The sequence below is a fragment of the Amycolatopsis jejuensis genome (assembly GCF_000717335.1).
In the GTDB taxonomy this organism is placed as follows: Bacteria; Actinomycetota; Actinomycetes; order Mycobacteriales; family Pseudonocardiaceae; genus Amycolatopsis; species Amycolatopsis jejuensis.
Window position 1 is genome coordinate 1 of sequence record NZ_JNYZ01000054.1, and the last position, 56,717, is coordinate 56,717.

At 67.6% G+C, this 56,717-nt stretch carries 54 protein-coding genes and 1 pseudogene (1 of these 55 running past the window's edge); 35 read left to right on the forward strand and 20 right to left on the reverse strand.

Annotated features, from left to right (window positions below):
* From OO71_RS52770 to OO71_RS50730, 6 genes are all read left to right on the forward strand, one after another.
* On the forward strand, positions 1 to 736 hold a 736-nt coding region (locus OO71_RS52770), incomplete at its 5' end, for an RHS repeat-associated core domain-containing protein (protein WP_281178541.1).
* Positions 733 to 1,200, forward strand: a complete 468-nt coding sequence (locus OO71_RS43785) for a hypothetical protein (RefSeq protein ID WP_033296018.1) — start codon at positions 733 to 735, stop codon at positions 1,198 to 1,200. The genes OO71_RS52770 and OO71_RS43785, both read left to right, overlap by 4 nt.
* 1,125 nt (positions 1,201 to 2,325) lie before the next feature.
* Positions 2,326 to 2,721: a hypothetical protein gene (locus OO71_RS43795; RefSeq protein WP_156096851.1), complete on the forward strand. Its 396-nt coding sequence runs from the start codon at positions 2,326 to 2,328 to the stop codon at positions 2,719 to 2,721.
* 171 nt (positions 2,722 to 2,892) lie between these two features.
* The gene (locus OO71_RS50725; protein ID WP_156096852.1) at positions 2,893 to 3,357 is read left to right on the forward strand and encodes a hypothetical protein; all 465 of its coding nucleotides are present in this window, start codon (positions 2,893 to 2,895) and stop codon (positions 3,355 to 3,357) included.
* A gap of 589 nt (positions 3,358 to 3,946) precedes the next feature.
* Positions 3,947 to 4,498, forward strand: a complete 552-nt coding sequence (locus OO71_RS43805) for a hypothetical protein (protein ID WP_033296022.1) — start codon at positions 3,947 to 3,949, stop codon at positions 4,496 to 4,498.
* 170 nt (positions 4,499 to 4,668) lie between these two features.
* Positions 4,669 to 5,037, forward strand: a complete 369-nt coding sequence (locus tag OO71_RS50730) for a hypothetical protein (protein ID WP_156096853.1) — start codon at positions 4,669 to 4,671, stop codon at positions 5,035 to 5,037.
* 134 nt (positions 5,038 to 5,171) lie between these two features.
* Here OO71_RS50730 and OO71_RS43810 read toward each other — a convergent pair whose 3' ends face one another.
* Entirely contained in the window at positions 5,172 to 5,870 is a 699-nt protein-coding gene (locus OO71_RS43810) for a helix-turn-helix transcriptional regulator (RefSeq protein WP_033296023.1), read from the reverse strand.
* A 130-nt stretch (positions 5,871 to 6,000) separates the two neighbouring features.
* Here OO71_RS43810 and folE point away from each other — a divergent pair, with 130 nt between their 5' ends.
* Complete coding sequence (gene folE / locus OO71_RS43815) at positions 6,001 to 6,600, forward strand: GTP cyclohydrolase I FolE (protein ID WP_033296024.1); 600 nt, start codon at positions 6,001 to 6,003, stop codon at positions 6,598 to 6,600.
* On the opposite strand, the gene OO71_RS43820 is transcribed toward folE, so the two are convergent.
* Complete coding sequence (locus OO71_RS43820) at positions 6,590 to 7,780, reverse strand: alpha/beta hydrolase (protein ID WP_033296069.1); 1,191 nt, start codon at positions 7,778 to 7,780, stop codon at positions 6,590 to 6,592. The two genes, folE and OO71_RS43820, sit on opposite strands and share 11 nt — an antisense overlap.
* A gap of 52 nt (positions 7,781 to 7,832) precedes the next feature.
* Here OO71_RS43820 and OO71_RS43825 point away from each other — a divergent pair, with 52 nt between their 5' ends.
* Positions 7,833 to 9,221, forward strand: a complete 1,389-nt coding sequence (locus OO71_RS43825; protein WP_033296025.1) for a WS/DGAT/MGAT family O-acyltransferase — start codon at positions 7,833 to 7,835, stop codon at positions 9,219 to 9,221.
* A gap of 73 nt (positions 9,222 to 9,294) precedes the next feature.
* Complete coding sequence (locus OO71_RS43830; RefSeq protein ID WP_033296026.1) at positions 9,295 to 10,488, forward strand: amidohydrolase family protein; 1,194 nt, start codon at positions 9,295 to 9,297, stop codon at positions 10,486 to 10,488.
* Here OO71_RS43830 and OO71_RS43835 read toward each other — a convergent pair.
* The gene (locus tag OO71_RS43835) at positions 10,464 to 12,089 is read right to left on the reverse strand and encodes a TIGR04141 family sporadically distributed protein (RefSeq protein ID WP_033296027.1); all 1,626 of its coding nucleotides are present in this window, start codon (positions 12,087 to 12,089) and stop codon (positions 10,464 to 10,466) included. The genes OO71_RS43830 and OO71_RS43835 overlap by 25 nt on opposite strands.
* Before the next feature lie 481 nt (positions 12,090 to 12,570).
* On the opposite strand from OO71_RS43835, the gene OO71_RS43840 reads away from it, so the two are divergent.
* On the forward strand, positions 12,571 to 13,110 hold the full coding sequence (locus OO71_RS43840) for a Uma2 family endonuclease (protein ID WP_033296028.1): 540 nt from the start codon (positions 12,571 to 12,573) through the stop codon (positions 13,108 to 13,110).
* Here the strand turns inward: OO71_RS43840 and OO71_RS43845 are convergent.
* Positions 13,099 to 14,016, reverse strand: coding sequence for an alpha/beta fold hydrolase (locus OO71_RS43845; protein ID WP_084145735.1), 918 nt, complete (start codon positions 14,014 to 14,016; stop codon positions 13,099 to 13,101). The genes OO71_RS43840 and OO71_RS43845 overlap by 12 nt on opposite strands.
* Before the next feature lie 130 nt (positions 14,017 to 14,146).
* On the opposite strand from OO71_RS43845, the gene OO71_RS43850 reads away from it, so the two are divergent.
* The 6 genes from OO71_RS43850 to OO71_RS43880 all read left to right on the forward strand — a co-directional run bounded on the left by OO71_RS43850 (position 14,147) and on the right by OO71_RS43880 (position 19,605).
* Positions 14,147 to 15,199 carry an acyl-CoA dehydrogenase family protein gene (locus OO71_RS43850; protein ID WP_033296029.1) on the forward strand — a complete coding sequence of 351 codons (1,053 nt, stop codon included), beginning with the start codon at positions 14,147 to 14,149 and terminating at the stop codon, positions 15,197 to 15,199.
* Between the two features lie 2 nt (positions 15,200 to 15,201).
* Entirely contained in the window at positions 15,202 to 16,365 is a 1,164-nt protein-coding gene (locus OO71_RS43855; protein WP_033296030.1) for an acyl-CoA dehydrogenase family protein, read from the forward strand.
* The gene (locus tag OO71_RS43860) at positions 16,362 to 17,252 is read left to right on the forward strand and encodes a bifunctional MaoC family dehydratase N-terminal/OB-fold nucleic acid binding domain-containing protein (protein WP_033296031.1); all 891 of its coding nucleotides are present in this window, start codon (positions 16,362 to 16,364) and stop codon (positions 17,250 to 17,252) included. The genes OO71_RS43855 and OO71_RS43860 overlap by 4 nt, the downstream gene beginning before the upstream one ends.
* On the forward strand, positions 17,249 to 17,644 hold the full coding sequence (locus OO71_RS43865) for a MaoC family dehydratase (protein ID WP_033296032.1): 396 nt from the start codon (positions 17,249 to 17,251) through the stop codon (positions 17,642 to 17,644). Before OO71_RS43860 ends, OO71_RS43865 begins: the two co-directional genes overlap by 4 nt.
* Positions 17,641 to 18,813, forward strand: coding sequence for a lipid-transfer protein (locus OO71_RS43870; protein ID WP_033296033.1), 1,173 nt, complete (start codon positions 17,641 to 17,643; stop codon positions 18,811 to 18,813). The genes OO71_RS43865 and OO71_RS43870 overlap by 4 nt, the downstream gene beginning before the upstream one ends.
* 234 nt (positions 18,814 to 19,047) lie before the next feature.
* Positions 19,048 to 19,605 (forward strand): DUF5134 domain-containing protein, encoded by a 558-nt coding sequence (locus OO71_RS43880; RefSeq protein WP_033296035.1) that lies wholly within the window; start codon positions 19,048 to 19,050, stop codon positions 19,603 to 19,605.
* 154 nt (positions 19,606 to 19,759) lie between these two features.
* Here OO71_RS43880 and OO71_RS43885 read toward each other — a convergent pair whose 3' ends face one another.
* The 6 genes from OO71_RS43885 to kstD are packed head-to-tail and all read right to left on the reverse strand — an operon-like array spanning position 19,760 to position 25,219.
* On the reverse strand, positions 19,760 to 20,227 hold the full coding sequence (locus OO71_RS43885) for a riboflavin kinase (RefSeq protein ID WP_033296036.1): 468 nt from the start codon (positions 20,225 to 20,227) through the stop codon (positions 19,760 to 19,762).
* Positions 20,228 to 20,284: 57 nt separating this feature from the next.
* Positions 20,285 to 21,139: a MaoC/PaaZ C-terminal domain-containing protein gene (locus OO71_RS43890; protein WP_033296037.1), complete on the reverse strand. Its 855-nt coding sequence runs from the start codon at positions 21,137 to 21,139 to the stop codon at positions 20,285 to 20,287.
* A gap of 10 nt (positions 21,140 to 21,149) precedes the next feature.
* Complete coding sequence (locus OO71_RS43895; RefSeq protein ID WP_033296038.1) at positions 21,150 to 22,151, reverse strand: ferredoxin--NADP reductase; 1,002 nt, start codon at positions 22,149 to 22,151, stop codon at positions 21,150 to 21,152.
* A complete protein-coding gene (locus OO71_RS43900; RefSeq protein WP_033296039.1) occupies positions 22,144 to 22,410 on the reverse strand; it encodes a hypothetical protein in 267 nt (88 codons plus the stop codon). The genes OO71_RS43895 and OO71_RS43900 overlap by 8 nt, the downstream gene beginning before the upstream one ends.
* On the reverse strand, positions 22,407 to 23,558 hold the full coding sequence (locus tag OO71_RS43905; RefSeq protein ID WP_033296040.1) for a 3-ketosteroid-9-alpha-monooxygenase, oxygenase component: 1,152 nt from the start codon (positions 23,556 to 23,558) through the stop codon (positions 22,407 to 22,409). Before OO71_RS43905 ends, OO71_RS43900 begins: the two co-directional genes overlap by 4 nt.
* Complete coding sequence (gene kstD, locus OO71_RS43910) at positions 23,555 to 25,219, reverse strand: 3-oxosteroid 1-dehydrogenase (RefSeq protein WP_033296041.1); 1,665 nt, start codon at positions 25,217 to 25,219, stop codon at positions 23,555 to 23,557. The genes OO71_RS43905 and kstD overlap by 4 nt, the downstream gene beginning before the upstream one ends.
* 100 nt (positions 25,220 to 25,319) lie before the next feature.
* Between kstD and OO71_RS43915 the strand changes: the two genes are divergently transcribed.
* From OO71_RS43915 to OO71_RS43940, 6 genes and pseudogenes are all read left to right on the forward strand, one after another.
* Positions 25,320 to 26,900: an FAD-binding protein gene (locus tag OO71_RS43915; RefSeq protein WP_033296042.1), complete on the forward strand. Its 1,581-nt coding sequence runs from the start codon at positions 25,320 to 25,322 to the stop codon at positions 26,898 to 26,900.
* Positions 26,901 to 26,931: 31 nt separating this feature from the next.
* Positions 26,932 to 28,101 (forward strand): 3-hydroxy-9,10-secoandrosta-1,3,5(10)-triene-9,17-dione monooxygenase oxygenase subunit, encoded by a 1,170-nt coding sequence (gene hsaA, locus OO71_RS43920; protein WP_033296043.1) that lies wholly within the window; start codon positions 26,932 to 26,934, stop codon positions 28,099 to 28,101.
* Positions 28,101 to 28,931, forward strand: coding sequence for a 4,5:9,10-diseco-3-hydroxy-5,9,17-trioxoandrosta-1(10),2-diene-4-oate hydrolase (gene hsaD, locus OO71_RS43925; RefSeq protein ID WP_033296044.1), 831 nt, complete (start codon positions 28,101 to 28,103; stop codon positions 28,929 to 28,931). The genes hsaA and hsaD overlap by 1 nt, the downstream gene beginning before the upstream one ends.
* The gene (hsaC, locus tag OO71_RS43930) at positions 28,931 to 29,830 is read left to right on the forward strand and encodes an iron-dependent extradiol dioxygenase HsaC (RefSeq protein ID WP_033296045.1); all 900 of its coding nucleotides are present in this window, start codon (positions 28,931 to 28,933) and stop codon (positions 29,828 to 29,830) included. The genes hsaD and hsaC overlap by 1 nt, the downstream gene beginning before the upstream one ends.
* A gap of 58 nt (positions 29,831 to 29,888) precedes the next feature.
* Positions 29,889 to 30,203 carry a hypothetical protein gene (locus OO71_RS51840; RefSeq protein ID WP_033296046.1) on the forward strand — a complete coding sequence of 105 codons (315 nt, stop codon included), beginning with the start codon at positions 29,889 to 29,891 and terminating at the stop codon, positions 30,201 to 30,203.
* A 244-nt stretch (positions 30,204 to 30,447) separates the two neighbouring features.
* Positions 30,448 to 30,891: pseudogene (locus tag OO71_RS43940) on the forward strand (flavin reductase family protein); the annotation flags it as partial.
* A gap of 348 nt (positions 30,892 to 31,239) precedes the next feature.
* Here OO71_RS43940 and OO71_RS43945 read toward each other — a convergent pair.
* The 4 genes from OO71_RS43945 to OO71_RS43960 all read right to left on the reverse strand — a co-directional run bounded on the left by OO71_RS43945 (position 31,240) and on the right by OO71_RS43960 (position 35,414).
* The gene (locus tag OO71_RS43945) at positions 31,240 to 31,494 is read right to left on the reverse strand and encodes a Smr/MutS family protein (RefSeq protein ID WP_033296047.1); all 255 of its coding nucleotides are present in this window, start codon (positions 31,492 to 31,494) and stop codon (positions 31,240 to 31,242) included.
* Positions 31,495 to 32,215: 721 nt separating this feature from the next.
* Entirely contained in the window at positions 32,216 to 33,274 is a 1,059-nt protein-coding gene (locus OO71_RS43950; RefSeq protein ID WP_156096854.1) for an MBL fold metallo-hydrolase, read from the reverse strand.
* Positions 33,275 to 33,284: 10 nt separating this feature from the next.
* On the reverse strand, positions 33,285 to 34,319 hold the full coding sequence (locus tag OO71_RS43955; RefSeq protein ID WP_033296048.1) for a fatty acid desaturase family protein: 1,035 nt from the start codon (positions 34,317 to 34,319) through the stop codon (positions 33,285 to 33,287).
* A gap of 81 nt (positions 34,320 to 34,400) precedes the next feature.
* Positions 34,401 to 35,414 (reverse strand): Lrp/AsnC family transcriptional regulator, encoded by a 1,014-nt coding sequence (locus OO71_RS43960; protein WP_033296049.1) that lies wholly within the window; start codon positions 35,412 to 35,414, stop codon positions 34,401 to 34,403.
* 115 nt (positions 35,415 to 35,529) lie between these two features.
* Here OO71_RS43960 and OO71_RS43965 point away from each other — a divergent pair, with 115 nt between their 5' ends.
* The 5 genes from OO71_RS43965 to OO71_RS43985 are packed head-to-tail and all read left to right on the forward strand — an operon-like array spanning position 35,530 to position 40,725.
* Entirely contained in the window at positions 35,530 to 36,729 is a 1,200-nt protein-coding gene (locus OO71_RS43965) for a M20 metallopeptidase family protein (protein ID WP_033296050.1), read from the forward strand.
* A gap of 4 nt (positions 36,730 to 36,733) precedes the next feature.
* A complete protein-coding gene (locus tag OO71_RS43970; protein WP_033296051.1) occupies positions 36,734 to 36,931 on the forward strand; it encodes a hypothetical protein in 198 nt (65 codons plus the stop codon).
* Entirely contained in the window at positions 36,928 to 38,361 is a 1,434-nt protein-coding gene (locus OO71_RS43975; RefSeq protein ID WP_033296052.1) for a sodium:solute symporter family protein, read from the forward strand. Before OO71_RS43970 ends, OO71_RS43975 begins: the two co-directional genes overlap by 4 nt.
* Entirely contained in the window at positions 38,358 to 39,560 is a 1,203-nt protein-coding gene (locus OO71_RS43980) for a metal-dependent hydrolase family protein (RefSeq protein WP_033296053.1), read from the forward strand. The genes OO71_RS43975 and OO71_RS43980 overlap by 4 nt, the downstream gene beginning before the upstream one ends.
* A 16-nt stretch (positions 39,561 to 39,576) precedes the next feature.
* Positions 39,577 to 40,725 (forward strand): low temperature requirement protein A, encoded by a 1,149-nt coding sequence (locus tag OO71_RS43985; RefSeq protein WP_051793152.1) that lies wholly within the window; start codon positions 39,577 to 39,579, stop codon positions 40,723 to 40,725.
* Positions 40,726 to 41,236: 511 nt separating this feature from the next.
* Here OO71_RS43985 and OO71_RS43990 read toward each other — a convergent pair.
* On the reverse strand, positions 41,237 to 42,049 hold the full coding sequence (locus OO71_RS43990; protein ID WP_033296055.1) for an alpha/beta fold hydrolase: 813 nt from the start codon (positions 42,047 to 42,049) through the stop codon (positions 41,237 to 41,239).
* A 216-nt stretch (positions 42,050 to 42,265) separates the two neighbouring features.
* Here OO71_RS43990 and OO71_RS43995 point away from each other — a divergent pair, with 216 nt between their 5' ends.
* Both OO71_RS43995 and OO71_RS44000 read left to right on the forward strand, forming a co-directional pair.
* Positions 42,266 to 42,742, forward strand: coding sequence for a pyridoxamine 5'-phosphate oxidase family protein (locus OO71_RS43995; RefSeq protein ID WP_033296056.1), 477 nt, complete (start codon positions 42,266 to 42,268; stop codon positions 42,740 to 42,742).
* Between the two features lie 50 nt (positions 42,743 to 42,792).
* Entirely contained in the window at positions 42,793 to 43,170 is a 378-nt protein-coding gene (locus tag OO71_RS44000) for a VOC family protein (protein WP_033296057.1), read from the forward strand.
* Positions 43,171 to 43,914: 744 nt separating this feature from the next.
* On the opposite strand, the gene OO71_RS44005 is transcribed toward OO71_RS44000, so the two are convergent.
* On the reverse strand, positions 43,915 to 45,045 hold the full coding sequence (locus OO71_RS44005) for a steroid 3-ketoacyl-CoA thiolase (RefSeq protein WP_033296058.1): 1,131 nt from the start codon (positions 45,043 to 45,045) through the stop codon (positions 43,915 to 43,917).
* A gap of 247 nt (positions 45,046 to 45,292) precedes the next feature.
* Between OO71_RS44005 and OO71_RS44010 the strand changes: the two genes are divergently transcribed.
* From OO71_RS44010 to OO71_RS44020, 3 genes are read left to right on the forward strand one after another with little or no spacing between them, the layout of a single operon-like run.
* Positions 45,293 to 46,519, forward strand: a complete 1,227-nt coding sequence (locus tag OO71_RS44010; RefSeq protein WP_033296059.1) for a cytochrome P450 — start codon at positions 45,293 to 45,295, stop codon at positions 46,517 to 46,519.
* A gap of 36 nt (positions 46,520 to 46,555) precedes the next feature.
* Complete coding sequence (locus OO71_RS44015; protein WP_033296060.1) at positions 46,556 to 47,341, forward strand: transglutaminase-like domain-containing protein; 786 nt, start codon at positions 46,556 to 46,558, stop codon at positions 47,339 to 47,341.
* A 49-nt stretch (positions 47,342 to 47,390) separates the two neighbouring features.
* Positions 47,391 to 48,416, forward strand: a complete 1,026-nt coding sequence (locus OO71_RS44020; protein WP_033296073.1) for a YhjD/YihY/BrkB family envelope integrity protein — start codon at positions 47,391 to 47,393, stop codon at positions 48,414 to 48,416.
* Here the strand turns inward: OO71_RS44020 and OO71_RS44025 are convergent, their stop codons facing one another.
* From OO71_RS44025 to OO71_RS44035, 3 genes are read right to left on the reverse strand one after another with little or no spacing between them, the layout of a single operon-like run.
* Entirely contained in the window at positions 48,417 to 49,580 is a 1,164-nt protein-coding gene (locus OO71_RS44025; RefSeq protein WP_033296061.1) for a thiolase domain-containing protein, read from the reverse strand.
* On the reverse strand, positions 49,577 to 50,629 hold the full coding sequence (locus tag OO71_RS44030) for a thiolase domain-containing protein (protein ID WP_033296062.1): 1,053 nt from the start codon (positions 50,627 to 50,629) through the stop codon (positions 49,577 to 49,579). Before OO71_RS44030 ends, OO71_RS44025 begins: the two co-directional genes overlap by 4 nt.
* Positions 50,630 to 50,635: 6 nt before the next feature.
* A complete protein-coding gene (locus OO71_RS44035) occupies positions 50,636 to 51,619 on the reverse strand; it encodes a Zn-ribbon domain-containing OB-fold protein (RefSeq protein WP_033296063.1) in 984 nt (327 codons plus the stop codon).
* Between the two features lie 81 nt (positions 51,620 to 51,700).
* Between OO71_RS44035 and OO71_RS44040 the strand changes: the two genes are divergently transcribed.
* On the forward strand, positions 51,701 to 53,224 hold the full coding sequence (locus OO71_RS44040) for an acyl-CoA synthetase (protein WP_033296064.1): 1,524 nt from the start codon (positions 51,701 to 51,703) through the stop codon (positions 53,222 to 53,224).
* Positions 53,225 to 53,339: 115 nt separating this feature from the next.
* Here the strand turns inward: OO71_RS44040 and OO71_RS44045 are convergent, their stop codons facing one another.
* A complete protein-coding gene (locus OO71_RS44045; RefSeq protein WP_033296065.1) occupies positions 53,340 to 54,128 on the reverse strand; it encodes a crotonase/enoyl-CoA hydratase family protein in 789 nt (262 codons plus the stop codon).
* Positions 54,129 to 54,187: 59 nt separating this feature from the next.
* On the opposite strand from OO71_RS44045, the gene OO71_RS44050 reads away from it, so the two are divergent.
* Together OO71_RS44050 and OO71_RS44055 are read left to right on the forward strand one after the other, a co-directional pair.
* On the forward strand, positions 54,188 to 55,783 hold the full coding sequence (locus OO71_RS44050; protein ID WP_211260838.1) for an acyl-CoA synthetase: 1,596 nt from the start codon (positions 54,188 to 54,190) through the stop codon (positions 55,781 to 55,783).
* An 8-nt stretch (positions 55,784 to 55,791) separates the two neighbouring features.
* Positions 55,792 to 56,717, forward strand: the 5' portion of a protein-coding gene (locus tag OO71_RS44055; protein WP_033296067.1) for an NAD(P)H-dependent flavin oxidoreductase. Its footprint extends 184 nt past the window's final position; only the first 926 of its 1,110 coding nucleotides appear in the window; its start codon is at positions 55,792 to 55,794; its stop codon lies off the right edge, out of view.

The window sequence follows — 56,717 nt, forward strand, 5'->3', positions numbered from 1 at the left end:
GGTGGATACACAGAACGTGCCGGACAACTCACCGGGTTCGATGGACTACGGCTGGCTCGGCCAGCACCAGCGGCCCTACGAACACACCGGCGCGCTCTCGCTGGTGCAGATGGGAGCCCGTCCCTACAGCCCGCTGCTGGGCCGGTTCCTGTCGGTCGACCCGGTGGAGGGCGGCTCCGCCAACGACTACGACTACGTCGTCGGCGACCCGATCAACGCGGTCGACCTCGACGGAAGTATGTGGGGGTGGCTCAGCGCCGTTGTCAATGTGGTGACCAGGGTCGCCGAGGTTGTCTCGAACATTCCCGGCCCGATCGGCGCTATTGCGAGTGGGCTAGCGGCAGTCGGCAATGCCGTTCAGGGTAACTTCGCCGCGGCTGCGTCCTATGCGGCCGACGCAATTAGCGGGGGTGTTACGAGATGGGTTCGCCGTGCGGTTTCCGCGGTTAAGTGGGTAGGCAAGGTCGCGTCCAGGGGTGCGACAAGGGCTGGGCGGTGGGTGACTGCGACCACGCATTCGAGGAATGCGGCGAAGAGAGCGAACAAGTTACTTGAGCGTGCTAAGATCGGGGGCGACGGTATAGGATTCGGTCGCCATCGGATTTCCCTGCATGCACCGCACAACGTTGAGAAGCGTCATGCGAAGCGCGCTAAGCCACATGCTGGGCGGTGGCATATTCACACTGGGAAGAACAGGACTCCGCGACGGGTGTTCCGAACTTGGAAGAGGATATGAACGCGGACCCCATGTTGGTTGTCTATCGTGACGATATCGGCGCGTTCGACGAGATGTTGCCGTCGTTCCTGCTGAAAGTAACCGGCGTGACCGGTTTGGAGTCAGTGACAGTCCAATGGCCGGATGAAGCGACAGTGGAGCAGAAGGCACGAGTTCTGCAGTTCGTGGCAACTGCAGCCGGGAAGGGCCGTCAACCACATCTGGTGCATCGGCAAGGTCGGAAAACCAGTATCCTTGCCGATGCGCTGCCTGGGTTCGTGGCTGCTGTCGACGGCAAAGACTGGTGGTTGGGCAACTTGGCGCTGGTATTCGGTGGCGTCGACCATCCGGGCATGGTGTGGTTGCCGGGCAGTGACGGCCTATTTCTCTATGTGGCTGCTCCGCCGACGGATCTTGACTTTTATGTTGTTCCGTCAGTTCAGGAAATCTCCTTTGGCTTGGGTTGGGTCACGGAGGTTGAGTAGCCGACGGCGTCGAACTCCGCGAGGCTGCGGATCTTGGGCTCGTCGGAAGCTCTGCTGCCTTTCTTGACTTGGCTCGTCACGTTGTTCGCGTGTTCCACTGCGCACGACCTCATCTTGAGTTGCTGCAGATGTGAACGTCCCCGGCGACGCATCCACCTTGGACGACGTCGCCCGCGTTGCTGGCGAGTGTGTTCTGTGGTTGGAGTGGCTGACGGAGTCGCTTGCGTGCGTAGCCGGGGGGCGGTGTGTCGTCGTTGTCCACGTGCCAGGGTCCTGCGATCGTGCCGTGGGTGGTGATGCCGTTTGCGCGGAGTTCGGCGAGCCGTTCGGGTGTCTTGAGGGCGGTGAAGGTCTGTTCGATTTTGTTGGTGTGCTGGTGTGGTTGCGGATGACGGTGTCGTTGCCGTGGAGGAGCGCGTACAGGTAGTGAGTGACGGCTTGGTCGTGCTCGCCGGTGTGGGCGAGGTGATCTGCCAGGCAGTGGCGTGAGCGGATGTCGTTGGCCTCGACCCCTTTCCGGAGAAGCTAATTAGCTTGTGCCGACAAGGCCGCAGCTTTCCTTCTCCATCTCACTACCCGGTGGGGTCCTCTACACCAGCCGTATCGGCACCGACGGCACCTTCACCCCGACCTTTGATCACCCCTCCATCCGCGGCGACCTCGTCCTCACCACCGACACCACCGGACACCAAGCCGGAGCACTGCGCTCCTACGACCCCTACGGCCAGCCCCTCGCGCCGTCGGGCGCGGTGGATACACAGAACGTGCCGGACAACTCACCGGGTTCGATGGACTACGGCTGGCTCGGCCAGCACCAGCGGCCCTACGAACTCGTCCAAGCGGCAGGCAAGACGGTGAAGGTGGGTGGTGGACTCCGCGCGTCACGCCTGACGTCACGAGTCGCGGGCCGGGTCTGGGTGTGGAGAAGGGAGCGAGGCGTGTGGGCCCAGGTGGTCGCTGTCTCTTTTCGAAGGACAGGCTCCGGCAGTACCACCGACCGACCTAGAAGGAGAAGCATCTTGCATGGCAATCGAACTTCGAGCGACGGACCAAACCTAAAGGCGACTGGAAGCACAACTACCATGTCCGGCACAGAAGGTTTGGTGACCGCGAATGGAGTTGGCTATGGAGGCCTGGGATTTCAATGGTCGGGTGGCGTCAATGCGCCAAGGTGACGACATGCGCGGCTACCTCTTCGTGACCGTCGCCGAGCCGACCGCTCACGAGCCTCGCCCGCAAGTATTGCTCGAGTTCCTTCGGTCATCCGACACCAACGAGGATACGTGGTTCTACAGCGACCGGGCCGATCCCACAGACTATGACACAGCAGCCGAACTCTCGTCCTTGGAGATCGACTGGTATGGAACACGCTACTCCGCGCGCTGGTTGTCGGACGATGAAGCGACCGACATCAAGAAATACTTCGAGGGTCAGGAACCTGTGAGCAAAAAAATTATGAACTCCATTCTGAATCGAAAGAATAGGCCTCACGTTCGAGTTTTGCCCGACTATGGAAAATAGCCTGGCGACCTCGCTCGGGGTAGTCGTGGCTGGAATGTTGCAATCGTATGGATGGTCATTGCGCGGATGCGCCTGTCGCGTTCAATTTTTGCCGAACAACATCCGGGGAAGTCTGCACAAACTGCTCCCGGGCGGGACGTGGAATAACAAGAGTCGCACACTGCGCATCGGGTGGAGCGTCGGACGGAACCCCAGGAACTCGACGTTCCGAATCTCCTATTCCCGGTTGCCGAAGAAATTCCGTCACTACCACATCATGAAGGAGCCGGCTCGGTACAAGAAGAAATGACTGGTGAAGATTCGAGCCCCATTACAGCTGCGCGCGGCTGGGCAGAAGCGCTGAGAGCCGTGATCAACGGCAGGCTGTCCGCTGTCGGCGCTCCATACTCGGCGGCTTCGGTGGGTGATCCCGGCGTTCTGCCGCAAATCCTCCGGATCGGCTCGACACGCAGTGGTGACCCCTCGATTGGAATCATGGTCGAGGAAGTGCAAGGATTTCTGTCGATCGACCGTGCGCCGGGCGTGCATGTGCTGTACGAATCGAAGGATTATCTGACGAATTGCGGGCGACGTTCGATGACGACCAGGGTAACGTGGTGCGCGCCGGTGGCGCATCGTTGGATCAAGTGGCTTTGATGGTGCATACCATAGCGCTGGTCAGCTTTGGTTTCTCGTACTTCCGGATGCCTTTTTTCGAGCAGCTCAAGATATTCGGCGGGCAAGGCGAGGGCATCCTGAAGTGGGTTACCTACGATGTTTCCTGGCCGCCGGTCAGGTTGAGCAAGTGGAGGCCGTGAGGCCTTGCTGTTCGAATGGCCGGATGGAGTGGTCGGAACCCTTGGGGCCGCCCAGGAAATTCCCCGACCTTCAGCGCGAAGTTCCACGCAACAGTCCCCGTCAAGGGCCCGGACCCGGGAAGTCGCCACCCCGGGTACTTCCAGCCCCTCCACGGCTCCGGTCAAGAACCGCTCCGTCATTCCGCACACCAGGTCCGGGGCGCGTGCCGCCAGCGGACGGCCGAAGCAGCCCCGGCGAGGCAGTGTGGGCCGCCGCTGCCAGCCAAACGTGCCCGCCTGTCCGTCACATTCCGGCACGAGGAACGTTGCCCTGGCACGCATCGCCAGCGGCGACGAGCGCCCGCCGGCATGAGACGAATCGTGCGAGCCGCAAGCAGGGCAGTTGGGGATAGTGGTGGAATCAGAGCGTCGCGCGTTGCTGGCCGCGTATGGGCCGCGGCGCCGGCACGCAAGACCGGAAAACACGTAGCCACGCACGGGAAGCGGCAGTCGAACTTCGAGTCGCGAACGAAGGAAAAGGGAAAAATGACGACCAATTTCCACGTCAGGCACCGGCGGCGCTGGTGACATCCGACGGACCGCTGCCGAGCCTGTCGAGCTTTGACGGAAAGGTGGCTGAGGCGCTCAACGGTGAGAACAGTGTCGGCTATCTCTGGGTCAAGGTGACCGACTTGAGCCCTGAGCAGGTCGTCAACCTGACTCTTGCCCGCCGGACCGGAGATCCGAACCAGCCGTGGGACTACCGCGAAATCGAAGATCCGGAAGGCACCGACGCGTACCCGGCACTGGTTGCCGGGTGGGTCGACTGGTTCGGTGAGCCATTGCACCTGCGCTGGCTGCCCGCTGCGGAGGCAGCGGCGGTCAGGGAAGAAGTGGACTTCCCTGACCCATGGGAGGTCTCGACCGTCCTGTCCGAATGGAAATCCTTGGCGGCAGGAATACGGACAAGGCTCAAGTGGCGTCGGAGCGGGAATGCCTGATCGCTACCGATTCGAGTGCTCGATGCCCGTTCAGGAATCAGCACGGAAACCGCCTGCGGTCACGCAGCTTCCGCAGGGCCGTGGCCATGTCGTTGCCGTTGTTCCGGCCTGGCGCCCGCGGTACCGCAAGAAGGGGTGATCGTATGCGTTGGTCTTTGCGACGGAGGGAGGTGCAGCAGCCCGTACCTCTTCCCCCGGATCTGGACCGGCTGGTGGGCCAGGTCGCTGCGCTGCATCCGTTTGTGGCTGCCGGACCCGGCTCCGTGACCGAGGGGTTTCTGCACCTCAGGAAAGTTGCTTTGGGCCGCTTCGAGCCCAGAGCTCGAAAACCCTCAGGGCCGTCTCGTGAAGTCCTCGAGTCCACCGTGCTCTTCATCGCACCAGAAGGGGATGAAGAATACATCCAGGACTATTACGAATCATCTGAGTCCACCAAGGACCTGCGGCGGGAAAGGATTCGATTGTACGGTCATTGGTACCGTCTGGAATGGCTGTCCGGTTCGGTTCGTGACCAGGTGCTGAGTCGGTATTTTGAATGACCTGAGGATCGTGGTCTCCCCGGTTGCCGTCCTCCGGAGGCGCTCCTTCGAGGCGGCTGAGTCAAGCGAATCCACCTGTGAACGGGCAGTCGAGCTTGCCGATTCGAGGTCGTTGAGCCCGCCCAGGAAGTCCCCTACCCCTCGGCCCGCAGCTCCACACAACAACCACCATCCCGGGGCATGACCCGCGAAGCCACCACCCCCGGTACCTCCAGCCCCTCCACCACTCCCGTCAGGAACCGTTCCGTCATCCCGCACACCAGATCCGGCGCACGGGCCGCCAAGGGGCGGAACGGGCAGTTCCCCAGCCGCAGGCAGACGGGTGTCTCGCGGCTGGGTTCGAAGCCGTGGCGGGACAGGACTGTGCCGGCGAGGGTCAGGCCGCGTTCCGTGCCCAGGCGGCCGGGGCGGGCGCGGTCTCGTTCGGCGGCTCCGGCGGTCGCGCCGTGGTGGCCTGCCATGCGCAGGGCGGCGTCGCGGGCCGGTTCGTCCGGGGTGGCCGACGCGACGGCGTCCACGAGGATTGCGGCCAGGACGTCCGGCTGGCGTGGGGGGATCGTGATGGCGAAATCCGTGGCCGCGGGCTCGTACACCTTCGGTGCGCGGCCTACCTTGCGTACCCCGCCGACGGTTTCGTAGCGCGCTCGCAGCAAGCCCGCTGCCACGAGTTTGTCCAGGTGGAACGCGGCCAGCTTGCGGGAGATCCCGACGGCCGCCGCGGCTTCCTCGCGCGTCACCGGGCGGCCGGCGCCGCGGATGAAGCCGTACATCCCGCGGCGCAGGTCCTCGTCCAGCGCCGCCACGGCGCGGATCGTGGCCAGGTCACTCGTCACCCTTCCCACGATAACGCCCAGCGAGGGTTCCGTAACCCGCTACCCGGCTTGTTCACCTGGTCACATTGACTCCGCGGGCGAATAAGACCAAAATTCCTAGGTGAAACCCCCGAGAGCCTGAGGATCGCCCATGCACTCCGGAACCGCCCTCCGCGTCGTCCACGAGCCTGATCCCGGCATTGACCTGGCCGCGGCCGAACAGGCGGCGGGTGACTTCCTGCGCGCTCTCGGCGTGAGCCTCGATTCCGAGAGCCTTCGCGGCACCCCCGGCCGGATGGCCCGCGCGTACGCCGAGCTGTTCACCCCGCGCGCCTTCGACCTCACCACTTTCCCCAACGACGAGGGTTACGACGAGCTCGTCCTGGCCCGTGACATCCCGATCCGGTCGGTCTGCGAGCACCACCTGCTGCCGTTCATCGGCCGCGCGCATGTGGGCTACCAGCCGGGCGACCGCATCCTCGGCCTGTCCAAGCTCGCCCGCGTGGTGGAGCACTTCGCGTGCCGTCCGCAGGTGCAGGAACGGCTCACCAAGCAGATCGCGGGCTGGCTCGGCGACCAGCTGTCCCCGAAGGGCGTCGGCGTGGTGATCGAGGCCGAGCACACCTGCATGACCCTGCGCGGCGTGCAGGCGACCGGCTCGTCCACGGTCACGTCCACCCTGCTGGGCACGCTCCGCGAGGACGCCCGCTCGCGTCAGGAGTTCTTCGCCCTCACCGGCGTCAACGCCTGACCCATTCCAGGAACCGCTCCACCCCGCGGACCACGTGCGCGCTGCGGATCGACGGGAACACGTCGAACGCGTGCTGCGCGCCCGCCAGCTCCGCGTAGACGACCGCCTGCCGCGACTTCGCCCGCAGCCGCGCCACGAACTCCTGCGCCTCTTCCACCGGTACGAGTGAATCGTGCTTGCCGTGGATCACGAAGAACGGCGGCGCGTCCTCGGAAATCCGGTCCATCGGGGAGGCCGCGAGGTAGTCGTCGAGCCGGTGCTCGGGAGCGAACACCCGCCGTGCCATCAGGGTTTCCAGCCGGTGCCTGCTTTCCGCCGCCCCGCTCGACGCGGCGATGTCGTACACGCCGTAATGCGGCACGCAGGCCTGCACGCTCGTGTCCGCCTCCTCGAAGCCCGGCTGCAGTGCCGGATCGTTCTGGCTGAGCGCGAGCAGCGCGGCCAGATGCCCGCCCGCGGACCCGCCGGTGACCGCGACGAACCCGGGGTCGCCGCCGTATTCCGCGATGTGCTCACGGATCCACGCGAGCGCCTGCTTCGCCGCCACGATGTGGGCAGGCCAGCGGTTCGCCGGGGACAGCGGGTAGTTGATCGCCACGCACACCCAGCCGCGTCGCGTGAGGTGGCGCATCAGCGGCTGACCTTGTTCCTCCTTGTTGCCGATCGTCCACGCACCGCCGTGGATCTGCAGCAGCACCGGCGCGTCGCGGACTGGCGAGCGCGGCCGGAACACGTCGAGCAGGAAGCGTTTGCCGCCCGGGGCATAAGCGACATTCCGGTCACGGACCACCTCGGGGTCGTGCATCCGGAACGGCATCAGCAGCTGGCCCCACGGCGTGGACAGGTCCGCCGGCAGGGTGGCGTAATCCGGGCCGAGGGTTTCGCGGAGCGCCGACTCGACCTCGCCGCGCGCCTTCTGCGAGGTTGCGATCAGCGACGCGAAACCGGCCGCCGACAACGCGGCGAGAGCCAGCCCGGCGCGGTCGCTGCGCTTGCCGTGGCGGACGACGTGCTGCACAGTGTCGGCCGCGGTGAGCGCGAGCAGGTGCGGCGCGAGCTCGCCGGTGAGCCAGCCGGCGAAGAACACCGGAATCGAGGTGGGCCGCGGTTTCGGCGGGCGCAGGGCGAGCGCGGCGAGACCGAGCTGCACCGCCCGGCGGGTCAGGAAGTCCGGTTTCACCTCCCCGATGCTACCGCCGCCGCGGACCGCGTTCTGGCTTACGCTGGCGGACATGCAGCGACTGAGCGGGCTGGACGCGAGCTTCCTCTACCTGGAGACGGCGTCGCAGGTGCTGCACGTCTGCGGCCTGCTCACGCTCGACGGGTCCACGATGCCCGGCGGCTACTCGTTCCCCGAGTTCCGGCGGCGGCTCGCCGAGCGCGTCGTGGTGATCCCGGCATTCCGCCGCAAACTCCACAATCCGCTCTGGAACCTGAATCATCCGGTGTGGGTCGAGGACGAGGATTTCGACCTCGACAACCACGTCCACCGGATCGGTCTCCCCGCGCCGGGCGATGACCGTGAGCTGGCCGAACTCTGCGCGCACATCGCCGGGCAGCGGCTCGACCGGTCGCATCCGCTGTGGCAGTGCTACGTGATCGAGGGCCTGTCCGGCGGACGGCTCGCGGTGCTGCTGAAAATGCACCACGCGAGCGTCGACGGGGTCGGCGGCGCGAGCCTGATCGGGTACCTCGCCGGGCTGGAACCGGACGCCCCGCTGCCGCAGATCCCGGACGACCAGCAGCACAACGGCGGCCTGCCCACCCGGCTGCGGCTGCTGCGCGAAAGCGCCGATGCCCTGGTCCACCGTCCGATCGAGATCGCCCGGCTGCTGCCCGAGCTGCTCGAACTGGTGCCGAGATGGGTCGGGAAAGCGTTGCGCGGCAAGGGAATGCCGGTGCCGTTCACGGCGCCGCGGACCTCGCTGAACGGCACCATCACCGGACACCGCTCGGTCGCCTTCGCCCAGCTGGACCTCGACGCGGTCAAACAGGTCAAGGACGCGTTCGGGGTGACGGTGAACGACGTGGTGCTGGCCCTTGTTTCCGGTGCCCTGCGCCGATTCCTGCTCGACCGCGGCGAGCTGCCGGACGACCCGCTGGTGGCCACCGTCCCGGTGTCCGTGCACGAGCGCACCGAACGCGACCGCGGGAGCAACCGGGTGTCCGCGTTCTTCGCCTCGCTGCCCACCCACCTGCCCGACCCGGCGGCGCGCGTGTTCTTCCTGGCCGAAGCGAACCGCCGCGCGAAGGACCACCATTACGACATCGACGCCGACATGCTCGCCGACTGGGCCCAATTCTCCCCGGCCACGGTCTTCGGCCTCGGCGTGCGCGCGTATTCGGCGCTGCGCCTGGCCGAGCGACATCCGGTGGTGCACAACCTGATCGTGTCGAACGTCCCCGGTCCGCCGGCGCCGCTGTACCTGCTGGGTGCGCGGATCACCGGCCTGTACCCGCTCGGCCCGGTGTTCCACGGAGCTGGCCTGAACATCACGGTGCTGTCGAACGACGGCAAGGTCGGCGTGGGTCTGCTGGGGGCAAAGGAGCTGGTGAAGGACCTGTGGCCGCTGGCGGATGCGTTGCCGGAAGCATTGGACGAGCTGGGCAAGGCGGCCTGATCACCCGGACCTCACCAGGTGTCCGGAAAGTGCCTCCTTGGCTGTCCGGCGGTGATCGTTTACGGTTCGGGTGGTGGATCACTTTGTCATTGCCGGTGCGCGGGTTTTCGATGGCCGGGAGTCGCTCGGGATCGTCGACGTCGAGGTCGCTGACGGCAGGATCGTGCGCGTCGGGGGCAGTCGTCATGAAGGGGCCGAGCTGATCGACGGCACCGGCGCGACGCTGCTTCCCGGCCTGATCGACGCGCATACCCACACCGACGCGGACTCTCTCCGCCAAGCCCTGGCGTTCGGGATCACCACCGAGCTCGACATGCTCTCGATCCCGGAACGGATGATTCCGCTGCGCGCGCAGGTCGCCGAATCGGCCGATCTCGCCGACGTGCGTTCCCCGTCGTTCGGCCTCACCCCCGCGGGCGGGCATCCGCACCAGCTCCGGAAAGGCGAGGACGATCCGCCGTGGCCGACGGCCGCGAGCCGGTCCGAGGTCCCGGCATTCGTGGAAGGCCGGATCGGCGAGGGTGCGGACTACCTCAAAGTGCTGGTGGAGGACGGTCACCTCTTCGGCTCGCGCCTGCCGCGCCTCGCTCCCGAACTGGTCGCGGCCACCGTCCGGGAAGGTCACGCGCGCGGCAAGACGGTCCTGGCGCACGCGATGACCGTGGCGGCCGCGGAGCAGGTCGTCGATGCAGGGGTGGACGGGCTCACCCACCTGTTCTTCGACCGTCCGTGTCCCGCCGAGCTGGTCGAAAAGATCGCTGCTGCAGGCATTTTCGTGATTCCGACGCTGACCGTGATCGCGTCGATCACCGGCCAGCCAACGGAACTCGCTGAAGATCCCCGTGTCCGGCCGAAACTGACCCCGGCGTGGCTTGACAACCTGTCCGGTGCCATTGCGACCAGCCCGCCGGAAAACTTCGGCAATGCGCTCGCCACGCTGGCAGCACTGCGCGAAGCTGGTGTCGACATCCTCGCGGGCACCGACGCCGCTCATCTCGGTGCACCGGGAATGGCCCACGGTGCGAGCCTGCACGACGAATTGCGGCTGCTGGTGTCGGCAGGCTTCACGCCGCTGGAAGCACTTCGGTCGGCAACTTCCGTTCCTGCACAACGATTCAGCCTCGACGACCGTGGCCGGATCGAGCCGGGACGTCGAGCTGACCTCGTCCTTGTCGATGGTGACCCGACCCGCACTATCGGTGATACCCTGTCGATCAGGCAGGTTTGGCGTGGCGGAGAAGCTCAGCGACGTTTCTTTGCCGTGTAAGGAATATCAGCGAACTTCAACGAGGCGCGAAGACTCCGCACGGCGCGATCCAAGCGAAGCAGCGCGACTTGCGAGAGCGTGAACAGTTCGTCCACGTTCCAAGACCGTCCCGCGGCCGCGAGGACGACCGTGTCCGGCGCGCCGCCCAGCATCCGGCCCGGTTCCAAAGTGGACACTTTGTCCGCGAGCTGCGCCAAGGCGTCCGGCTCGTCGTGCAGGGCCTCTGCGGACACCAGCGCCTGGGTGTAGAGGTGGCTCGCTGCGGTGGCGCGGCCCAGCCATTTCACGTGGATCAGCTCGTCGCCGGGGCCGAGCAGGTCGCACAGTTCGAACCGAGGGTGCAGGGGAGTGCTGGCGAAATCCTTGTCCAGGCACAGATATCCCGGCTCACGCGCAACACGTCGGCAGTAGCGATGTTCGTCGTCGGGTTGTCCACTCGGGTTCCACCTCACGCTAGGCCAAATGTGCTTGTGCGCCAAGAGATCGCGGACCTGTTCACGCATCTGGGCGACATATGTCTCGCCGATCCGGTACCACCGCGCCTGATGGAAAACATAGCGAGTGTGGTCGACGGTGGTCTCGAAAACCAGCCATCGCGCGACCGGAAGGGGAGCGCCGGTCGGTTCGGTACCCGCTTCGTCGGCGCACGTGGTGATTCGCCCGGCGCGCAACGCTTTCAGCCGCCGCTCCACGGGAATTCCGCCGAGTCGCGCGGTCAGATGCGAGGGTTCGAGGCGGCCGGGTACGTGGATCGGACCGCCCGGGCCGAGTCCGGTGATCCGGAACGAACCGGCGTTCTCCGCGTCGTGCGTGGCGGTCGACGGCCAGGCGAGGCCCAGCGCGCCGGACCCGGCGAGTGCTTCGGCGAGCTGCCGTTCCAGTTCGGGGACCAGCGGGTGGTGGCGGTCCATCGGGCGGGTCTGCGCGATGAACCGCAATGCGGAATCCGCATCGGGTTCGTCCACCACGGCGCCGACCGCGTCGAGGTCGGCCAGGAATGCTTCGGGATCCTTTGCCAGTGGCGCCCACAACGAAGTCCCGACGCGGATGCGGTAACGCTTGCCGGTGACCCGGCCGTAGGTGAGGTCGGTCAGGTCGGCCGACCCGGCGAGCCGGTGCACGAGGTCGCCGTACGGCTCGAGCCGGAACGCGGACAGTTCGCCACCGCCGGGGATGGAGATCTGGGTGGCCCGCGCCGACACGTCCAGCGCCGCGCTCGCGATCAGCCCGAGGTCGAACGGGTCCAGCCGGCGGATGCCGAAGCGCAGCCCGAAACCCTGCTCGACGTGCTCGTCGTTCAGCACGAGGTGCCCGGCGCCCCAGGTCACCGCATACGTCCACGGCGGGCGCGGCACGAGCAGTACGGCAAACGGCAGGGTCGAGGACAGCTCCAGCGGGCCGCCGCTGAGGGCTTCGGCGTGCGGCAGCCAGTGCGGCGCCTCGGTGCGGAACGCGCCCGCGACGAGACGGCCGCGCGTACCCGGCAGGTCGACCGGGCGGTCGGTGATGATCTGCTCGGGGCTGAGCGCGGTGAGCAGGTCGTGCTCCGCCGCGCTGCCGTCGAGGCGGAAGAGGGACGCCGGACGGCTGGGGGCAGACATGACCACCACCGGAGGGACGGGATTCAGGGACTTCCGATCAGCCTAGGCGCGGCGCCGGTCCGGCCGGTTAATCACGCAGCGCGAATGGCGTGCGGAATGGTGAAATCCCGCTGAATCACCCATTTCCGCGATGGTCTCACGGGCGGTGGTAGGCTTTCTGCCAGAAAAAGGTTTTACCAGGCCAAGCAACGGAAAAGTGTTGTCGTGATGGCCGGTTACTGGACGTCGAATGGCGGTTTCGATAAATCGTCCGGACGCACTGAATGGACCTGTTTGCGGGGCACTGCTGGGCTGTCCGGGGCGAATTATCCGCAATTCGGTGACGCACGGTGAGCAATTCGCCGGGCGGTGGCCTGCGCGGATGGGCTACCCGGGTCGGCGGCGCGCCGCGGGACGGTTAGCGCTGCGCCGCGTGCCCGACTACCCTGGCGGAGTCGTTTCCGGTCGGCCCGCCTGCGGGGGCAGCATGATGACAGTCCCGATGTTCGCACACGGCGACCGTCTCACGCGTCGGGACCTGGAGACGATCTCGGATGAACGCCGCCGGTACGAACTGGTGGACGGGACGCTTCTGGTGAGCCCGTCCCCGCGTCCGCTGCACCAGCGGGTGGTCGCGCGCCTCCTCGCCGCGCTCACCCCGGTGTGCCCTGCCGACTGCGAGGTCCTCCCCGCGCCGGTGGACGTGGTGCTCGACGAGTTCACGGTGATGATCCCGGACGTCGTGGTCGGCAGGCGCGAAACGTTCACCGAACGCGCGCTGGTGGGCGTCCCGGTGCTGGCGGTGGAGGTGGTGTCGCCGTCGAGCCGCCACATCGACCGCTTCCTCAAGCCCGCCCGGCTCGCCGCGGCGGGCTGCCCGTACTACTGGGTGATCGAACCCACCGAGCCGACGCTCAGCTGCTTCCGCCTGACCGACGGCGAGTACGTGCTGGACGCCGAGGCCACCGGCGACGATGTCGTCCATCTTGAGCGGCCGTACCGGCTGGACTTGCGCCCGGCTGATCTGGTGTCAAGCTACTGAGCTTCGGGCTGCGGCTTGCACCGACGTGCAGGCCGCCATCACCGCAGGCACAAACAGGTCGGCGGCGAACACGCAGGCGGTGTGCCCAGCCGGGATTTCGTACGTCGCCGCGCCCGCGATGCGTCGGGCGAGCGTGCGCTGATGGGCCGCGGCGATGAAGCCGTCGCGTGAGGTCACCACCACTGCGGCAGGCAGGTCGAGGGTGTGCAGCCATGGCGTCGAGTCGAAGCGGCCGATTTCGTCGAGTGCCACCGCGATCGCCCACGGGCTCGTGGAGCGGAACTCGCGCAGGGCCCAGCGGTGATCCTCCAGGCGGGCCAGCCGCTCGCGGCGCGGTTCGCCCTGGACGAGGCCGATTCGCGCCTGGTCGCGCAGCAGATGCAGGGTGCGGCCGAACACGTCGAGCGCGACACGCTGGCGCAGGCCGCGGCGGAAGTTGCTGGCGGTGGAGCACAGCACCAGCCCGCTGACCCGGTCCGGCGCGCGGTGGGCGGTGAGCTGGCCGACCATGCCGCCCATCGAGTACCCGCCGACGAGGAACCGGTCGATGCCGAGCGCGTCCGCGACCGCCACGACGTCGTCCGCGCAGTCGGTGAGGCTGAACTCGTGCGAGCGGATTCCCTGGCCGTGCCAGCGCTGGTCGAACACCACGACGCGATGGTTCACCGACAGCCGCTCCAGCACCGGGTACCAGGTGAGCAGCCCGGTGCAGGCCACCGAGTGCAGCAGGATCACCGCGGGCGCGTGCCGCGGCCCGACGTCCACTACCACGGTCTGCCCGCGGCCCGGCAGCGCGAGCGGCTGCGGGTCCGGCACCCCGGCGGTGGACGGGATCGTGGCGAGTTTCCGCGTGGCCTGCCAGCCGACGTCGCCCAGCGCTGATTTGAGAACCTGTTCCGCACCCACGTCGGCGTTCCGCCCCTCTCTGCTCGACCAGACCGATCCGCTGCCCGGCAACCTGGCTCAGGGGGTTGCCGAGCGCGCCCATTCCGGTTAAGACTAGAACGTGTTCCACCTAGGGCGGAGGGAGACCGGCGTGGACTTCACCCCTGACGATACGCAGGCCGAGATCACCTCGCTCGCCGCGCGGGTGCTCGCGAAAACGGACGAACCGGCCGAGCAGTGGCGGGCGCTGGCCGACGCGGGCCTGCTCGCCCTGCCCTTACCCGCGGACCTCGGCGGTGATGGCCTTGGCGTCGAGCACGTCGCGCCGGTGCTGACCGAGGTGGGACGAACTGCCGCGGCGGTGCCCGCGTACGCCGTGCTGGCGCTCGGCATTCTGCCGTTGGAGGCGCTTGGTACGCCCGCGCAACGCGCCGAGTTCCTGCCCCCGGCGGCCGCCGGCGAGAGCCTGTTGACCTCGGCATTGCACGAACCGTCGGCGCCGCTGACGACGATCCCCGGGACGATGGGTACGGCCACCGACGGGGCTTGGGCCGTGACCGGGGTCAAGACGCACGTGCCGTACGCCGCTGAGTCGGCGCGGATTCTCACCCCCGTCGCGTTGCCCGGCGGTACCGCGGTTGCGCTGGTGGACCCGCGCTCGCCGGGGGTCGAGGTGCTTCCGGAACACAATGCGACGGACTACACCGTGCGGTTTGACGGAGTGCGGGTGGAGGAATTCCTGCGAGACCGGACGCCGGGACATGCGTTGTCGACTCTGCACCGGTTCGCCCTGGCTGGGGCGCTTGCCCTCGGCGACGGACTCCTTGCCGGAGCGTTGGCTTTGACGGCTCGGCACGTCGGCGAACGCACGCAGTTCGGCCGTCCGCTGGCCACCTTCCAAGCGGTGGCACAGCAGATCGCCGATGTGTACGTCGCTTCGCGCACCGTGCACCTGGCCGCGACGTCGGCGGTGTGGCGGCTGGCGAAACGGCTCGACGCGGACACCGAACTCGACGTCGCGGCGTACTGGCTGACCGAGGAAGCGCCGTCCGCGCTCGCGATTTGTCACCACTTGCACGGCGGCGTCGGCGTGGACCGCAGTTATCCGCTGCACCGGTATTCGTCGGCGGTGAAAGACCTCGCCCGCGCAGTCGGGGGAGCGGCGCATCGGCTCGGCAAACTCGGCGAACGAGTGGCGGGATGAGCATGTACCTCGAATTGACGGCCGCACAGCAGGAATTGCGCGCGCAGTTACGCGAATACTTCGCCGGTCTGCTGACTCCCGACGAACGCCGCGCATTGCTGCGGGAACGGCACGGGCCGATGTACCGCGAGGTGGTGCGGCGAATGGGTCGCGACGGTAAACTTGGCGTCGGCTGGCCGAAAGAGTATGGGGGACAAGGGTTCGGCGAAATCGAGCAGCACCTCTTCGTGGACGAGGCTGCTCGCGCGGACGTACAGCTGCCGTCGGTCACATTGCAGACCGTCGGGCCGACGTTGCAGGCATTCGGTACCCCGGAACAGAAGTCGCGGTTCCTGCCGAAGATCCTGTCCGGGGAAATCCATTTCGCTATCGGTTACACCGAACCGGAAGCGGGTACTGACCTTGCGTCGTTGCGCACGCGGGCGGTGCGCGAAGGTGACGAATACGTGATCAATGGCCAGAAGATTTTCACCACTGGCGGCCACGACGCGGATTACGTGTGGCTTGCCGTGCGCACCGATCCGGACGCGCCGAAGCATCGCGGAATTTCGATTCTCATCGTCGACACTCGCGATCCCGGCTATTCCTGGACCCCGATCATCACCTGCGACGGGGCGCACCACGTGAACGCGACGTACTACGAGAATGTCCGCGTGCCGGTCGACCTGCTGGTCGGCGAGGAAAACCGGGGCTGGCGGCTGATCACCACGCAGCTCAACCACGAGCGGGTGATGCTCGGTCCGGCCGGTCGCATCGGCGGCTTGCACGACCGGGTATGGGCGTGGGCGGCGGCGCGGCGGACTCCGGACGGGGTGCCGCTGCTCGACCTCCCGGACGTACGCGCGGTGCTCGCCGAGACCTTCGCGGTGGCGCGGGTCAACGAGCTGCTGAACTGGCAGGTGGCGGTGTCCGAGTCGGTGGCGGTCGCGGACGTGTCGGCGACGAAAGTCTTTGCCTCGGAGCGGTTCCAGCGGATCGGACGGCTGCTGGAGGAGCTCGTGGGGCGGCACGGCGACCTCGCCGACCCGGACACCGCCGAGCTGGCGGAATGGCTCGACGTGCTGGCGAAACGCAACCTGGTGCTGACGTTCGGCGGCGGCGTCAGCGAAATCCAGCGGGAACTCATCGCCTCCGCCGGGCTGGGACTGCCGAGGGTACCACGATGACGATCGAGGAAGCCGCCGCGAAAATCGCCGCACAGGGTGAAAGTGCGCCGAGATTCGCGCGTGACCCGGTGAACCAGGCGATGGTGCACAACTGGGTCGAGGCCATGGGCGACCGCAATCCGGTGTACTGCGATCCGGGCTTCGCCGCGGGTAGCGTCCACAAAGGACTGGTGGCACCCCCGGCCATGGTTCAGGTGTGGACCATGGGCGGGCGCGCCGACGACGATCCGCTCGGCGCGATGATGACCGTCCTGGACGAAGCCGGGTTCACCTCGGTGGTCGCAACGAATTCCGAGCAGACTTACCACCGTTACCTGCGGCCGGGCGAACGCGTCGCGGCCACGACGGTGCTCGAGGACGTCACCGGGCCGAAGCGCACTGCCCTCGGCGAGGGCTGGTTCGTGACCACCCGCACGAAGTGGTCCGTGGACGGGGAATTGGTGGCGGACATGGTGTTCCGCGTGCTGAAATTTCGCCCGCAGGAAGCACCACAGTCGCCGGTCTTGCGCCCGGTGATCAGCCAGGACACCGAGTTCTTCTGGGACGGCCTGCGCGAGGGCGAGCTGCGGATCCAGCGCTGGGGCGACGTGCTCCGGCATCCGCCCGGCCCGATGCCGCCGGACGGATCCCTTGACACCACCCCGGATTACGCCGTCGCAAGTGGACACGGGACGGTGTACAGCTATGTCGTGCACCATCATCCGCCGGTGCCGGGCAAGCGGTTGCCGTTCGTCGTCGCCCTGGTGGAGCTGGCGGAAGGCGTACGGGTGATGGCCGAGCTGCTGGACGCCGAACCGGACGAGGTCCGCGTCGGGCTGCCGGTGGTGGCGGCGTTCGTGAAGGTGGACGACGAGCTGACCCTGCCCGCGTGGAAGGTGGCGCGATGAGCATCGAGGTCGGAACCGAACTGCCGCCGATGGTGGTCGAGGCAACGCCGACGTTCGTGATCAGCAGTGCGTTGGCGACCCGGGATTTCCAGGACGTGCACCACGACCGCGACGCGGCGATCGCGCGTGGGTCCAAGGACATCTTCCTCAACATCCTCACCGACACCGGGCTCGTACAGCGGTTCGTGAGCGAATGGGCCGGACCGGAGGCGCTGGTGCGCTCCGTCAAGATCCGCCTCGGAGTGCCGTGTTATGCCTATGACACGCTCACTTTCACCGGGCAGGTGGTTGCCCGTGACGGCGCGGAGGTGGAGTTGTCGGTGTCCGCTGTGGACAGTCTCGGGATGCACGTGACAGGTACAGTTTCGCTTACGCTGCCGGAGCCGGGATGACTTTCGCCGGGACCACGGCCATCGCCGGAATCGGGGCCACCGAGTTCTCGAAGGATTCCGGGCGCAGCGAACTGCGGCTGGCGGCGGAATGCGTGAGCCGCGCGTTGGCGGACGCCGGGCTTGTACCGTCTGATGTGGACGGATTGGTGTCGTTCACCATGGACGGTACCGCGGAAATCGCGCTCGCCCGCGAGCTGGGTATTCCGGAACTGACGTTCTTCAGCCGGGTGCACTACGGCGGCGGCGCTGCGGCGGCGACCGTGCAGCAGGCGGCGATGGCGGTGGCGACCGGAATCGCCGACGTCGTGGTGGCGTATCGGGCGTTCAACGAACGGTCCGGGATGCGGTTCGGGCGGGTGTCGGCGGCCGCAGCGCAACAGGTGAACTCGTCCGGAGTGGACAATGCGTTCCACTACCCGATGGGCATCGCGACCCCGGCCGCGACGGTGGCCATGGTCGCGCAGCGGTATCTGCACGAATACGGGGCCACCAGCGAGGATTTCGGCCGGATCGCGGTGATCGACCGCGCGCACGCGGCGACCAATCCGGAGGCGTGGTTCTACGGCCGCCCGATCACGCTGGCCGACCATCAGGGGTCGCGCTGGGTCGCCGAACCACTGCACCTGCTCGACTGCTGCCAGGAAAGCGACGGCGGCGTCGCGCTGGTGATCACCAGCCTGGAACGGGCGCGCGACCTGCGGCAGCCACCCGCGGTGGTCGCCGCCGCGGCGCAGGGGAGCGGGCCGGACCAGTACGTGATGACCAGCTACTACCGCGACGATCTCGCCGCGCTGCCGGAAATGGGCGTGGTCGGCAGGCAGCTGTGGGCGCAGTCCGGGATCGGACCGTCCGATGTGGACGTCGCGGTGCTGTATGACCACTTCACGCCGTACGTGCTGATGCAGCTGGAGGAACTGGGCTTCTGCGGCCGGGGCGAGGCGAAGGACTTCATCGCGGGCAACACCCTGACGCTGGCCGGGAAACTGCCGCTCAACCCGCACGGCGGCCAGCTGGGCGAGGCGTACATCCACGGGATGAACGGAATCGCGGAAGCTGTCCGGCAGGTACGCGGGACCGCGGCGAACCAGGTCTCGGACGCTCGCTGCGCGGTTGTCACAGCAGGTACCGGAGTCCCGACCAGTGGGCTGCTCTTGACCTGCGGTCCGTGAAGGCCACCTTCACGGAATCCAAGTCCGTGAAGGGAACCATCACGGACTTGGATTCCCTCATGGTTCCCTTCACGGACTTTCCCGCACGGTTGTGTTTCCCGGCATGCCGCTTGTGGGTCACGGTGGATCACCTCATTGCTGGCTGGTGCCGTCGGTACGGGCGTGTCACGGTGGTGAGGTCATGACGGAGAGCGAGGTACCGACCGTGCCCCGAAGCATCCCGGCAGGTCCGCGGTGAGTGTTCCGGTCGCGTGGCTGTTCACCGCCCTGTTCGCGGTATTGGCCCTGCCGTGCGTGCTGCGCCTGGTGCGGCTCGACTACGCCCGGCTCGGCGACCGCGTCCGCAACGGTGATCTCGCCGAACTGCTGCTGGTCGTGGCGATGGTGGCCATGGTGTCGCCGCTCGGCGGGCCGATTCCGGCCGCGGGATGGCAGGCCGTGCTCGTGCTCACCGCGGGCTGGTTCGGTTACGCCTGGTGGCGAGGGCGCGCGAGCGGCCACGGCTGCGGCCACCATGCCCTGTCCGCCGCCGCGATGCTCTACATGGTCAGCGCAATGCCCCACGGCGGTATGGTGCACGGGCCGTGGCTCACGATGTCCACAATGGACGCTCCGCTCGCCTGGCCGGTGGTCGCCATCGCCGCAGCGGGGTACTTCGCCGTCGACGCCGTCCGCTCCGGCGTGGTGGCAACCCGGTTGCGGGGCACGATGGACCCTGGGCACACGTCGCGCACCGTCTGCCGCGCCGTCATGGGCGCCGGGATGGGTTACCTGCTGCTCGCGGCCATCTGACCCCGAGCTGATCCGGCCATCTGACCCCGTGGCCAGCCGACCGGCGATTTGACCTCGGGGTTCAGCCGACCGGCGAATTGATCTCGGGGTTCAGCCGACCGGCGAATTGATCTCGGGGTTCAGCCGCAGCCGACCGGCGATTCGACCCCGTGGTTCAGCCGATCCGGCGAACCTCGCCGTCCGGCGGAGGCGTCCCAAGCCCCGGCAGGTCCCCCGCGGGATGCGCCGCCACCCACTCGCGGGTCCGGGCCACGTCGCGGGCCAGCGCGTCGATCAGCTCCTGCGCGGAGCCGTACGCCTCCTGGTCCCGCAGGTGCGAGCCGAGCCACACGGTGAGGCGCTCGTCGTAGAGGTCGCCCTCGAAGTCGAGCAAATAGGCCTCGACCAGCCGGTATCCGTCGGCACCGTAGTACGTCGGGCGGCGGCCAACGGACACCGCCGCGGCCACCCGGGTGCCGTCCGCCCGCTCCGCCCAGCCGGCCCACACTCCGTCGCCCAGTTCGCCGCGCTGGTCGCGCAACGCGATGTTCGCGGTGGGGAAGCCCAGCTCACGGCCGCGTTTGTCGCCCGGCTCCACCGGGCCACGCACCACGAAGAAGGTGCCGCCTCGCTCGTCCGCCATGCGCTGTCCTGCCTCCGTGCCAGATCGCCTCCGGACACCGTAGTACGCACACGCGGGTCAGCGGGGCTCCAGCACTGTGTCGGAGAGCACAGGCGCGTCGCCGCGGTCGGCGGCCGTGGTGGTGACGAGCAGCCGGCCGCCCTCGCGCCACACGCGTACCCGCAGCCGTTCCCCGGGGAACACGACGCCGGCGAACTTCGTCCCGAATGCCGAGACGCGCCCGGGGTCGCCGTCGAGGAAGGCGTCGACCACGGTCCTCGCCACCATGCCGTACGTGCAGAGCCCGTGCAGGATCGGCCGCTCGAACCCGGCGGCTTTCGCGAAGTCCGGGTCGATGTGCAGCGGGTTGCGGTCGCCGCACAGCCGGTACAGCAGCGCCTGCTGCGGCAGCGTCGGCAGCTCGAGCACGGCGTCCGGTTCGCGGGCAGGCCACTCGATCCGGTCCGACGGCCCGCGTTCGCCGCCGAAACCGCCCTCGCCGCGGGCGAAGATGGTGGCCCGCGCAGTCCACAGTGGAGCGCCGGACTCGTCGGCGACCTCGGTTTCCTGCACCAGCACGGCGGCCTTGCCCTTGTCGTACACGTCGGCGATCCGGGTGTGCGCGACCGCCTTGCCCTCGACCGGGATCGGCCGGTGCAGCTCGATTTCGTGCTTGCCGTGCAGCACTTTCGCCAGGTCGATGTCGACGCCGGGGAACTTCACCGACGGCGGTTCGAACGTGCGCAGGTTGATCGCGACGGCGGCGAAGGTCGGCAGTACCCGCAGGTCACGCTCGTACGTGTAGCGCAGGTCGTTCAGCGGATCGGCCCCGGCGCCCACGGCCAGGTGGTACAGCAGCACGTCGGACGGGGTCCAGGCGAACCGGACCTCGCCGAGGTCGGCACCGATCGCGACGGCGGGATCGATGGGCACGGGCTCTCCCTCACTCGTAGGTCACGGACACGTCGTCGGTCAACGGTACCGACTGGCATGCCAGCACGATCCCCTCGGCGATGTCCTCGGCGTCCAGTACCTCGTTGTTCAGCATTTTCACCTCGCCGGACACGATCCGGCACGCGCAGGCACTGCACTGGCCTTCGCGGCAGGAGTACGGCGCGTCGAAACCCTCGGCAAGCAGGTGGTCCAGCAGTTTCCGCTGCCGTGGCCAGGTGACCTGACGGGTTTCGCCGTCGAGGTCCACGGTGAGGGTGGTGGTTTCCCCGCCGCTGTCCTCTGGTTCGGGCTTGTCCTCGAAGGGGTTTCCGGTGAGGGAATGGAATTTCTCCACGTGGACCTTCTGGTGCGGAAAACCCAGCTCCCGCAATGCCTCCTGTGCCGCAGTCATGAACGGCGCCGGACCGCAGATAAACGCTTCATACCCCGGGTACGGCTTCGTGAATCCCTGCAATGCTTTCGTGGCCGGCAATCCCTGCAGGCTTTCCAGCCAATGCACGACGGTGAGCCGGTCGCAGGCCAGCTCGCGCAATTCCCGGGCGAAGATCACCGACTGCTCGTCGCGGTTGGCGTACACCAGCACGATCCGGCCGTGCCCCTTTTCCAGCGCCGCCTTGAGAATCGACATCACCGGGGTGATCCCGCTGCCTGCGGCGAACAGCAGGAAATCTTTGTCCAAAGAGGACGGGGTAAATGTGCCGGACGGCCGGAGGGTCTCGATCGTAACGCCCTCCTTGAGTTCGTCGCACACCCAATTCGACCCGTACCCGTCGGCAGTCCGCTTTACCGTCACCTGTACCCGTCCCTCGTGCGGTGCACTCGAAAGCGAGTAACATCGCGCGACGGAACCGGTCCGGTCACTGGGAATGCGTAGCGTGAGGAATTGCCCGGGGGAGTAGGTGAACTCGTCCGGTACCTCGAACACAATCGACCGCGCATCGGCGGTTTCTTCGATCACCTCGGCGACGGTGAGCGTGACTATCTCAGCCATCGCCGACCGTCCCGATCTGGCCGTCGCGCACGGCGTTGTCAGTGCTGTCGGCGAGCTTTTCGCACGTGTCGAGCAATGCGGTGGTACCGCCTGCCGCGGCATGCGCAGCGAAAACGGGACAGCTTTCCGCGGCATTGGTGGTCCACTGGATGCTGGTGTGTTTCCGGCTGTTTTTCTTCACCAGCACGCAAGTCCCGCAGCTGCGGCATTCGTGCGGCCGCAGCCCGGCGGTGAGGAACTCCGTGACCTCGGCGGTCACACCCCGGCCTCTTCCGCTTCGGCGCGCTGCCGGGCCATGTTCTCCTGAACCTCGGCCGCCCACGCCTCGTTGGCCTTCGTCGTGTCGACCTCGAATTCGAACCGGCGCGTCATGTCCTCGGTGACGTCGGCCGCGTCCACGTAGAACTGTTCGTACCAGCGGCGCAGCTGATAAACAGGACCGTCTTCCTCGCACAGCAGCGGATTGTCGATCCGGGTCTTGTTCTTCCAGATTTCCACGTCCTGCAGGAATCCGACCCCGATCCCACGGGCGAGCTTCGCGGCGATCTTGTCCGCGTGCTCGTCGGAAATCCCGGGCAGTTTCTTGACCATGATGCCCCACTGCAGCACGAAGGACGTCGGCGACACCGGGTAGTGGCAGTTGATCAGCACGTTCTCGATTTCGAAGCCCTGGAACGAATTCACCAGCCAGTTGATCATGTACGCCGGGCCGAAGTACGACGCTTCGGAACGCAGCAGATTGTCTTCGCCGCCGTAGTTCGACGCCATCCCGATGTCCGGGCGGCCCTTCGTGTTGAGGTACTGCGTGGCGATGTGCCCCTCGAACACGTTCTTGAAATACGTGGGGAAGGCGTAGTGGATGTAGAAGAAATGGGCCATGTCCACCACGTTGTCGATGATTTCGCGGCAGTTGGCGTTTTCGATCAGGATCGAATCCCAGGTCCAATTGCTCCACTCGTCGCTGAAGGCGCCCTCGACGCGCGGGATCACCAGGTCGTCCGGTGGCGGATTGCCTTCCGGATCGTGCCAGACGAGCAGCTGCTTGTTCTCCTCCAGCACCTGCCACGACCGCGTCCGCGCCCGCAGCGGAACCCTTTTGGCGTACGGGATCGACTTGCATTTCCCATTACCGCCCCACCGCCAGTCGTGGAACGGGCACGCGATTTCGTCCCCCTTCACCGACCCCTGGGTGAGGTCACCGCCCATGTGCCGGCAATATCCGTCGAGGACGTGCAATTCCCCGGCGGTGTCGGCGAAAACCACGAGCTTGGTCCCGAAAGCTTCGATGCCGTGCGGTTTTCCGTCGCGGAAGGCGTCGGCGAGCCCGAGGCAGTGCCAGCCGCGGGCGAACCGCGCGGGCGGCGCGCCCGCGTCGATGGTGCGGATGTCGGAGCCCTGAGTCGTCACTGCGTGCCTCCCGTGCCGGTCCGATCTTCGTTCGCCAGCGCCTGCGCCGCAAGGTAGCCGAAAACCATCGCCGGGCCGATGGTCGCGCCAGGCCCGGCGTACGTGCGGCCCATCACCGCCGCGCTCGTGTTGCCCGCCGCGTACAGGCCCTGGACCACGGTGCCGTCCGCGCGCAGGACCCGGGCGTGCTCGTCGGTCCGCAGCCCACCCTTCGTACCGAGGTCGCCGGGCACCACGCGGACCGCGTAGTACGGCGCCTTCACCAGCTCACCCAGGCTCGGGTTGGGACGGTTGCGCGGGTCGCCGTAGTAGTGGTCGTACGCGCTACGGCCGCGGTGAAAGTCCTCGTCGACACCGTTGCGTGCGAAGCCGTTGAAGCGCATCACGGTCTGCTTCAGCGCTTCGGCAGGGATGTCGATTTTCTCGGCGAGGCCGGACAGCGTCGACGATTTCGCGACGATCCCCGCCTGGTACCAACGCCCAGGCAGCGGCTGCCGCGGGCCTAGGCCGGTGAACAGGTAGCGGTCGCGGTAGCGCTGGTCGAACACGAGCCAAGCGGGCAGGTGCTCGGCGGGTCCGTCACCCTCGCCGTACATCGCGTGCACCGCCTCGACGTACGGCGCGGACTCGTTCACGAACCGCGCGCCACTTGCGTCGACCATCAGGCAGCCCGGCCGTGACCGCTCGGCCAGCGCGAACCACGGACCGCCGGTGAGCGGGAACGAGGGTCCCCACCATGCGTCGTCCATCAGGTCGGTCGCCGCGCCGAGCTTGAGCCCGGCGATGATGCCGTCGCCGGTGTTCGCGGCGGCGCCAACGGTCCATTCGGTCCCGATCGGCGCTCGCTGGTACTTCTTGCGCATTTCCTCGTTGCGCTCGAAGCCGCCGCAGGCCAGTACCACTCCACGGCGCGCGCGGACCAGCGCCTGACCGGTCCGCACCCCGGTGACCACGTCGTTCTCCACCCGCAGGTCGACCAGCGGGGTGTTCAGCAGGACGTCGACCCCGGCGTCGCGCAGCCCGAGCCGCAACCCGGCCGCAAGCGCTTGCCCCATCGCGAGTGGCTGCTGTCCATTCACGCGTCCGACCAGCCATTTCACCCCGAGCGACAGCATCCGCGCGACGCCACGGGGGTGTCGCGCGATCAGGCTCAGCCAGCGATAGTCCGATTGGGTGATCGGCACGCCGAGGGGTGGCGCACTGTACGGCGGCTCGAGGCGGGCCAGGTCGGCGCCGAGCAGCTTGCCGTTCAGCGCTTTCGGCTCTACCGATCGGCCCCCGGCCCTTCCGCCGGGCGCCTCGGGGTGGTAATCGCTGTAGCCGGGTACCCAGCGGAATTCGAGCGGCGTGTGCCGCGTGACGAACTCCAGCACCTCGGGCCCGTGGTCGAGAAAGGCTGTCCGCAGCGGCTCCGGAACGACGTCGCCGACGATCGAGGTCAGGTACTGGTGCGCACGTTCGGGTGGCTCGTCGATCCCCGCGGCCTTGAGCGCATGGTTTCCGGGCAGCCAGACACCGCCGCCGGAACGCGCCGTGGACCCGCCGAAGCACGCCGCCTTTTCCAGCACCACCACGGAATGCCCGCGGTGCGCGGCGGCGAGCGCGGCGGTCATCCCGGCGGCACCGCTGCCCGCGACCACCACGTCGTACTCGTCGGCCATGCCACCTCACATGCAACGTGTTATCGGCCAGAGCTGGCCTGCTCGGGGCCACTTCCGTCACCATAGACGAGAACGTGTTCCAGTTCTAGGGTGGCGGACTATGGACGAGCTCGGGGCGGACGTCGTGATCATCGGAGCCGGGGCGGCGGGCGTGTGTGCGGCCATCGAAGCAGCCGACGCGGGCGCCGACGTACTGCTCGTCGACCGGTTTTCCGGCGGCGGGGCGAGCCGGGTGAGCGGCGGCGTGGTCTACGCCGGGGGTGGAACGCCGCAGCAGCGGGCCGCGGGGGTCGACGACAGCGTGGACGCGATGTACGCGTACCTGCGGCTGGAGACGGGCGACGTCGTTTCGGCGCGGACGCTGCAGCGGTTCTGCGAGGAGAGCGTCGACATGATGGCGTGGCTCGAACGGCAGGGCGTGCCGTTCGAAGGCAGTCTGTGCGACTACAAGACGTCGTACCCCAGCAACAAGCATTACCTGTACTACTCCGGCAGCGAGCTGTCCGGCGGCTTCCGCGACGTGGCGAAACCGGCGCCGCGCGGGCATCGCGTCAAGGGTCCCGGCACGTCGGGGAAGTTGCTGATGAAGCAGCTTCTGGCGGCGGCTCGGCGACGCGGGGTACGTGTTCTGCCGCAGACTGAGGCGGTCAGTCTGGTCGGGGTTGGCGCGGTTTCGGGGGTGGTGGTCCGCAGCCTGCGTGACGCGCCGTGGTGGGCTCGGATCCGGCACGCGCGGCTGGCGGCGTGGTCGGCGAAGCCGGGGATTTACGTGCCTGCGTTGCGGCGGGCGTTGCATGCTCGCGTTTCGCGCATTGAGCAGCGATACGCTCGTGAGCTGCGGATTTCCGCCCGGCGCGGGGTTGTACTTGCGGCCGGTGGGTACATCGTGAACCGTGACCTGGTGCGTGAGCACGCGCCCGCTTATCGCGGCGGCCTAGACCTCGGGACCTCCGCCGACGACGGTTCCGGTCTCCGGCTCGGTCTATCGGTTGGCGGCCGCGCGGCGGAGCTGGACCGCGTGTCGGCATGGCGGTTCCTCACGCCGCCGTCGGCGTTCCTCGGCGGGTTGCTCGTGGACGCTTCCGGACGCCGCATCATCGACGAATCCCGTTACGGCGCGGCCATCGGCGAACGCATGATCACGTCCCACGGCGGCCGCGGCTGGCTGCTGGTCGACGCGCCTCTGGTGGCCTCGGCCCGCCATGACGGCCGTCGCCAGGGCCAGTGGTTTGCGACGCTCCAGCTGCGATACCTGCTGGGTCGGGGCCGAGTCACCGCCGGGACGATCGAGGAGGTGGCCCGGCGCGCGGGCATCGACCCGGCCGGGCTGGCGGCGACGTACGACGAGTACCGGCGCGGCCCGGACCCGGCAGGCAAACTGGCGGAGTTCGCTCGGCCGCTGGACACGCCGCCCTACTCGCTCATCGACGTGTCCGTGAAGCCGAATCTCGGCTACCCGTGCCCGATGCTGACCCTCGGCGGCCTGGTGGTCGACGAGGACACCGGCGCGGTCGCCGGTGTGCCGGGGTTGTATGCCGCCGGGCGGACCGCGGTGGGAATCTGTTCCAGGTCGTATGTGAGTGGCCTCTCGCTGGCTGACTGCGTGTTTTCCGGCCGTAGAGCTGGACTGCACAGTGCCAACGGGGTGGGCCGCGTCGACAAAAACGAGAACGTGTTCTAGTCTTGGTCTGTCGAGCAAGAGAGGACGGCCGATGAGCGAGCTGGCTGCCGTGATCGCGGGGGTGCGCGACCTTCTCCCGGTGCTGCGGGAACGCGCGCAGGAGACCGAGGACGCGCGCCGGATCCCCGCCGAATCCGTGAAAGCACTGCAGGAAACGGGGTTTTTCCGGCTGCTGCAACCGAAACCGTACGGCGGTCTGGAGGCCGACCCGGTCACGTTCTACACCGCGGTGAAACTCATCGCGAGCGCCTGCGGGTCCACCGGCTGGGTCGCGTCGATCCTCGGCGTGCACCCGTGGCACGTCGCGCTGTTCGATGCCCGGGCCCAGGAGGAGGTGTGGGGCGAGGATCACGACGTGCGGATTTCGTCGTCGTACGCGCCGATGGGTAAGGCAACCGTCGTCGAGGGCGGGTACCGGCTGACCGGCCGGTGGAGTTTCTCGTCCGGCTGCGACCACTGCTCGTGGGTGCTGCTCGGCGGCCCGGCGTTCGCGGACGGCAAACCGGTCGACTTCTGCACGTACCTCCTGCCCATTTCGGACTACTCCATTGTGGACGTGTGGGACACGGTGGGGCTGCGCGGTACCGGCTCGAACGACATCGTGGTGGACGACGTTTTCGTGCCGGCGCACCGGGCGTTGAGCTTCGTGGCGACGTCGAAGTGCAAGACGCCTGGCCAATCCGCCAATCCAGGTCCGCTGTACCGGCTGCCGTACGGTTCGGTGCACCCGAGCACGATCACCGCGCCGATCATCGGGATGGCACAGGGCGCGTACGACGCGCATGTGGAGTACCAGGGGAAACGCGTGCGGGCGGCGTATGCGGGTGAACAGTCCAAAGAGGATCCGTTTGCGACGGTGCGGATCGCCGAGGCAGCCAGCGAAATCGACGCGGCTTGGCTGCAGCTGACGCACAACATCGACGAGCTGTACCAGCTGGCTTGCCAAGGCGAGAAGCTGCCGTTCAGCACCCGGCTCCGGGTGCGCCGGGACCAGGTGCGCGGTACGGAACGGGCGATTTCCGCGATCGACCGGCTTTTCGAGAACTCCGGCGGCCGAGCATTGCAGCGGGGTACGCCGATCCAGCGCTTTTGGCGCGACGCGCACGCGGGCCGGGTACACGCAGCGAACGACGCCGAACGCGCGTACGTGATGTTCGGCACCGGTGCGTTCGGTCTGCCGGTTGAGAATGCGATGGTGTGATGGGTTCATATGTAACGGTCCAAAGTGGACTGAAGCTGCACTATCACGAGGCGGGTGTGGAGCATTCGTCGACGGTGCTGTTGCTGCACGGGGGCGGCCCGGGCGCGTCGGCGTGGAGCAATTTCGGCCGGAATCTGCCGGTGTTCGGGAAGGCGTACCGCACGCTGGCGATCGACCAGCCGGGATTCGGCCTTTCCGACAAGCCGGCCGAGCATCCGCAGTATTTCCGCCACAGCGCGGACGCCGTCGTGGAATTGATGGACGAGCTGGGCATCGAGCGGGCGCACCTGGTCGGCAATTCGCTGGGCGCAGGCGCCGCCGTGCGGCTGGCATTGAACCACCCCGATCGCGCGGGCCGGTTGGTGCTGATGGGCGCGGGCGGGTTGAGCGTGAACCTGTTCGCCCCGGACCCGACGGAGGGCGTACGGCTGCTGTCGCGGTTTGCGGCTTCTCCTTCGCGTTCGCGGATGGAAGCGTTCCTGCGGATCATGGTCCACGACCAGTCGCTGGTGACCGACGCGCTGATCGACGAGCGCTTCGCCGCGGCGTCTTCGCCTTCCTCGCTGGCCGCGCTGAAGGCGATGGGCCGGTCGTTCGCCGATTCCTACGAGGAAGGCCTGCTGTGGCGGGAGGCCTACCGCCTGCGGCAACGGGTTCTGCTCGTGTGGGGACGGGAGGACCGGGTGAACCCGCTGGACGGCGCGTTGCTCGCGCTGAAGACGATCCCGCGCGCCCAACTGCACGTTTTCGGCGGCTGCGGCCACTGGGCGCAGCTGGAGAAGTTCGACGAGTTCAACCGCCTCGCGCTCGACTTTCTCGGGAGTTCGTGATGGCCATCCGGTCACTGGGGTACCTCCGTATCGAAGCCACGGACATGGACGCGTGGCGGGTATTCGGCTTGAAAGTGCTGGGCATGGTCGAAGGCACCGGCTCCGACCCCGACGCGCTCTACCTCCGCATGGACGACTTCCCAGCGCGCCTGGTGATCGTCCCGGGCACGCAAGACCGTCTCGCGCAGGCCGGCTGGGAAGCCGCAAACGCCTCGGAACTGGACGACATCCGCGCCCGCCTCGATGCGGCTTCGGTGCCGTACAAGGAAGGCACGCCAGAGGACCTGGCGGACCGCCGCGTCGCGGAACTGGTGAGTTTCGCTGATCCGTCGGGCAACGTCCTGGAGGTCTTCCACGGCGTCGCACTGCAACACCGGCGTGTGGTAAGCCCGTACGGCCACCACTTCGTAACCGGCGAACAGGGCTTGGGCCACGTAGTCCTGTCGACCCACGACGATGCCGCCGCCTTGACGTTCTACCGCGGCGTCCTGGGCTTCCGCCTCCGCGACTCGATGCGCCTGCCCCCGCAACTGGTAGGCCGCCCGGCTGACGGCGCCCCGGCGTGGCTGCGGTTTTTCGGCTGCAACCCACGCCACCACAGCCTGGCCTTCCTCCCGATGCCGACCCCGACCGGAATCGTGCACCTGATGGTGGAAGTCGCCCACACGGACGACGTAGGCCTGTGCCTGGACCGAGCACTACGCCGGAAAATCCCGATGTCGGCAACCTTGGGCAGACACGTGAACGACCTGATGCTGTCGTTCTACATGAAAACCCCAAGCGGCTTCGACGTAGAGTTCGGCTGCGAGGGCCGCCAAGTCGACGATGAGGCGTGGATCGCGAGGGAAAGCACGGCAGTGTCGTTGTGGGGCCACGACTTCACGGTTGGTTCACAGTGACTTCGGCTGGCTCCACCTGGTGGGGGCGAGGGGTGGGGTCTTTGCCGGGGTCGGAGCTGTGGTCGTCGCCATCGTCGCCATCGTCGCAACCACCGTTACCACCACTACCACCACGGTTATCGTCACCACCGCCACGACCGTCGACGTCATCGTCGACATCGCCACCGTGGTCGTCACGACCGCAGTCGCCGCCGATCCCACCGTCACCGTCACCGTCACCGGCTCCGGCTCCGGCACCAGCATCGGCGTCGGCACCGGCACCGGCACCAGCTCCGGCACTGGCGTCAGCGTCGGCCCGATTCCGCGAAGTGCTGGGCCACTTCTGCACGGGCGTCACAGTGGTAACCGGCTGGGCAGGTACGCCGACGGGTGAGACTATTGCTCCCCCTGAAGATGGACCACCTCCCGACTTGCCGCCCGGCTCTTTGCCGACGGGCCACCTGGAGCCGAGCGCTTCACCACCAGTTTCACGACCGCACTCACCGCCACCCAACTCATCACCACTCAACTCACCACCGCGCAACTCACCACCACCACTCAACTCACCACCGCCCACCCGTCCGCCGTCGGGCCCATCGCGTTCTGGTGCATCGCCTCCCCTTTGCTCTCCGACCGGCCCGGTAGGTTTCGCCTGTCAGTCCTTTGCCGCCCTTTCTCTTGATCCGCCATTGGTGCTCTTCTGCGTGTCCCGAACTTCACGGACCTGGCCGGTCCTCGCCGCCGCGGGGAACTTCGCGGTGAACGTGCTCGCCGACGACCAGCAAGCTGTCTCCGCAGCGTTCGGCAGCCGGACCGGAGACAAGTTCGCGTCAGTGTCCTGGCGCCCCGGGCCGTCCGGTGCGCCGCTGCTGGACGGCGCCCTGACGTGGGTCGACTACGAGGTCCAGGCCGTCCACCCTGCCGGTGACCACTACGTCGTGATCGGCCGCGTGACCGCCCTGGGGCAAACTTCCGATGCTCGTCCTCTCCTCTTCCACCGCGGCCGCTACACAGTCACCGAACCGGTCCCGGACGCACTTACCTCCCTCATGCCCTGGCCCCGCCCGGACGACTGGCTCTGACCCGCCAATCTCGTTCAAGGCGGACGTAACCCGTCCGGACAGCTGCCCCTGTCCCCGCCGATCCCACTGAACACAACTGGCTCGGGCGACTCGGCTCAAACCTTCCTTTCTTCGGAACGAAACCCGCTCGAACGGCCTGGCTCCGATCAACCGGTCCTTGCGAGCGCAGACAGAACCCACCTGGGTGGCTGGCTCCGATCTGCCGTTCTCGCCGGGGCAGAACCCATCCGGATGATGGGTTTCCACCGGCTTTCCGTCGAAGCTAGGTGCAGACCGCCGGGGTTACGGGTACCGGCTGTCATTTCGGCGGGAAGGCAGACGATGTGTCCCGATGGCGGACCGTGACTGTCACTTCCACCGGAAGTGCACAAAGACCCGTCCGAAGTTGTCCTTGTCCTTCTCCACTCGGTGGTAGAGCGCCTTCACCTCCTTCCGTTCCAGGAAACGCAATACGTGCTTCTTCAATTGCCCTGATCCTTTACCCGGGATGATCTCCACGACCGGCGCCTTTTTCGCGACCGCTTCTTCGATCACCGCTCGCAGCGCCCGGTCGATCTCCCCGCCGCGGTTGTAGATCTCGTGGAGATCGAGCTTGAGCTTCATGTCTCCAGTCTGCCACGCTGAATCATCCCTGGACCGTGTTCGAACACATGTTCGCACCATCGGGTGATTGGTTGGCGCAACACTGCTTTGGCCGGTGCTCACATGGCAGTATCGAACTGTGTTGATCTAGAAATTGTCCTTGCCGGAGAAGGGATGTTGATGATGGGGGCAGTCAGAAGTGCGGTACTTGATCTTCTACTTGTGGTGCTGCAACACTTTAGCTGTTCGTGGACGGGCATGGTCCGAGGGTCGAGCTCACCCTTCGACGGTCCAAAAGCTTTGACACCGCTAGGGTTCTCGGCTGCAATGACCAACGCTGCCGGGTTGCCGATCTGCCGGTCGAAACCTCTCCGTGCGCCATCCGTCTCGGCTGCGAGATCGCCGCCGCGGGCGAGTGACCGGTTCGGCACGATGTCAGTTGACAGGTTCGCGCGTCATGGCCGAGGCCCTTCTGGTGCACGGCGTTGCGTGTCGAGTCGTAGCGAAGTTGAACCAGAGCAGGTCGCTCCGTGGAAGATTCCGGCCACGCAAAGCCAAATCCACGTCGAGAGGAATACAACAAACAGGCAGGGCACCGGTTGAGAGCCCGCCGCGCGACCCAGATGTCAAGCAGTGGAAGGAGGGTGCCAACCGACCCGGCTCGCCCGATCCGGTCAAGAGAACGACGGCGGAACCGTAGAACCGAGGCAAAGCTCTGAAATCTGACTGACTGAAACGTCCCTCAGCTGAGCGCTTGCCACCATCCGTCTACCGGCGGCGGTGCTGCCACGTCGATCCGCTGGCCCGGTTTCGGAATCGCCAGCGGGAGGTCGTTCGCCTTGGCTTCACGCCATACGCGCTCGGCGGGTTCGGACCAGGCGCGCGTGGAGAGGGTGAAGGTGGCCCAGTGCACCGGCACGAGCAGTCCGCCGCGCACGTCCAGGTGGGCGGCGACGCCTTCCTCGGGTGTCATGTGGATGTCGGGCCAATGGGAGGCATAAGCACCGATCTGGATCAGCGAAGCGTCGAAAGGACCGTACTTCTCGCCAATCGAAGAGAAACCGTCGAAGTACCCGGTGTCGCCGCTGTAGAACACGCGATGCGCGGGTCCGGTAATCACCCATGAAGCCCAGAGCGTGCTGTCGTTCGCAATGCCTCGTCCCGAGAAATGTTGCGCCGGAGCACACACGAAACGGAGACCTGAAATGGTGACATCCTCATGCCAGTCGAGTTCGACGATGCGATCGAGCGGGACATTCCAGCGTTCGAGATGCGCGCCTACTCCCAGCGGAACGAGAAAAGGAGCTTCGGTGAGCGAAGTCAGCTCCCGGACGGTCGCGAGATCGAGGTGGTCGTAGTGGTCGTGCGAGATCACGATTGCATCCAGCCGGCCCAGGCTGGCCAGCGGTACTGGCGGCGCATGGAGCCGACGCGGTCCAGCGAAAGCGGCGGGCGAAACCCGGTCGCTCCACACGGGATCGCAGAGCACCCGGGCGCCATCGATCTCAACGAGCGTCGACGCGTGGCCGTACCAGGTGAGAAACAGGCCATCAGCAGTCGCCGCAACCGGGTCGGTGACCAACGGCACCGTACCGGCTGGACGGCGGCGGTCCCGATCCTCGCCGAACAGGAATTCACGCAGGATCCCGCCAGGAGAAGAGGGAGTAGAGCGAGTGGTCGCAGCATTGCGGAACACGCCGCCGTCGTACTGCGGTGACCGCCGCATGCGTTCGGCACGTGGTCCGGTGGCCTTCGCGCCGAAAGCCACCGGAACCACAGACGCAAACGTTTTCCTCACCATGGTGCCGATTCTACGAGCGGTTCCTGAGAGGAGCCCCAGCTTCGTGGAGGTGCCGGAGTGTCTGCCGGTAGGAGTCGACGAGCCCGGTGCGCGCGTACGGGATGCCGAGCTCGGCGCAGTACCGTTCGACGATCGGCTGGGCCCGGCGCAGATGTACCGACGGCATGCTCGGGAACAGGTGATGCTCGATCTGGTGGTTGAGCCCGCCGAGCAGGACGTCGATCACTGGTCCGCCGCGGACGTTGCGCGACGTGAGTACCTGCTTGCGCAGGAAGTCGAGCTCGGGCTGCCCGGTCAGCGTCGGCATGCCCTTGTGGTTGGGCGCGAAGATCGATCCCATGTAGACACCCCACATTCCTTGGTGGACAGCGAGGAAAAGCAGCGCCATGCCAGGCGGGAGGACGACGAACAGCGCGGTGAGGTAGGCCGCGAAATGCGTGAAGAGCAGCGTGGCTTCCAGCCTGCGGCGACGCAGACCGGGATGCATTACGGCGCGGATACCGGACCAGTGCAGATTCAGGCCTTCGAGGGTGAGGAGCGGGAAGAACAGCCACGCTTGGTGCCGTCCGACGAACCGGGGCAGGCCACGGCTGGCGCGGGCCTGCCGCTGGGACCAGACGAGAATGTCCGGGTCGACGTCGGGGTCCAGCTCCTCGTGGTTCGGGTTCGCGTGGTGGCGCGTGTGCTTGTCCATCCACCAGCCGTAGCTCATGCCGATGCCGAGATTCCCGGCCAGCCGCCCGGCGATCTCGCTCGGCCGCCGCGTCCGGAACACCTGCCGGTGTGCGAGATCGTGCGAAAGCAGGGCGATCTGGCCGAAAAGGAACGCCTGGAACGCCGCCACGGCCAGTTGCCACCACGAGTTGCCGAGCAGCCCGAAGGCGACCCAGCCGCCTGCGAACAGCGTCGTGACGACGGCGATTCGGGCGGTGTAGTACCCCTGGCGACGGTCGAGCAGGCCGGCGTCGGCGATGCGGCGGGAGAGCCGGGAGAAGTCAGAGCCCTGCCGCGGGGGCGAGGGAAGGAGGAGCTTTTCGGTGGTCACCTGCCGAGTCTTTCGGCGGCGAAGCGTCGCCGGAACCCGGCAGGCCCGAGAGCCGATACGGGGGCTGGCCCCACCCCGTGGCTAGCCGAGCGGCTTCACCGGCGCCCAGAAATCCAGCGGTACCAAGCCTTCCGTATGGCCTGCCTCGTCGATGAGATGGCCCATCAGCTTGATCGTGCGCAGCGTGGTCGCCCGGTTGACCACCTGCAGCCACGGCAGCTTCTCGGACAGACCCGCTTCCAACGCTGTGGCCTCGTGGTGACTGCCCAGCCACACCACGACCATGAGGTTGGCGTCACTGCTCGTCGCCGCGCACATGCGGACCTCCGGCAGCGTCGCGAGCGAGCGCGCCGTCGTCTCGAGCGTGTCGGGCGGCACCCGGAGCCACAACATCGCCGTGACCGGGGCTGGCGACAGTGGACGCGCAATCTCGCACCGCAGCCGGATTGCGCCGTGCGCCAGCAAGATGTCCAGTCGGCGGCGGACGGTGGTCGCGCTCACCTCGAGGCGCGAGGCCAACGAAGCCGCGGATGCGCGTACGTCCTCGCCGAGTGCCAGGGCCAGCGAGCGGTCCAGGTCAGTGAACCTCAGTGGCGCGGTCGACCGCCCTGGACGGCCGACGAGCACCTCGCGTTCGCCGGGCGAGATCGCGCGGACCCGCCATCGGCTGCCCTCGGTGAACAACCTCGGCGACACGACCGTCCGGATGCGGGCCACGCCAGGACGGCGGGAGAGGCGGTGCTGTACGTAGTCCGAAAGGTCCCGCAATGTCGGGGCCATCAGGTGGAGGTGGAGGTCGCAGGGCCCGGCCAGGTACTCCACGGTCGGGACGTGGGCGTCGCGCGCAAGTTCGTGGGCGACGCGCAGCGATTCGCCTGGTGCGCAGTCCAGTTCGACGAACGCCAGCGCCATCGTGGCCAGGAGGTCGCCGCCGGGGTACGCGGTGAGCCATGCCTGACCGCGCGCGGAGAGCTGGTCCCAGCGTCGGGCGGCGGTGACCGCACCGATGCCGAGCGCGCGGCCGACCACCGACCACGACGCCCGCGGATCGGTCTGCAAGGCGTCGAGCAGTTTGAGGTCGCTCTCGGTCAACATGGCGGATTCTTCTCCTCCGGCAGGCCGAAGCGGCGGATTCCGGTGATTTTGCCGGGAACCGCGTTCGACCCTTCCATCATCGTCAAGCCAGCATAAGATCCAGCGAGGGAGTCTCATGTCCTTGCGCGCCGACGCCGCCGCCCTGCACCCGGAACTGGTCGCCCTGCGCCGTGACCTGCATCGGAAACCCGAGGTCGGTCTCGATCTGCCCCGTACCCAGGAGACCGTGCTCGGTGCTCTCGACGGTCTCGGCCTGGAAATCTCCCTGGGGCGAAGCCTCAGCTCCGTGACCGCGGTCCTGCGCGGTGGCGGTGGACCGGGTGGCACTGTGCTGCTGCGCGGCGATATGGACGCGTTGCCGGTCACCGAGGCGTCTGGCGAGGAGTTCTCGTCCCGGATCGAGGGTGCGATGCATGCCTGCGGGCACGACCTGCACACGGCCGGCTTGGTCGGCGCTGCCCGGTTGCTCGCCGCGCAACGTGACCGGCTGACCGGTGACGTCGTCTTCATGTTCCAGCCCGGCGAAGAGGGCTGGAACGGCGCCGGGTACATGCTGGAGGAGGGCGTGCTCACCGCCGCCGGTCGCGAGGTCGACGCCGCGTACGGGCTGCATGTCTCGTCGTCGCAGTTCGCGCGGGGTACGTTCACCTGCCGTCCTGGGCCGCTTATGGCCGCGTCGGATGCGGTGAAGGTGCGCGTCGCCGGCGCGGGCGGGCACGGTTCGGCGCCGGAACGTTCGCGGGATCCGATCCCGGCTGCCTGCGAAATGGTGTCCACGCTGCAAACGCGGATGACCCGCGGCCTCGGTGCGTTCGAACCGGCGGTGCTCACCGTCGGCAGCTTCCATGCCGGAACCAAACGCAACATCATCCCCGACGACGCCGTGTTCGAGGCGACTGTCCGCTCGTTCGACCCAGAGGTCCGGGAACGGATTCGTGCCGAAGTGATCCGGGTGTGCGAGGGCATCGCGATGGCGCACGGGGTCGAGGTGGAGATCAGCTATGAAGCCGAGTACCCGGTCACGGTGAACCACGACGACGGGCACGAGTTCGTCGTGGACACGGTGCGCGAGGTGTTCGGCGAGGAGCGCTTTTCCCTGCTGCCGACGCCGATGACCGGTTCAGAGGACTTCTCGCGCGTGCTCGCCAAGGTGCCGGGCGCGTTCGTGTTCCTCGGCGCGGCCAAGGGTGATGATCCGGCCACCGCGCCCGACAACCATTCGCCGCGGGCGGCGTTCGACGATGCGATCCTGGCCGACGGTGCCGCCCTGCTCGCCGAACTCGCCTCCCGCAGGCTCGCGCTCCTGGCCGCGTGATCGCATGCGCAGCTGCCATTTCCCACCGGCGATCCCGGTACTCGCGCTGGTCCTGATGCCGTTCCTGCCGTTCGTCAATTCCACCGGGTTGTGGCTGGGCCTGCCGAAAATGATGGTGTGGGGCGCGTTCTGGTGCCTGATGTTCACCCCGGCGCTGCTGCTGTCGGAGCGGCTGATGGCGCGGCGAGGGGAGCGGCGATGATCCTCGCGTTCACCCTCGCCGGGATCGTGCTCATCGGCGTGCTCGGGTTCGTCGGACGGCGCCGTCCGGTGGCGGATCTCGCGGAATGGACGGTCGGTGGCCGGAAGTTCGGTGCGCTCACCATGTGGTTCCTGCAGGCGGGCGAGGTCTTCACCACCTTCACCTTCCTTGGCATGGCGGGGCTGGCATTCTCCGGTGGTGTGGCGGCGATGTACGCGCTGCCGTACGTCCCGATCGCTTACGTGGTCCTGTTTTTCCTCGCCCGGCGGATCTGGCAGCTGGGCAAGGACCGCGGGTACCTGACCCAGGGCGACTTCCTGGAGGACCGTTACCGGAGCCGCACCCTCGGCACGGTGTCGGCGGTGCTCGGGGTCGTGTTCGTGCTGCCGTACCTGCAACTGCAGATCACCGGGCTCGGCCTGATCGTCCGGCTGGTCACCGGCGACCACGCGTCCGGCACGCTGAGCATGATCGCGGGCAGCGTGCTGGTGGTCGCGTTCGTGTTGTGGGCCGGACTGCGCGGGGTTGCCGCGACCTCGTACTTCAAGGACGCGATCATGCTTGTCGTCCTGGTGGTGCTGATCATCGCGGTGCCGGCGCACTTCGCAGGCGGGGTTTCCAGTGTATTCCACAAGATCGACCAGCTGCATCCGGAAAAACTGTTCGTGCACGCGGGAACCAACGATCACACGTGGTTCGTCACGAGCATGCTGGTGAGTGCGATCGGGGTCGGATTGATGACGCTCCCGCACAGCTGGCCCGCGCTGATGTCCGCGCGTGATCCGAAGGTGTTGCGCCGCAACTATACCTGGATGCCGGTGTACGAGCTGTGCCTGCTGCTGCCGATGATCATCGGGTTTGCGGCGATCCTGGTGGTACCGAAGGGAAGTGACGCCAACGGCGTGCTGCTGACGTTGAGCAAGGACGCGCTGCCGGGCTGGGTCACCGGGCTCGTGGTGGTGGCCGCGACCGCCACGGCGATGGTGCCGGCTGCGGGGATCTTGATCGGAATTTCTTCTTTGGTGGCAAGGAATATCGCCCGGGTCCGGAGTGAGCGCAAGCAATTCTGGATCAACCACGGTACAGTGGTGATTGTCACCGCTCTCGCCCTCGTGCTCGGCATCTTCCGTCCGGACCTGCTCGCCAACCTGCTGCTGCTCACCTTTTCCGGATCGGTGCAGCTCGCTCCGGCAAACCTGCTGGGGTTCCTGAAGAAGGTGCCGGTCGGCAAGATGCCGGTGTTCGCCGGGCTGATCACCGGCGAGGTCGTGGTGATCTGGCTGACCTTCGTGGACACCAAGGCCGCCGGGACGGTGAACGTCGGGCTGATCGGCTTGGCGGTCAACGTGGTGGTACTCGCGGTCGCCGCGTTCATCGAACGGGTCGTCACGCGATCTGCTGACGTCGTCAAGACAGGAGAACCCGTATGACGCGCACGCTTTTCGCCGGCGGCACGGTGTTCGACGGCACGGGCAGCCCGCCCGCGCAGGCGGACGTGGTGGTGGAGGACGGGCGCATCGTCGACGTCGGCGCCGGTCTCGACGGCGACCGCGTCGTCGACTGCACGGGAACCACCGTGCTGCCCGGGCTCTTCGACTGCCACGTGCACGTCACGGTGTCCGAAATTGGGTTGCTGCAGCGGGTGCAGAAGCCGTTCTCGTACCAGTTCTACGAGGCGGCACGGAACCTGTGGACCACTCTGAAACTCGGCATCACGACCGTGCGTGACGCCGCGGGTGCCGATCTCGGGATCAAACAGGCGGTCGCCGACGGCCTGATCCCCGGGCCGCGGCTGGAGATCGCGATCGGCCTCATCAGCCCCACCGGCGGGCACGGCGATGGCTGGATGCCGTCCGGACATTGCGTGCCGATGTCGCTTCCGCACCCCGGTCGCCCGGATGCGACGGCCGACGGTCCCGACGAGATGCGCCGGGTCGCGCGCACCCTCCTTCGCGCGGGCGCCGACGTGCTCAAGGTGTGCACGACCGGCGGCGTGCTGTCGCCGCGGGACGATCCGCGGCATTCGCAGTTCACGCTCGAGGAACTCGACGTCCTGGTCACCGAAGCGACCATGCAGGGCCGCGCGGTGATGGCGCACGCGCAGGGCGCGGAGGGGATCAAGAACGCGGTGCGCGCCGGGATCCGGTCGATCGAGCACGGCATTTACCTCGACGACGAGGCGATCGAGCTGATGCTTGCCCGGGGGACCTGGCTCGTGCCCACTCTGGTGGCGCCGGTGAACGTCCTGCGCGCGGCTGCGGCGGGTGCGTCGCTGCCGGTTGCTGTGGTGGAGAAGGCGAAGGAGGTCGTGGAGGTCCATGCGGAATCCGTGCAGCGCGCGGTCGCGGCCGGGGTGCGGGTGGCGATGGGGACCGACAGCGGCGTCGGTCCACACGGGACGAACCTCGAGGAGCTCGAGCTGATGCGGTCCTGCGGGATGAGCCCGGCGGACGTGCTCGTGGCGGCCACGTCCTCGGCCGCCCGGCTGCTGGGGATGGACGCCGAGCTGGGCAGGCTGGCGCCCGGGTACCGGGCGGACGTCGTGGTGATCTCGGGCGACGCGTACGACTTCCCGTCGCTGGCGGCGAACGTGCGCGAGGTGTGGCAGGACGGGGTGCGCGCCGTGTAGCGGCATACTGTGGCCCGTGATCGGGAAAACGGAGGAACGTCACGCGTCCTGGCTCGAGTTGTTCTTCGACCTCGTCGCCGTGGCCGGGGTGGCCCAGCTTTCGCACCTGGTGCGCGGAAGCCCGTCATGGGGTGACGTCGGCCTGTACGTGTTGTGCTTCCTCGCGTTCTGGACCGCGTGGATGTGCTTCACGGTGTACGGCGACGTCGCCGGCGCGTCCGCACGTGTGGTGCCGGTGCTGCTGGCGATGGCGGGACTTGCGTTCATGGCCGCGTCCGTCCACGACATCGACAAGCACGCGCAGGTCTTCGCGATCGCGTACGTCGCGGTGCGCGCGATCGCGAGCCGAGTGTGGGAAGGCAAGCAGGGCAAGCGGATCATCGTCGAGTGGCCAGTCGTGCACGCCGGGATGGGTGTCGTGCCCTGGTTTGCTTCATTCTGGGTCGATGGTCCGTGGAAGTACGCGCTGTGGGCGCTCGGGCTGGGTCTGGACCTGCTGATCGGGCTGTCGGTGCCGGGGGAGCGGTTCGCCGGCAACATCGCGGCGCAGATGTCCCGGCGGCCGCGGGAGGGTCCGCAGGTCGAGATGGCGTTTGCGCGCCTGGACATCGCGCATTTCGGTGAGCGGCTGGGCTTGTTCTCGATCATCGTGCTCGGCGAGAGTGTCCTGACAGTCACCCAGGCGATGTCGGAGAACCCGGAATGGCACGCGTCGCTGTTCTTGACGGTGGTCGCGGTCCTCGCGCTGCTCGCGGCCTTGTGGGGAGCTGCGTTGTATCGAGGGTTCGCAGGGATTCCGTACCTCACGCTGGACACGTTCGGGCCGAGGGCGCTGCTGCCGGTGCATTGCCTGGTCGCGGGGCTCTTGGCGGCGCTCGCGGGTGGTCTGGGGGACGTTGTGGAATCCGTCGGGCAGGGGCAGGTCGGCGCCGGAACCCGGTGGCTGCTGTGTGGGTGTGTGGCGGCTTTCGTGGTGGTCGGCGCGGCGGCGCGGCTGGCGTCGAAGACGTGGCGTCGATGGGATTACGCCGCCGTGGTGGTCGGGGTGGGAGTGCCGGTTGCGCTGGGGTTCGCCGGCGGGTCACTGGGACCGGCGGGGTTCTTGTGGCTGCTGGTGGTGGCTATCGTGGCGGGTCTGGCGAGGGCGCGCCGTCAGCCGGGTTGAGCTGCGGCGGGGAGTGGGCGCGGCGGTGAGCTGCTGGGGCTCGGTTGTGACGTGCGTAGGGGTGCAGGAGCGACGTCCGCCAGCACAGGGGTGCAGTCGTGATGTGTCACGGCGAGGGCGTGCCACGGCCTGCGGGTGACCTGCGGTGAAAGTGAACCGTCCGACTCAGCTGCCTCCTAGTGGACAATGCGTCGGCCGCACCGAAGGTGAGCCGTGAAGGGAGTTCGGTTGTGCTGTGGACGGGCTGACCATGCGGGTGCCTGGCAGTGAAGAGAATCGGACATGGCTTCGCCACGCGGGTACCGTGCTGTGGAGGAATCTGCTTCCGTGTTGTGTCACATCGCCCGCGACTCGGCCGGGGGGTCAGATTCCGTGAATGGTCCTTTCACAGCCTGCGGTTGCGGTGGTCGGGCACCGCGGTTTGGCGCAGCGACGCGAGTGGGTTAGGCGAGTAGCGCAGCACGGCGCGCGCCGTGCTGGGCGGCCGGAACTTCGGGGTGCAGGGCACGATTCAGGTGTCGATGAGCAGGTCCCGCAGCGCAGCGGCGAACTTGGCCGGATTGCGTTGCGGTGCCAGGTGCGCGCCGGGGACCTCGAGAAACGGCAAACCCAGTTCCAGGGCCAGGATCTTGGCCGGCTGGTAGTGGTAGCGGCCGCGGCTTGCCTCGCCGGCGACCGGCAGGATTTCGGTGTGTGCACGGCGGAGCGCGCGCAGGTCGGGCAGGTAGTCGAAGAACTCGGTGAGCTCGCGGTCGAATAGCCGGAACCAGTCGGCTTCGTGCGGAAGGCGCAGGTGCGGCAGGTCGGGCAGCGCGGCGCCGGCGATGCCGTCCGCGAACCGGGTGACCGCGCCCATCAAATCACCCGAACGGGCCATCCGGACTTGGTCGGCGGTGGCCTCGAGAAGGCCCGTCGCGTCGGGCATGAGCTGCACCGCAGGCGGTTCGTGCGCGACGAGCGTCGTCACCCGATCCGGGTAACGCGCGACGAGGTCGAGCCCGATCAGCGCACCGGCGCTCGTGCCGAACACCGAGACCGGACCGCCGCCGACGAGGTCGAGCACAGCGAGGGCGTCGTCGGCTTGCAGCTGGACCGGGACCGGGCCGGAAGTGGTGTCTGTACTGGCGAAATGACCGCGGCGGTCGTAGGTGATCACGGTGAAGTCCGCGCGAAGATGCTTGACCAGCGCGCGGAACGCGTCCGCCCCGCCGATCCCGCCCGGGACGAGCAGGAGCAAGGGCCCGGCTCCGCTCGTGCGGACGGCCAGCTCGCCCCCGGCGACCGGACAGTGGCGCCTGGCGCTGTCCGCGTTTTCCGCGATCATGCCCAGCAGTCAAGCACAACCCCGGCCGCTCGCTTCCGGGACGGCCGTTTTTGTCGGTGGTGGGTGCGACACTTCCGGCATGACAGATGGAGACGAGTTGTGAGCTGCGGGTCGGGACATTCGGAGTGGGTAGGAGCAGTGGTCGGGTCGCGAGAGGCAGGCGATGGAGCGCGAGGTCGGGGCGTGCGGCCGGGTCGTCGGGAGTGAGGATGAGTCGTGAGTAGTTGGGATGAGTTCAGTGCTGCTGCGCCGTCTCTTGCGGAGCGGGTGCGGGCACGGTTTGCTGCCGCGGAGTCGCATGTTCTGGCCACCCTTCGGCGTGACGGTTCGCCGCGGGTGAGTGGGTCCGAGATCGACTTTCGTGATGGCGAGGCGTACATCGGCTCCATGCTCGACGCCCGCAAGGCACGAGACCTCCAGCGCGACGTCCGCTTCGCGCTGCACGCGTACCCGGGCATCGAGGAGGGCGGCGACGCGAAGATCGCCGGACGCGTCGAGGAGATCACCGATCCGGCGGCGCTGGCCCGGGTCCAGCAAGGCGAGCCGAGTCATTTGTTCCGTCTGGATATCGAGGAAGCGGTGCTCACCTGGGTAGACGACAACACGCTGTGGGTCGAATCGTGGCATCCGGGCAGCTGGGTCCGTTTCGCGAGACCGGACAACGGCCCTGCGGTACGTACGGAGGTGAGGTGATCGACCGGAATGGGCGGGTCTTGGTTGCCGGAGAGTCCTAGCCTGGGCTGATGAAGCTCACGTCCACAGTGCTCGACGCCCCGGAACCCCGGGTGCTCGCAGCGTTCTACCAGGAGTTGCTCGGGTGGCCGATCGGGACTGACGAGCCGGACTGGGTCACGTTGCGGCCGTCCGGGGGCGGTGCCGGGCTGTCGTTCCAGCTGGAGGAGCGGTACGTGCCTCCGGTGTGGCCGGCCAAGCCCGGGGACCAGCAGATGCAGCTGCACCTGGACTTCGAGGTCGACGGCCGGGCAGCTCTCGACGCTGCGGTAGCGCGGGCGGTCGCTGCTGGGGCGCGGGTGGCGGACTTCCAGCCGCAGAGTGACGTGCGGGTGCTCCTTGACCCGGCTGGTCACCCGTTTTGCTTCTGGACAGACGACCGTCCTTGAGCCCAGGCCGACCCGGTCCTCGGGCGTCGGACGGCCGGGCCGGGGAGGTATGGCCAGGGAAGTATGGCCGGGGACTGGCGACGTGCTGCTGCGGGATGTGTGGTTGGTGGATGAGTCCTGCTGCGGGATGCGGCTGGCCGATGAGTCCTGCCGTGGAGCGAGATGGTCGGCGCTCGGCTGCGGACGCTCGGCGACGTGACCGCGTGGTAGCAGACAGGTGCGATTCCGGCCGTTGCTGAGGCTGCAACTCAGTCCGAGGTCTCGGGTGACGATTCTGGCTGCAACTCGGCGGAGAACGCTGTGGCAGTCGTGGCCGCGACGCCTGCTGCGGTCGAGGCGGCGACGTTGTCCGGCGCTGACTGGCGGCCGGAGTTGGGGGCGTGACCGTGGTCGGCATCGAGGCCTTGAACGAGTCCACGTCCGTAGTTGTGGCGGAGCTTTGTCACGCCTGCAGCTGCGACGGCGGTTGCTGCTGTCGGGACTGACGTTGCTGCGGTTGAGGTCGGGACTGCCACGTCGGGACGGTGCTGCGGTCGTCGGGACCGGGACTGTGGTGGTCGGGACCGGGACTGCGGCGATTGAGACCTGGACTGCGGTGGTCGGGTCTGCTGCTGTCAGGATCGAGACTGCGGCGGTCGAGACTGCGGCAGTTGGGATCAGGACAGCCGTGGCCAAGCGTGCCGATCAAGCAGGTCAACCAAGCGGGCCGATCAACCGACCCCACCAACCGACCCCACCAACCCCTCAAATACGCTCCAAAACCGTAGCCGTAGCCATCGCACCTCCGGCGCACATGGTCACCAAGGCGGTTTCCCCGTCGCGGCGTTCCAGTTCGTGCAGGGCCGTCGTCAGGAGGCGGGCGCCTGTGCTGCCTACCGGGTGGCCCAGGGCGATTGCGCCGCCGTTGACGTTCACCCTTGTCTCGTCCGGGGTGTGCATGCGTTGCCACGAAAGGACTACCGACGCGAAAGCCTCGTTCACCTCGAACAGGTCCACGTCGCCGACCTTCATTCCGGCCGCTTCCAGTACGCGCGACGTTGCCTGCACCGGGCCGTCCAGGTGGTAGAACGGCTCCGCGCCCACCAGAGCCTGTCGCCGGATTCGGGCTCGGGGGCGCAGGCCTCCGGCGCGCGCGAGTGAGGCGTCCATCAGCAATACCGCGGCCGCGCCGTCCGAGATTTGCGAGGACGTTCCTGCCGTGTGGATTCCCTCCGGTACCACCGGCTTCAGCCGTGCCAGACCGTCCATTGTGGTCTCTCGCAGGCCCTGATCCCGGGACACCACACCGGCTTCCGTGCGGACCGGCACGACCTCCCGGTCGAAGTGGCCCGAAGCCCACGCGGCGGCTGCGTTCTGCTGCGACCGCACACCGAACGCGTCGACGTCTGCGCGCGTGATGCCTCGGCGCTCCGCGATCCGTTCTGCCGCACCGTACTGGTCCGGCATGTCGATCGACCACGCGTCCGGCTTCGGGGCGCCGACTCCCTCGCCGCGGTTAGCGCCCAGCGGTACCCGGCTCATCGCCTCCACCCCGCACGCCACGCCGACACCGATGGCGTCCGCTGCGATCAACCCGGCGATCAGGTGTGCGGCTTGCTGTGCCGACCCGCATTGCGCGTCGATCGTCGTGGCGCCGGTCGTTTCCGGCAGGCCTGCGTGCAGCCATGCGGTGCGGCTGACGTTTCCGCACTGCTCACCGGCCTGCGTCACCGCCCCGCCGATCACCTGCTCCACCTCGGCCGGGTCGATGCCGGCGCGGTCGACCACCCCGCGCATCGCCGCGCCCAGCAGTTCGGCCGCGTGCAGCCCGGACAGCCATCCGCCGCGCTTGCCGATCGGCGTCCGTGCCGCGGCCACGATCACCGGTTCGCCCACGATGCTTCCCTTCCCGAGTCCAGGACCAGGACCCAAAACTAGAACACGTTACAAAAATTCACAAGCAACCCGGCCAGTACAAAGCATATCGATGAGCAAGCGCTCACCAGCAAAAACACGGACTTGACCGGTAAAGTAAACGGGTTTCACTCAACCGGGTTCCGTCAGTTAACACCGTATGCTCTACTGGGGTCATAGAACGCGTTGCAGTTGGGTATCACCGCCGATCCCGTGCAGGAGGCAAGCCGTGGCCGCTCCGCTGTTGCCCGCCGGTTTCGACTTCACCGATCCGGACATCTACGCCTGCCGGCTGCCGCTGGAGGAGTTCGCCGAGCTTCGCCGCACGGCGCCGGTGTGGTGGAATCCGCAGCCGCACAACGCGGCCGGCTTCGGCGATGACGGGTACTGGGTCGTCACGCGGCACGCCGACGTCAAGGAGGTCTCGCGGGACAGCGACCTCTACTCGTCGTGGGAAAAGACCGCGATCATCCGGTTCGACGACCAGATGACGCCGGAAAGCCTCGACGCCAACCGGCTGGTCCTGCTCAACATGGACGCGCCGCAGCACACCAAGCTCCGCCGTATCGTCTCGAAAGGCTTCACCCCGCGTTCGATCGCGAAGCTGGAGGACACGCTGCGGGACCGTGCCGAGCGGATCGTCGCGGAGGCGAAGAAGAAGGGCTCCGGCGACTTCGTCACCGACGTCGCGTGCGAGCTTCCGCTGCAGGCGATCGCCGAGCTGATCGGCGTTCCGCAGGAGGACCGGCTGAAGATCTTCGACTGGTCCAACCAGATGATCGCCTACGACGACCCCGAATACGACATCGAGCCGCTCACCGCGTCGGCCGAAATCGTCGGCTATGCCTGGAACATGGCCGAGGAACGCCGTCGCTGCCCGATGGACGACATCGTCACCAAGCTCGTGCAGGCCGACGTCGACGGCGAGGCGCTCGGCTCCGACGAGTTCGGCTTCTTCGTGATCCTGCTGGCGGTCGCGGGCAACGAGACCACCCGCAACGCGATCACGCACGGCATGAAGGCGTTCCTCGACCACCCCGACCAGTGGGAGCTGTTCAAGGAGCAGCGCCCGAAGACCGCGCCGGACGAGATCGTCCGCTGGGCCACGCCGGTGGTCGCGTTTCAGCGCACCGCGACGCGCGACACCGAGCTCGGCGGCGCGCAGATCCGCAAGGGCGACCGCGTCGGGATGTTCTACAGCTCCGCCAACTTCGACCCCGACGTGTTCGACGAGCCCGGGCGCTTCGACATCATGCGCGAGGACAATCCGCACGTCGGCTTCGGCGGCACCGGTTCGCACTACTGCATCGGCGCGAACCTCGCCCGGCTCGAGATCGACCTGATCTTCAACGCGATCGCCGACGTGATGCCCGGGGTCACCGAGGCTGCTCCGCCCGAGCGGCTGCGGTCCAGCTGGCTCAACGGGATCAAGCATTACCAGGTCCGTTACGCCTGACCAGCGCGCCGCCCGGGCCGCAGGCATGATGGGCCGGTGCGAACGACAGTCGACGTGGAATTCGGCGTCCGGGTGACGAAACCCGGTCTTGCCGCGATCTCGGTTACCGCTGTGCGCGCGGACAGCGGTGAGCTCGAGGTGTCCGACGCCGGCGCTGCGCGCACCGCAGAGTTCGAGCACGGCACGCGCGCGGAGGTCTACGACTTCGCGGAGGGCGAACACCGCATCACCTATCACGGCGAACGCGTGCTGCACCGGGCCACGGCGGAACCCGTCACTCTCGCCGACGTCGCGCGGTACACGCGGCCCAGCCGATACTGTCCGTCGGACCGGATGGGCGGCCTGCTTCCCTCGGACCTCGACGGCCAGGCGAGCCCGCGCGTCAAAGTGCAGACAATCGTCGACCACGTCCACCGCAGCCTCGCGTACGTCGTCGGCTCCGGTGCGCCCACCCACGATGCGATCGACACGGTCCTCGCGGGCGAAGGCGTCTGTCGCGACTTCGCGCACGTGTGCATCGCGCTGTGCCGGATCGTCGACGTCCCAGCGCGCTACACGTCCGTGTACGCGCCCGGCCTGCAGCCGATGGACTTTCACGCGGTGTTCGAAGCAGGCATCGACGGCCGCTGGTACGTCTTCGACGCGACCCGTTTGGCCCCGCGCCAGACCATGCTGCGCATCGCGACCGGACGCGATGCCGCCGACACTCCGTTTCTCGCGACGCTGGGGTGCGAGCTCGACTTCCTCGGCGCGACAGTGTTCGCGACGACCGACGCGCCGCTGCCGCGTGACGACGGGCACGCACCGGTTGCGTTGGCCTGAAGGCGTGTCCCATGCGACAAGCGTGGGGTTCCCTGGGTAGACAGTGTTCGTGAAGCGTTCCCGCAAGACCCCCGGGCCGAGCCGATGGGCCCGCGCGCGTGCCCGGCACCGATGGCTCGACCACCTCGCCCGCGCCACCAACCGGTACTTCGACTACGGCGGCTACCACTACGTCGCGTCGATCTCGTACTTCAGCCTGCTGTCGCTGGTGCCGATCCTGATGGTGGCGTCGTCGGCGGCCGGGTTCGTGCTCGCGACGCAGCCGCACCTGCTCGACGCGCTGATGAACGCCATCTCCGGTTCGCTGCCCGGTTCGCTCGGCGGGCAGGTGTCGTCGCTGCTGACCGGGTTCGTGGAGCAGCGCACCGGCGTCGGCGTCGCCGGTCTGGTGGTGGGGCTGTACTCCGGCTGGAACTGGATGAACGCGTTGCGGGACGCGCTGACCGCGATGTACGGCCAGAACCGGTCCGACCAGCCGCTGCTGCGCACGATCTTCGTGGACGTGCTGGCGTTGCTCGGCCTGGCCGCGGCGCTGCTGGTGTCGTTCGCGATCACCGTGTCCGGCACCGCGGTCGGCCGGTCGCTGCTGAGGCTGGTCGGCGTCGAAGACACGAGCTGGGGGCATACCGTGCTGTCGGTCGGGTCGGTGCCGCTGGCGCTGCTCGCCGACTGGCTGGTGTTCCTGTGGGTGCTCACGCGGTTGCCGCGCGAACGCGTCGGCTGGCGGAGTGCGATGCGCGGTGCGGTGGCGGCGGCGCTGGGGTTCGAGCTGCTCAAGCAGGCGGGTGGGTTCTACCTGGGGTTGATCAGTGTGTCGCCGTCCGGGGTCGCATTCGGGTCGGTGATCGGTCTGCTGGTGTTCATTTCGCTGATCGCGCGCATGCTCGTGTACATCACGGCTTGGACGGCCACCGCTCGCGACGCGCCCCGAAAGCCCATTCAGCCACCCGCGGCGACCCAGCTCCGGCCGATTATCGTGCCGAAACAACACAGCGCGACGGCGGCCGTACTGGGTGCGGTATTCGGAGCGCTCGGAACGCTTTTCGCGCTGCAGGGAAGGCGACGGCGAAAATAGTCACGACGGCTTTTCGGCGCCCACTACCCACATGCTGAAGTACTGCGAACCGCCGCCATAAGCGTGGCCGAGTGCGACCCGGGCACCGTCCACTTGGTACGCCCCCGCGCGGCCCATTACCTGCTTTGCCGCTTCGGAAAACCGCAGCATTCCCGACGCGCCAATCGGATTGGACGACAGCACACCGCCGGACGCATTCACCGGAAGCCGTCCGCTCAATGCGGTATCCCCGGCTTCGGTGATCTTCCAGCCTTCCCCTTCGGGGGCGAATCCCAGATTTTCCAGCCACATCGGCTCGAACCACGAGAATGGTACGTAAATCTCCGCGACGTCCACTTCGGACAGCGGGTCGGTGATGCCCGCGTCCCGCCAGAGGGCAGCCGCCGCGTCCCGCCCGGCTTGGGGACTCACCTGGTCCCGGCCCGCGAACGTGGTGGGCTCGGTGCGCATTGCGGTGGCGTGGATCCAGGCTGCGCCGCCCGGTACCGCGTCCCCGGCGGCCTCGTCGCCGAGCACCATCGCGCAGGCGCCGTCGGATGACGGACACGTTTCGTCGTACCGGATCGGGTCCCACAGCATTTGCGACGCCTGAACTGATTCGACGGTGATGTCGGCCTGCTGCAAATGCGCGTACGGATTGAGCGCTCCATTACGGCGGTCCTTCGCTGCCACAATGGCTCCGATGTGTTCGGGCGCACCGGAACGGCGGATGTACGACCGCACGTGCGGCGCGAAATACCCACCAGCCCCGGCACCCACTGGCATTTGGAACGGCGGGAGAATCGACAGGCCCCACATCGCGTTCGATTCGGACTGTTTCTCGAACGCGACCGTCAAGATCCGCCGATGCACTCCGGACTGAATCAGCGACGTCGCAACAAGCGCGGTCGACCCGCCGACGGAACCCGCGGTATGCACGCGCAGTAGCGGTTTTCCATTGGCGCCCAATGCATCGGCCAGGAATAGTTCGGGCATCATGACGCCTTCGAACAAGTCCGGAGCTTTGCCGATCACGACGGCCTCGATGTCGTCCCAGCCGACCTGCGCGTCGGCCATTGCGCGGTCGATTGCCTCGCGGAGCAGACCCGGCATCGACACGTCGGTCCGCTTCGCGCGGTGGTGCGTCTGCCCGGTCCCGAGCACCGCGGCGAGCTGTTTCGTCATCGTGCCTCCAGCACGGCGAGGAGGTTCTGCTGCAGCGCCGGTCCGCTGGTCGCGTGGGCGAGCGTTTTTCGCGCTTCCCCGCGGTGGATCCGGGTTGCTGCCTCGCCGATTCTGGCCAGCCCGGCGGAAAACATCGGATTACCGGTCAGCGCGCCGCCCGAGGGATTGATCCGGACGCCGTTTTCGAAGCCGAGTTCGCGGCGGAGAATCAATTCCTGGTGCGTGAAGGGGGCGTGCAGTTCAGCCAGTTCGACGCCGTCGAGATCAAGTGGTTGCGCGGCTTTCGCGGTGGACGGCGACCGCGTGAGGTCGCGTGCGCCGAGGACGGGGGAGTCGACGCGGTGTTCCAGTCCGGTGATGATCGCCGGCCGGTCGACGAGGTCGCGCGCTCGTTCCGCCGAGGCCAGGACGATCACCGACGCACCATCCGTCACCGGGGCAATGTCATGTGCGCGAAGGGGGTCAGCGAGATACGGGGTGTCGAGGAGGTCGGCGGCATCGACCGTTCCGGACACCTGCGCGGCCGGATTGCCGACCGCGTCCGCGAGCGACCGTGCGGCGACTTCGGCAAGGTCCTTTTCGGACCACAGCCCGGCATCGAGACCAAGCCGGGCCTGGAGTCCGGCGATGGCGAGCGAGTCCGGCCACAATGGAGCGACGACGTACGGGTCGAGCTGCAAGGCGAGCACCCGGCGCAGCTGTCCGGCGCTGGCCTTGCCGAAGCCGTACACGAGGGCGGTGTCCACCTCGCCGGTGCGGATCTTCAGCCATGCCTCGTACAACGCCCACGCGGCATCCATTTCCACATGCGACTCGTTGATCGGCGGAAAGGCGCCGAGTGCGTCCACTGCGGCAATGAAGGAAAATGCTCGTCCGGCAAGGTAATCCGACGAACCGGAGCACCAGAATCCGATGTCCTGCTTGGACAGTCCGGTGGCAGCGAAAACCTCGGCGAGAATCGGCACGAGCATCTCGACCCCGTTGGTGGTACCCGCGGTCTCCCGGACGTTGGGCGCCTGCGCGAAACCGGCGACGGCGACTTCAGGCATGATTCCTCACAAGTGGTGCGCGAAGGTCTCGTACGCGGCATCCGGTTCACCGGTGGGTTCGAAATGGCTGATGTTTTCCAGCGACGTCCACCATTCCTCACGAGGTTTCCAGGCGGCGCGTACCCGCATGCCCATCCGCACTTCCTCGGCGGCGCAACCCAGCACGAGGTGCAGAAAGGCGATGTCGGCGCCGTCGAGCAGAATGTACGCGGCGACGTACGGTGGATTGATCCGCTGGCCGAGGAACGGGACGTTGACAATGCAGAAGGTGGTGACAATTCCAGTGTCCGGAAGTTCCACTTCGCCGGTGGTCGGAACTCCGTCCACCGGACAGGCGCCGCGCGGTGGAATGTAGACTTTACCGCAGGCTGGACAGCGTTGCCCGAGCATTTTCCCTTCAGCGAGACCGCGCAGATAACGGCTTTCCTCGGGTGATGCGGAATGCTGGTATTTCAGGTGTACCGGAGTGATGATCACGCTGACTGGGGCGCCGTCCTCGCGTTTCGCGACGGGCGGTGGCGCTTCGGTGGGCGTGGTATCCGGCGCTTCCGCGGGTAGGAAATACGCGATATCGCGAATGTGGCCTACCGTTTCTTCCGCCCACCGCACGCGGACCCGCTGTCCGATGTGGACATTGTCGGGTGAACCGGCATCGAGGGCATGCAGGAGACTGGTGTCCGCGCCGTCGAGTTTCACCAGCACCCAGGCGAACGGGCGTGACAACGGCTGGCCGTCGAGCGGTTTCGCGCACCACGACCACGAGACCACAACGCCTTCCGCCGCAATGGGGACGAACTCGGTGAGCGGTTCGGCGGTCACCGGATCGTATTCCGGCGGGGGTACGTGCACGCGCCCGTCGCTGCCTCGGACGCCCTCGATCCGGCGGTCGCGCAGCGCGTTCACGAACCGGCCGAGGACTGGGCCGGTCGAGCGGGTGTAGTCGAAGCCGACGTCGAGCGGCGCCGACAGCGGAGCATCCGAAACCGTCACGACCCCGAGTGAAACACGTTCTCGAATCCGTGGCAAGGAAGCTGTTGTGTAGATGTGGAACGCGTTCTAGATTTGGGAGTCATGGACCTGGGACTGTGGACCATCGCCGCGGACGAGCCTGCCCGGGTGGCGCTGGTGGATCCGGGAGGGCGGGAGATCGGATACGGCGAACTCGCGGCGAAGGCCAACCGGTACGCGCGGGGGCTGCGCGAGCTGGGCCTCGGCGTCGGCGATTCCGTGGTCCTGCTGCAGCCGAACGGCGACGACCTGGTCGCGGCGTATTTCGCGGCGATCCAGACCGGGCTGTACGTGGTGGTGGTCAACTGGCATCTCGTCGGCCCGGAGGTCGCGTACATCCTGGGCGACAGCGGGGCGAAGGCGTTCCTGGCGCACGAACGGTTCGCCGACGTCGCAGTCGCTGCTGCCGACAAGGCTGGGCTACCTGCGTCGGCGCGGTTCGCGGTGGGCGCCGTGCCGGGGTTCCGACCGATCGAGGAACTGGGCGTCGATGACAGCCGCCCGGACGACCGCACCGCCGGGTCGCCGATGCTCTACACGTCGGGCACCACGGGGCGGCCCAAGGGCGTCCGGCGTCCGCTGACCGGCGCCGATCCGGATCAAGTACCTGCCGCGTCGACCTGGTTCTTCGGCGTGTTCGGGCTGCGGCCGTTCGACGGTCACGTGCACCTCTGCGGGTCGCCGCTGTACCACACGGCGGTGCTGAACTTCGTGGCCATTTCGCTGCAGCTCGGGCACACCGCGGTACTGATGGACCACTGGGACGCCGAGGACATGCTCCGCCTGATCGAGCGGTATCGCGTGACGCACAGCCACATGGTGCCGACGCAGTTCCGCCGTTTGCTGGCACTTCCCGACGAAGTGAAGGCGAAATACGACCTCAGCTCACTGCGCGTGATGATCCACGGCGCGGCGCCGTGTCCGCTCGAGGTGAAGCGGCGGATGCTGGACTGGTGGGGTCCGGTGGTCACCGAGTACTACGCGGCGACCGAGGGCGGCGGCACGGTGATCGACGGCGCGGAATGGCTGCGCAAACCGGGTTCTGTCGGGCTGCCGTGGCCGGGTTCGACCATCCGCGTCCTCGACGACGCCGGGAACGAGCTGCCCGCCGGCGAGATCGGCACGGTGTACATGAAGATGGGCGACTCGAAGTTCGAGTACCACCGCGACCGGGCGAAGACGGAACAGGCGCGCATCGGCGACCTGTTCACCCTCGGCGACGTCGGCCACCTCGACGAGGACGGCTACCTGTTCCTGCACGACCGCAAGGCGGATCTGATCATTTCCGGCGGCGTGAACATCTACCCGGCCGAGATCGAGGGTGAGCTGGTGATGCACCCGAAGGTCGCGGACATCGCCGTGTTCGGCCTCCCGCACGAGGACTGGGGCGAGGAGATCAAGGCGGTGGTCCAGCCCGCGGACGGGGTGACGCCGTCGCCTGAGCTGACGACGGAACTCCTCGCCTACGCCGCGGCGCGCCTGGCTCGGTTCAAGCTGCCCCGCTCGATCGACTACCTGCCGGAACTGCCGCGCGATCCGAACGGGAAGCTGTACAAGCGCCGACTCCGGGAGCGTTATCTTTCGTGAGTGGCTGTCTGTGAAGGGAACCCTCACGGACTCTGATTCTGTGAAGGCCACCTTCACGGAGTCCGATTCCGTGAAGGTTCCCTTCACGGACTTGCGGCGGTGGGGTCAGCGGCGGTCAGCGGCCTTCGAAGTGCGGTTTGCGCTTTTCGGTGAAGGCTTTCGGACCTTCCTTGGCGTCGGCGGAGGTGAAGACCTCGATGCCGTACTTGGCGTCGAGCTTGAAGGCTTCCTCCTCGGGCAGGCCCTCGGTGTCGCGGATGGTTTTGAGGATCGCGCGTATCGCGACGGGGCCGTTGTCGTTGACCATCTCGGCGAGTTCGAGTGCGCGGGCCAGCGCTTGACCGTCCGGGACGACGTGGCCCACCAGGCCGAGGTCGCGCGCCTCCGATGCGGAGATGTGCCGGCCGGTGAGCAGGAGGTCGGCGGCGACGGTGTACGGGATCTGGCGGGGCAGCCGCACGGCCGAGCCACCCATCGGGAACAGGCCCCAGCGCGGTTCGGACACGCCGAACCGCGCGCTTTCCGCGGCGACCCGGATGTCCGTGGCTTGCAGAATTTCCGTCCCACCCGCGATGGCCGGGCCCTCGACCGCGGCGATCAGCGGTTTGGTGAGCCGGCGGCCCTTCAGCAGCCCCTCGATCCGGCTCGGGTCGAAGCTGCCGTCCGCGAACGACTTGCCGGGAGCGTTGCGGGACATGGACTTCAGGTCCGCACCCGCGCAGAACGCGCCGCCCGCTCCGGTGAGCACGCAGCTGCGCACGGAGTCGTCGGAATCCACGCGATCCCAGGCCTCGACCATGATCGCGAGCATCTCGCCGGTGAGCGCGTTGCGGGCTTCCGGCCGGTTCATCGTCACCACGAGGGTGTGGCCTTCGCGGGTCACGAGGGCGTGGGGTTGCGCCACGGGGCTCTCCTCTGCGCCGGGACATTGCCCAGAACGATAACATGTTCTACTTTGGGTGCGTGGCACTCAACATCGCGGATCTACTCGAGCACGCCGTCGACGCCGTGCCGGAGCGCGTCGCGGTCGTGTGCGGCGAGCGGCAGGTCACCTTCGCGCAGCTGGAGGAGCGCGCGAACCGGCTGGCCCACCATCTCGCCGCGCACGGCGTGGGACGCGGATCCCACATCGGTGTCTATTCCCGGAACTCCATCGAGGCGCTGGAAGCGATGTTCGCCGCGTACAAGCTGCGTGCCATCGCGGTGAACGTGAACTACCGCTACGTCCACAGCGAGCTCCGCTACCTCTTCACGAACGCCGACCTGGTGGCCGTGGTGCACGAGCGGGGCTACGCCGACCGGGTGGCCGCGGTGCTCCCGGAAACCCCGAAACTGAAACACGTTGTCGTCGTCGAGGACGGTTCGGACACCCCGTACGAGACGGGCGTGGAGTACGAATCGGCGCTGGCGGGCGAATCGCCGGAACGCGACTTCGGCGAGCGCAGCTCCGACGATCTGTACATCCTCTACACCGGCGGCACCACCGGCTACCCGAAGGGCGTGCTCTGGCGGCACGAGGACATCTGGCGCGCACTCGGCGGCGGGATCAACTTCGTGACCGGTGAGTACGTGCCGGACGAGTGGACGCTCGCCGAACAGGGCAAGTCCGGTGCGCTCGTCCGGTTGCCTGCCGCGCCGCTGATCCACGGCGCCGCGCAATGGGCGGCGTTCGGCGCGTTGTTCACCGGCAGCCCGGTGGTGTTCGTGCCGCAATTCGACGCCCACGACGTGTGGCGTGCGGTGCAGGAGCACAAGGTGCAGGTACTCACGATCGTCGGCGACGCGATGGCGCGCCCGCTCGTGGAGGCGTACCGGTCGGGTTCGTACGACGCGTCGTCGCTCGTGGCGATGTCGAGCCATGCGGCGTTGTTTTCGCAGTCGGTGAAGCAGGAAGTGCTGAATCTGCTGCCGAACGTGGTGATCACGGACGCGATCGGGTCGTCGGAGAGCGGCTTCACGGGGATCGGCATGGTGGGCAAGGATTCCGACCACAGCGCGGGCCCGCGGGTGAGCTTCGGCAAGGACGCAATCCTCCTCGACGACGACGGCCGCGTGGTCCCGCCGGAACCGGGCGCGGTCGGGCGGATCGGCCGCCGCGGGCACGTCCCGCTCGGCTATTACGGCGACCCGGACAAGAGCCGCGCAATTTTCACCGAGGTCGATGGCGTGCGGTACGTCGTGCCGGGCGACTACGCGCGCTACGAGGACGACGGCACGGTGACGTTGCTGGGCCGCGGATCGCAGTGCGTGAACACCGGCGGCGAGAAGGTGTACCCCGAGGAGGTGGAGGGTGCCCTCAAATCGCATCCGGACGTGTTCGACGCACTCGTGATCGGCATCCCCGACGATCGCCTCGGTCAGCGCGTCGCTGCCGTCGTACAGCCGCGTCCGGGCGTGACGCCGGACCTGGCCGCGCTGGAGGCGCACGTGCGCACCGAGGTCGCCGGGTACAAGGTGCCGCGCACGGTGTGGCTCGCCGACGAGATCGGCCGCTCCCCGAGCGGGAAGCCGGACTACCCGTGGGCCCAGCGGTACGCCGCCGGGCACGAACCCGCCTAGGAGTACGCATGCGCACGTCGCTGTGCGACCGGTTCGGCGTCGACGTGCCGATTTTCGGCTTCACCCCCTCGGAGCACGTGGCCGCCGCGATCAGCCGCGCGGGCGGCCTCGGCGTGCTGGGCTGCGTCCGCTTCAACGACCCCGCCGAACTCGACGCGGTGCTGTCCTGGATGGACGGCAACACCGGCGGCAAGCCGTACGGCGTCGACATCGTGATGCCCGCCAAGATCCCGTCCGAAGGAAGCCAGACCGACCTCACAAAGCTCATCCCGGACGGCCACCGTTCCTTTGTCGACAAAGTGCTCCGAGACCTCGGTGTCCCGCCGCTGCCCGATGACACCGACGAACGCGCCGGCGTGCTCGGCTGGCTGCACTCGGTCGCCCGGTCCCACGTGGACGTCGCCCTGAACCACCGGATCAGCCTCGTCGCCAACGCCCTCGGTTCCCCACCGGCGGACGTCATCGCCCGCGCCCACGACGCCGGCGTCCCGGTGGCGGCCTTGGCCGGCAAGGGCTCGCACGCGGTACGCCACGTCGACAACGGCGTCGACCTCGTCGTCGCCCAAGGCCACGAGGCAGGCGGCCACACCGGCGAGATCGCGACCATGGTGCTGGTCCCGGAAATCGTCGACGCCGTCGGCGACCGGGCCCCGGTGCTCGCCGCAGGCGGCATCGGCTCGGGCCGCCAGGTCGCCGCCGCACTGGCGCTGGGTGCGTCAGGCGCGTGGATGGGATCGTTCTGGCTCGCGACCGAGGAGTACCGGCAGACCATGCCCGGCTCCGCCGCGATGCAGGACGCCCTGGTGGCCGCGACCTCCGCGGACACTGTGCGTACCCGCATCTACACCGGCAAACCGGCCCGCCTGCTCAAGACCCGCTGGACCGAAGCCTGGTCGGCCCCCGGTGCCCCGGACCCGTTGCCTATGCCATTGCA

What these genes read in the sequence shown, in the direction of transcription:
- OO71_RS43785 (WP_033296018.1), top strand. Translation starts at nt 733, where the DNA reads ATGAACGCGGACCCCATGTTGGTTGTCTATCGTGACGATATCGGCGCG.
- OO71_RS43795 (WP_156096851.1), top strand. Translation starts at nt 2,326, where the DNA reads ATGGAGGCCTGGGATTTCAATGGTCGGGTGGCGTCAATGCGCCAAGGT.
- OO71_RS43805 (WP_033296022.1), top strand. Translation starts at nt 3,947, where the DNA reads ATGGGCCGCGGCGCCGGCACGCAAGACCGGAAAACACGTAGCCACGCA.
- folE (WP_033296024.1), top strand. Translation starts at nt 6,001, where the DNA reads ATGCACTCCGGAACCGCCCTCCGCGTCGTCCACGAGCCTGATCCCGGC.
- OO71_RS43825 (WP_033296025.1), top strand. Translation starts at nt 7,833, where the DNA reads ATGCAGCGACTGAGCGGGCTGGACGCGAGCTTCCTCTACCTGGAGACG.
- OO71_RS43835 (WP_033296027.1), bottom strand. Translation starts at nt 12,089, where the DNA reads ATGTCTGCCCCCAGCCGTCCGGCGTCCCTCTTCCGCCTCGACGGCAGC.
- OO71_RS43840 (WP_033296028.1), top strand. Translation starts at nt 12,571, where the DNA reads ATGTTCGCACACGGCGACCGTCTCACGCGTCGGGACCTGGAGACGATC.
- OO71_RS43855 (WP_033296030.1), top strand. Translation starts at nt 15,202, where the DNA reads ATGTACCTCGAATTGACGGCCGCACAGCAGGAATTGCGCGCGCAGTTA.
- OO71_RS43860 (WP_033296031.1), top strand. Translation starts at nt 16,362, where the DNA reads ATGACGATCGAGGAAGCCGCCGCGAAAATCGCCGCACAGGGTGAAAGT.
- OO71_RS43865 (WP_033296032.1), top strand. Translation starts at nt 17,249, where the DNA reads ATGAGCATCGAGGTCGGAACCGAACTGCCGCCGATGGTGGTCGAGGCA.
- OO71_RS43870 (WP_033296033.1), top strand. Translation starts at nt 17,641, where the DNA reads ATGACTTTCGCCGGGACCACGGCCATCGCCGGAATCGGGGCCACCGAG.
- OO71_RS43885 (WP_033296036.1), bottom strand. Translation starts at nt 20,227, where the DNA reads ATGGCGGACGAGCGAGGCGGCACCTTCTTCGTGGTGCGTGGCCCGGTG.
- OO71_RS43895 (WP_033296038.1), bottom strand. Translation starts at nt 22,151, where the DNA reads ATGGCTGAGATAGTCACGCTCACCGTCGCCGAGGTGATCGAAGAAACC.
- kstD (WP_033296041.1), bottom strand. Translation starts at nt 25,219, where the DNA reads ATGGCCGACGAGTACGACGTGGTGGTCGCGGGCAGCGGTGCCGCCGGG.
- OO71_RS43915 (WP_033296042.1), top strand. Translation starts at nt 25,320, where the DNA reads ATGGACGAGCTCGGGGCGGACGTCGTGATCATCGGAGCCGGGGCGGCG.
- hsaA (WP_033296043.1), top strand. Translation starts at nt 26,932, where the DNA reads ATGAGCGAGCTGGCTGCCGTGATCGCGGGGGTGCGCGACCTTCTCCCG.
- hsaD (WP_033296044.1), top strand. Translation starts at nt 28,101, where the DNA reads ATGGGTTCATATGTAACGGTCCAAAGTGGACTGAAGCTGCACTATCAC.
- hsaC (WP_033296045.1), top strand. Translation starts at nt 28,931, where the DNA reads ATGGCCATCCGGTCACTGGGGTACCTCCGTATCGAAGCCACGGACATG.
- OO71_RS43945 (WP_033296047.1), bottom strand. Translation starts at nt 31,494, where the DNA reads ATGAAGCTCAAGCTCGATCTCCACGAGATCTACAACCGCGGCGGGGAG.
- OO71_RS43950 (WP_156096854.1), bottom strand. Translation starts at nt 33,274, where the DNA reads ATGGTGAGGAAAACGTTTGCGTCTGTGGTTCCGGTGGCTTTCGGCGCG.
- OO71_RS43960 (WP_033296049.1), bottom strand. Translation starts at nt 35,414, where the DNA reads ATGTTGACCGAGAGCGACCTCAAACTGCTCGACGCCTTGCAGACCGAT.
- OO71_RS43965 (WP_033296050.1), top strand. Translation starts at nt 35,530, where the DNA reads ATGTCCTTGCGCGCCGACGCCGCCGCCCTGCACCCGGAACTGGTCGCC.
- OO71_RS43970 (WP_033296051.1), top strand. Translation starts at nt 36,734, where the DNA reads ATGCGCAGCTGCCATTTCCCACCGGCGATCCCGGTACTCGCGCTGGTC.
- OO71_RS43975 (WP_033296052.1), top strand. Translation starts at nt 36,928, where the DNA reads ATGATCCTCGCGTTCACCCTCGCCGGGATCGTGCTCATCGGCGTGCTC.
- OO71_RS43980 (WP_033296053.1), top strand. Translation starts at nt 38,358, where the DNA reads ATGACGCGCACGCTTTTCGCCGGCGGCACGGTGTTCGACGGCACGGGC.
- OO71_RS43990 (WP_033296055.1), bottom strand. Translation starts at nt 42,049, where the DNA reads ATGATCGCGGAAAACGCGGACAGCGCCAGGCGCCACTGTCCGGTCGCC.
- OO71_RS44000 (WP_033296057.1), top strand. Translation starts at nt 42,793, where the DNA reads ATGAAGCTCACGTCCACAGTGCTCGACGCCCCGGAACCCCGGGTGCTC.
- OO71_RS44025 (WP_033296061.1), bottom strand. Translation starts at nt 49,580, where the DNA reads ATGACGAAACAGCTCGCCGCGGTGCTCGGGACCGGGCAGACGCACCAC.
- OO71_RS44030 (WP_033296062.1), bottom strand. Translation starts at nt 50,629, where the DNA reads ATGCCTGAAGTCGCCGTCGCCGGTTTCGCGCAGGCGCCCAACGTCCGG.
- OO71_RS44040 (WP_033296064.1), top strand. Translation starts at nt 51,701, where the DNA reads ATGGACCTGGGACTGTGGACCATCGCCGCGGACGAGCCTGCCCGGGTG.